Here is a 55847-nt window from a genome sequence, read left to right as displayed (position 1 = left end):
CGGGCCTCGAATCACGCTCCGTGTGGGCAAGCTCACCATTGGGGACGGGTCGAAAGGCCGTGTCGGCAGTCCCTAAACTCAGCTTGTTTCAAGGAGGGAGCCATCGTGCGCAAGGTGCTCATCGCCAACCGTGGCGAAATCGCTGTCCGCGTGGCCCGGGCGTGCCGGGACGCCGGGATCGCGAGTGTGGCCGTGTATGCGGACCCGGACCGGGATGCGTTGCATGTCCGCGCGGCCGACGAGGCGTTCGCCCTGGGCGGTGACACTCCGGCGACCAGCTATCTCGACATGGCCAAGGTGCTTGCCGCGGCGAAGGACTCCGGGGCGGACGCGGTCCACCCGGGCTACGGCTTCCTCTCCGAGAACGCGGAGTTCGCCCAGGCCGTCATGGACGCCGGGCTGATCTGGATCGGGCCGCCCCCGCAGGCGATCCGGGACCTGGGCGACAAGGTCGCAGCCCGGCACATCGCGCAGCGCGCCGGTGCGCCGCTGGTGGCCGGTACACCCGACCCGGTGTCCGGCGCCGACGAGGTCGTGGCGTTCGCCGAGGAGCACGGCCTGCCGATCGCGATCAAGGCCGCCTTCGGTGGTGGCGGGCGCGGCCTGAAGGTGGCCCGCAGCCTCGACGAGGTCGCCGAGCTGTACGACTCCGCGGTACGCGAGGCGGTGGCCGCGTTCGGGCGCGGTGAGTGCTTCGTGGAGCGCTACCTGGACAAGCCGCGGCACGTGGAGACGCAGTGCCTGGCCGACCAGCACGGCAACGTCGTGGTGGTCTCCACCCGTGACTGCTCGCTGCAGCGCCGCCACCAGAAGCTGGTCGAGGAGGCCCCGGCCCCGTTCCTCTCCGCGGAGCAGAACGCGCAGCTGTACCGGGCGTCCAAGGCCATCCTGAAGGAGGCCGGTTACGTCGGCGCCGGGACCGTGGAGTTCCTGGTCGGCGCGGACGGCACGATCTCGTTCCTCGAGGTCAACACCCGTCTCCAGGTCGAGCACCCGGTCACCGAAGAGGTCACCGGCATCGACCTCGTACGCGAGATGTTCCGCATCGCCGACGGCGAAGAGCTCGGCTACGACGACCCCGAAATCCGCGGCGCCAGCTTCGAGTTCCGCATCAACGGCGAGGACCCGGGCCGTAACTTCCTGCCCGCCCCGGGCACCGTCACCGCTTTCGCCCCGCCCGCGGGCCCGGGTGTGCGCCTGGACGCCGGTGTGGAGTCGGGCTCGGTCATCGGCCCGGCGTGGGACTCGCTGCTCGCCAAGCTGATCATTACGGGTGCCACGCGTGAGCAGGCGCTCCAGCGTGCCGCCCGTGCCCTGGCCGAGTTCAAGGTGGAGGGCATGGCCACGGCCATCCCGTTCCACCAGGCCGTGGTCACCGATCCGGCGTTCGCGCCCGAACTGACCGGTTCCAAGGACCCGTTCACCGTCCACACCCGCTGGATCGAGACGGAGTTCGTCAACGAGATCAAGCCCTTCGCGGCGCCCGCCGACACCGCGGAGGCCGATGAGGAGCCCGGGCGCGAGACGGTCGTCGTCGAGGTCGGCGGCAAGCGCCTCGAGGTCTCGCTGCCGTCCTCGCTCGGCATGTCCCTCGCCCGTACCGGCCTTGCCGCCGGGGCCAAGCCCAAGCGCCGCGCCGCGAAGAAGTCGGGCCCGGCCGCCTCGGGTGACACCCTCGCGTCGCCGATGCAGGGCACCGTGGTGAAGATCGCGGTCGAGGAGGGCCAGGAGGTCAAGGAGGGCGACCTGGTCGTGGTCCTGGAGGCCATGAAGATGGAGCAGCCCCTCAACGCCCACAAGTCCGGCACCGTCAAGGGCCTCACCGCGGAGGTCGGCGCCGCGCTCACGTCCGGCGCCGCCATCTGCGAGATCAAGGACTGACCTCGCTCGTACGCAGCGCCCGTACGCATCGCGAGGACTGCCCTCGTACGTACGTGAGTTGGGCCCCGTCGACCGGTTCGGCGGGGCCCTTCGCGTTCCGGCCCCGGGTTCCCCGGCGCTGTGCCGTATGCGCACCGGTGGTGGGAAAATTGGACCTGTCAGGGGCATCTACGGCGCGCAGAACACGTCGTAGGCGCAGGGCGCAGGACAGGAAGGACGCCGCGATGACGACCAGGTCCGGGCTCGGGGCCCCGCCCCGTCCCATGCGGGCGGACGCGCGGCGGAACTACGAGCGCCTGCTCACCGAGGCACGCGCCGCCTTCGCGGAGCACGGCGCGGACGCCTCCCTGGAAGAGGTCGCCCGCCGGGCGGGCGTCGGCATCGGCACCCTCTACCGCCACTTCCCGAACCGGCACGCGCTGCTCAGCGCGGTCTTCGCGGAGGCGGTACACGACCTGCTCGGCCGCTCCCGCGAGCTCCTCGACGACCGGGACCCGTGCGGGGCCCTGGTGGCCTGGCTACGCGCCGTGGTGACGCACGCGAGCGAGTACCGCGGCCTGTCCCGGGCCCTCATCTCGGCCTCCGGAGACACGAGTTCGGCCCTCTCCCGCTGCTGCGACCCACTCCGCGAGGCGGGCAGCGAGCTCCTCGCGCGGGCCCAGGAGGCGGGATCCGTACGCCCGGACATCACGATCGGCGACCTGCTCCAACTGACGAACGCGATCGCCTTGGCGTCGGAGGAGACTCCGGCGGAGCCTCAACTGGCGGACCGGCTGCTGCGGTTGACGTTGGAGGGGCTCAAGAAATCGAGCCCGTCCGAAGTTTCCGGAGTTTGAAGCCCGCCTTCAACGACCCGCCTCAGCGACGGTGCAGATCCGCCACCCTGGCGGCCCGCTCCCCCGCCGCTGCCACGCCCGGCTCCCCGAGCTGCCCGGCCGACCGCAACGTGGCCGGCCCACCCGCCGGAGGCAGTCTGCGCTGCCCAGGAAGCGGCACGTCCCGGCGGCGCTCGCGCCCCGCCGGGCCCTGGTCACCGGCACCACCGGGCTCACGGCCCGCACCCGCACCCGCCGTTCCCGCGACCGCGACCTGAACGCCCTGGTCCGCGAGAGCCTGAAGCTCGGTCGCGGCGCGCTCGTCGTGCGCCGGGGGCTCGTCGGTCACGAGGCGCGTGATCACGTCCGTGGGCACCGTCTGGAACATCGTGTCGGTGCCGAGCTTGGAGTGATCGGCGAGCACCACGACCTCGGCGGCCGCCTGCACAAGCGCGCGATCGACGCTCGCCGAGAGCATGTTGGAGGTCGACAGGCCGCGCTCGGCCGTCAGGCCGCTTCCGGACAGGAACGCCCGCGAGACGCGGAGCCCCTGCAGCGACTGTTCGGCACCGCTGCCGACCAGGGCGTAGTTGGAACCGCGGAGAGTGCCACCGGTCATCACCACTTCCACCCGGTTGGCATGCGCCAACGCCTGGGCGACCAGGAGGGAGTTGGTGACGACGGTCAGGCCGGGGACCCGGGCGAGCCGGCGCGCCAGCTCCTGGGTCGTGGTCCCGGCGCCGACCACGATGGCCTCGCCCTCTTCGACGAGGCCCGCGGCGAGATCGGCGATGGCCGTTTTCTCGGCGGTCGCGAGATGAGATTTCTGCGGAAAGCCGGACTCCCGCGTGAACCCGCCCGGCAATACCGCACCGCCATGTCGGCGGTCGAGGAGTCCTTCGGCCTCCAGCGCCCGCACATCACGCCGTACGGTTACTTCAGAGGTCTGGACGACACGCGCGAGCTCGCGGAGCGAGACGGCTCCGTTGGCCCGCACCATTTCGAGGATCAATTGGCGACGTTCTGCAGCGAACACGAAACTGACAGTAACCCCAACGACCGCCTGCTTTCAGCAGTATGCGCCGAATAACAGAAGTTGTTCGCATGATGCGTCGCGAAATGGTATAGGCGAGGCCCGGCCCTCCGGCACCCCGCCGGAAGTCCGGGCCTCGCCCCGCGCTCTGCCCCAACTCGGCTGCGACTGTCCCCAACTGGCCTGTGTCCAGGGGGTTTTCGCCGTTACGCCGATTCCTGCCCGGACCGGGCGCCGACAGCTCCCGGACAGCTACAGCTACGCCTCGGCCGCGGTCTTACGGGTGTGCAACTGCCGGGCGACTTCCGCGATCGAGCCGGACAGGGAGGGATAGACCGTGAACGTGTTCGCGATCTGTTCGACCGTCAGATTGTTGTCGACCGCGATCGAGATCGGGTGGATGAGTTCCGACGCACGCGGCGAGACGACCACACCGCCGACCACGATGCCGGTGCCCGGGCGGCAGAAGATCTTGACGAAGCCGTCCCGGATCCCCTGCATCTTCGCCCGCGGGTTGCGCAGCAGCGGCAGCTTCACGACCCGGGCGTCGATCTTGCCCTCGTCGACGTCGGCCTGGCTGTAGCCGACGGTGGCGATCTCCGGGTCGGTGAAGATGTTCCCCGAGACCGTCTTGAGGTTGAGCGGCTGCACCGTCTCGCCGAGGAAGTGGTACATCGCGATCCGCCCCTGCATGGCGGCGACCGAGGCGAGCGCGAAGACTCCGGTCACGTCACCGGCCGCGTACACGCCGGGCGCGGAGGTGCGGGACACCTTGTCGGTCCAGATGTGGCCGGACTCCTTGAGCTTGACGCCCGCCTCATCGAGGCCCATGCCGGTGGAGTTGGGGATGGCGCCGACCGCCATCAGGCAGTGCGTCCCGCTGATCACCCGGCCGTCGGAGAGCGTGACCTCGACCCGGTCACCGACGCGCTTGGCGGACTGCGCGCGGGAGCGGCTCATCACGTTCATGCCACGGCGCCGGAAGACGTCCTCCAGGACCGCGGCGGCGTCCGGGTCCTCACCGGGAAGGACGCGGTCGCGGGACGAGACGAGCGTGACCTTCGAACCGAGCGCCTGGTAGGCGCCCGCGAACTCGGCGCCGGTGACACCGGAACCGACCACGATCAGCTCTTCCGGGAGCTCGTCGAGGTCGTACACCTGCGTCCAGTTGAGGATCCGCTCCCCGTCCGGCTGCGCGTCGGGCAGCTCGCGCGGGTGGCCGCCGGTGGCGATCAGGACGGCGTCCGCGGTGAGCGTCTCCTCGGACCCGTCGGCGGCGCGCACGACGACCCTGCGGGACCCGTCCATGGCCTGCTGGCCGTCGAGGCGGCCGCGGCCGCGCATGACCCGGGCGCCCGCGCGGGTGACGGAGGCGGTGATGTCGTGCGACTGCGCGAGCGCGAGCCGCTTGACCCGGCGGTTGACCTTGCCGAGGTCCACGCCGACGACCCGGGCGGCCTGCTCGATGTGCGGGGTGTCGTCGGCGACGATGATCCCCAGCTCTTCGTACGACGAATCGAAGGTGGTCATCACCTCGGCCGTGGCGATAAGAGTCTTCGACGGCACGCAGTCGGTGAGCACCGACGCCCCGCCCAGACCGTCGCAGTCGACGACGGTCACCTCCGCGCCGAGTTGGGCGGCCACCAGGGCCGCCTCGTATCCGCCGGGTCCGCCACCGATGATCACGATCCGAGTCACGTACTCCATTGTCCCGCACGCTTCAAGCGACTCGCTTCCGGGGGGCGGTACGGGTTTCGGTACGGGTCCCGGCAGGGGTTTCTACGCGGGTCATCCCGTACGGGCACGGGGGCGCCGTCGTACGCGGGCGCGGGGCCGCCGTTCTCACGCGCCGGCACCCGCGCCCGTGAGAAGAAGAGACCCCTCCCACACCTGCCGTACCCTCGACCTCATGTCGCTCTACGCCGCCTACGCCGGCAACCTCGATGCGCGGCTGATGTCCCGCCGTGCCCCGCACTCGCCGCTGCGCGCCACGGGCTGGCTGAACGGCTGGCGGCTGACGTTCGGCGGGGAGCAACTGGGCTGGGAGGGCGCGCTCGCCACCGTCGTGGAGGCCCCGCGCTCGCAGGTCTTCGTGGCGCTCTACGACATCGCGCCGCTCGACGAGGACTCCATGGACCGCTGGGAGGGCGTCGGCCTGGACATATACCGCCGGATGCGGGTCCGGGTGCAGACCCTGGAGGGCGAGATGCCGGCCTGGCTGTACGTACTCAACAGCTACGAGGGCGGCCTGCCCTCGGCCCGCTATCTGGGCGAGATCGCCGACGCGGCCGAGTCGGCGGGCGCACCGCACGACTATGTGATGGAACTCCGCAAGCGCCCCTGCTGAACACCCGGGGAACCGAGATTGCCCGCCCCACCCCTCCTGACCTGCGCTTCAAGCAGCCCCGGCGGTCGCCACCGGGCCGGACTTTCGGCAGAACCTACAAGGCAACGATCGGGACACTGTCCACCTCTGCATCTACGCGCGTAGGAAGTGAGCGGCTACCCTCGTCCGCGTGAACGCTTCTCTTACCCCCTACGCCAACGCAGCCGACGGCCCCGCAGACCCGTACGCCGCGGCCGACGCCGCAGCGGCCCGCCTGCGCGAGCTGACCGGCGCAGAAACCCATGACGTCGCCCTGGTGATGGGCTCGGGCTGGGCGCCCGCCGTGGCCGCGCTCGGCGAGGCCGAGGCCGAGTTCCCGGTCACCGAGCTGCCCGGCTTCCCGCCCCCGGCCGTCGAGGGCCACGGCGGCAAGATCCGCTCGTACCGGGTCGGCGAGAAGCGCGCCCTGGTCTTCCTCGGGCGCACCCACTACTACGAGGGCCGCGGCGTCGCCGCCGTCGCGCACGGCGTGCGTACGGCGGTCGCTGCGGGCTGCAAGACCGTGGTCCTGACCAACGGCTGCGGCGGCCTGCGCGAGGGCATGCGCCCCGGCCAGCCGGTCCTGATCAGCGACCACCTCAACATGACCGCCACGTCGCCGATCGTGGGCGCCAACTTCGTGGACCTCACCGACCTGTACTCGCCGCGGCTGCGCGCGCTGTGCAAGGAGGTGGACCCGACCCTGGAGGAGGGCGTCTACGCCCAGTTCCCCGGCCCGCACTACGAGACCCCGGCCGAGATCCGGATGGCCCGCACGATCGGCGCCGACCTGGTCGGCATGTCGACGGTCCTCGAGGCCATCGCGGCCCGCGAGGCGGGCGCCGAGGTGCTCGGCATCTCCCTGGTCACGAACCTGGCCGCGGGCATGACCGGCGAACCCCTCAACCACGAGGAGGTCCTCCAGGCGGGCCGCGACTCGGCCACCCGCATGGGCCAGCTGCTCACTCAGGTGCTCGGGCGGCTCTGAGGCCCCGTCCCTCTTTCAGGGCCGGTCCGGCTTTCCGGGCCAGCCCCCTCTCTCCGGGCCGGTCCGGCTCCCTTGAGCCCGTCCGGCGATTGAGGACGACGCCCGTTCAGGGCGGACAAGGGAGGCTGAGGGCAAAGCCCCCGGTTTCGGGAAGGGGCGGGGCTGGGGAAGGAAAGCCCGCCGCAGGCTCCCGCCCCTCGCTCGGACGCAGGGCGGCACCCCGGCCGACGCCCCACCCACACACGTACGACAGAAAGGACTGAGGACACGTGCCCGACGACCAGAATCTGCTCGCGCAGGCCGAGGCATGGCTGGCCGAGGACCCCGACGCGGACACCCGCGCCGAGCTCGCCAAGCTCATCGAAGCGGCCCAGGGCGCCGAGGGCACGGCCGCGCTGGCGGACCGGTTCTCCGGCACCCTCCAGTTCGGCACCGCGGGCCTCCGCGGCGAGCTGGGCGCGGGTCCGATGCGGATGAACCGCGCGGTCGTCATCCGGGCCGCGGCCGGCCTCGCCGCGTACCTCAAGGCGAAGGGCCAGGAGGGAGGCCCGGTCGTCATCGGCTACGACGCCCGCTACAAGTCCGCCGACTTCGCCCGCGACACCGCCGCCGTGATGACCGGCGCGGGCCTGCGCGCCGCCGTCCTGCCGCGCCCGCTGCCCACCCCGGTCCTGGCGTTCGCCATAAGGCACCTCGGCGCGGTCGCCGGTGTCGAGGTGACCGCGAGCCACAACCCGCCCCGGGACAACGGCTACAAGGTCTACCTCGGCGACGGCTCCCAGATCGTGCCCCCGGCGGACGGCGAGATCGCCGCCGAGATCGCGGCGGTCGGCGCGCTGGCCGACGTACCGCGGCCCGAGGAGGGCTGGGAGGTGCTCGGCGACGAGGTCCTGGAGGCCTACCTCGCCCGCACGGACGCCGTCCTGTCCCCCGGCTCGCCGCGCACCGCCCGGGTCGTCTACACCCCCATGCACGGCGTCGGCAAGGAAACGCTCCTGGCCGCCTTCGCGCGGGCGGGCTTCCCGGAGCCGGTCGTGGTGGCCGAACAGGCCGAGCCCGACCCGGACTTCCCGACCGTCGCCTTCCCCAACCCGGAGGAGCCGGGCGCGATGGACCTGGCCTTCGCCACGGCCCGCCGCCACGACCCGGACCTGGTCATCGCCAACGACCCGGACGCGGACCGCTGCGCCGTGGCCGTACGCGACCGGAACGGCGAGTGGCGCATGCTCCACGGCGACCAGCTCGGCTCGCTGCTCGCCGCGCACCTCGTACGCCGGGGCGCGACGGGCACGTTCGCGGAGTCGATCGTCTCGTCGTCCCTGCTCGGCCGGATCGCGGCCGCGGCGGGCGTGGGCTACGAGGAGACCCTGACCGGCTTCAAGTGGATCGCCCGCGTGGAGGGCCTGCGGTACGGCTACGAGGAGGCCCTCGGCTACTGCGTCGACCCCGAGGGCGTACGCGACAAGGACGGCATCACGGCGGCGCTGCTGGTCGCGGAGCTGGCCTCGGAGCTGAAGGAGCAGGGCCGTACGCTGCTCGACCTGCTCGACGACCTGGCGGTGGAGCACGGCCTGCACGCCACCGACCAGCTGTCGGTCCGCGTCCAGGACCTCTCCCTGATCGCCGACGCGATGCGCCGCCTGCGCGAGCACCCGCCGACGGTACTCGCGGGCCTGCCGGTCACGCGTGCGGAAGACCTGACCGAGGGCACGGAGTCGCTCCCGCCCACGGACGGCCTCCGCTACACGCTCGACGGCGCCCGCGTCATCGTCCGCCCCAGCGGCACGGAGCCCAAGCTGAAGTGCTACCTGGAGGTCGTGGTCCCGCCGACCGGCGGCCGCGACGGCCTCCCGGCGGCCCGCGCAAAGGCGACGGAACTCCTTACAGCCCTGAAGCAGGACCTGGCGGCAGCCGCGGGCATCGAGCCGCCTCCGGCCGCGTAACGGACACACACCGCGACGACGGCGACGGCGACGGCGACGGCGGGGCAGGGCCTACGAGCCTTGCCCCGCCTGTCTTTGCGGCCCGACCGCCCCGACCGCCCCGACCGCCCCGAACGGGTGAGCTCCACGCAGCACTTGACGCAGCCTGAGCGACGGGCCCGAAGCCCGCCGGAGACCGTGGACCGGTAGCAGCAGCCAGTCGAGCCCCAGGAGCCGCCGCCCGTGTCCGCGACCACCGAGGCCCCGCACCGCCCCCGGACCCCGCACAGGACCCGCCAGCCCCGGACCACCCCGCCCCGCACCCCCCGCCGACGGACCGACCAACTCCGCCGCTCCCTGCGGCGCGCGGCCCCCGCCCTCTACGCGTACCTCTGCGTCCGGCTCTTCGTCCTCCTCGTGCTCTCCACCTGGGCGCACACCCAGGGCCTCAGCCTCCTGCGCCTCCTGGCCACGGAGTGGGACGCGAACTGGTATCTGGGCATCGCCGAGAACGGCTACGCCCTCGAACTCGGCACCGCGTACGACGCGAACAACCTGGCGTTCTTCCCGCTGTACCCGATGCTGCTCAGATTCCTGGGCGCGACACTGCCCGGCCCGACGGCCGCCGCGGGCCTGGCGGTGTCGTTCGTGGCGTCGTTCGTCGCGGCCTGGGGCATCTTCGCGGTCGGGAACCGGTTGTACGGGCGACGGGCCGGGGTACTCCTCGTGGCGCTGTGGGCCGCGCTGCCGGTCGGCCAGGTGCAGTGGATGGCGTACACGGAGTCGCTGTTCACCGCCTTCGCGGCCTGGTCCCTGTACGCCGTCCTGACCGGCCGCTGGCTCTGGGCGGGCACCCTGGCGACGCTCAGCGGCCTGACCCGGCCGACGGGCATCGCGGTCGCGGCGGCGGTATCGCTCGCGGCGCTGATGTCACTGCGAAAGGGCATCACGGCCCGCGCACTGGCCGGGGCCGCGCTCGCCCCCGTCGGCTGGCTCCTGTACGTCGGCTGGGTGGGGCAGCGCGTGGGCCGCTGGGACGGCTACTTCGCCGTACAACGCCTCTGGCACAACGAACTCGACGGCGGCCTGTACACGTTGACCCGCTTCCGCGACCACTTCGTCAGCGACTCGACCCCCGAACTGTTCCTGATCATGGTCTCGCTCACCCTGATCGCCGCGGCGCTGTTGTTCGTATGGTCCGTACGCCAGCGCCAACCCCTCCCGCTCCTCGTCTTCTCGGGACTGATCGTCGCCATCACTCTCGGCAGCGCAGGCGTCTACTTCCCCCGCGCCCGCTTCCTCCTCCCGGCCTACCCCCTGCTCATGCCGATCGCGGTCCTGCTCGCCCGCCTGCCAGTGCGGTACGTGGTGGTGGCCCTGTCAGCGGCGCTGGTGGGGGCGGGGTACTGCAGCGCGTACATGGTCCTCGTATGGCCCAGCGCGCCGTAAGGATCTTGAGCCGACCGTTGCGTGCCAACCCTCACCCGAATGCTGCACATCCAAGCCAAAGCGTCGGCGTTAAGGGGGGCATGGCTAACGAAAACATTCTCATTCGGGCATACGGGCACTGTGAGGATCTTGTCCAACAAACGGGGCCGTGCACGGTGACCAAGGAAGCGCGCGCCCACACCCCGGCGCCCGTTACCGAACCCTTGCTGCAGAACCTCTTCGACGTCCTGGGGCAGGTGGAATCCGAACTGGCAAGCCGGTGGAGCAGCCTGTCCGGACACCTCGCCACCACGTACCAGCCCGAATAAACACACCAAGCCATGAGCAATGAACTCTGGACCACTTACCCATGGTCCGAGACCAATGACCCTGACCGGACCACGGGAATGAGCCCTGGCTGGCACCAAGAGCACGCCGGATACGCCGAGCATCTGACACCGCCCGACCTCACCTGGAATCCGGACGACGAACTCGCCGATCTGCTCCAGGAAGCCGGCGAAGAGTTCGGCACGAAGCTGCCCCACCCGCGGGACGAGGGTTCGGTCACCACCCCGCAGCCGGGCAGCCCCCTGGGGAACTTGCACGACCTCGGCACCACTCTGCCGCCTCTGCGCACGCGCGGCCACGGACACCGCAAGCCCCCGATCCTCCGACGTCTCCCGGCCCTGCGCACCGCCAGCTACATCATCGCCGCGCTGACAGCGGCCGTCACCTCGATGGTGAGCGTCTTCAGCGGGATGGCGACCTACGGTCCGCTGCTTGCCACCAGCGCACACTCCCAGGACGGCCCCGACGTGTGGTGGCCCATGCTGGTCTACGGACCCTGGATGGCGGCCTCACTCTCCGTACTCCGGGCAGCCCTGCACAAACGCCGCGCCGCCCACTCATGGCTGGTCGTCCTGCTGTTCTCCTCGGCCGCGGTACTCCTGTGCGTCCTCCAGGCGCCCCGCACCGTCACAGACGCGGTGGTAGCCGCCCTCCCCGCGGTCGCCTCGCTCACGTGCTTCCACCAACTCGTCCGCCAGATCACCCTGACGCGACCGCTACGCGCCCGCTCAATCCACCGCCGACGCCGCGGGTAGGTGGTGGGGTGGGGGAAACGGCATGAACGACGGTCAGAACCGACGGCCGAATGTGTAGAACGTCTAGGAGAAGGTCTAGGCGTGTGGCCCACGCAGGCTCTAGGCGTGTGGCCCCACGCCAACCGGCCCCACCGTCAACTCCGGCCGCCCTTCCAGGACTTCGCCCACCCGCTCGGTCGGCCGCTCCACCTCTGCCAGCCTGGCCTTCGTGAGCTTCCCGAAGGGCTCGACCGCCACCTCCACGCGCCGCCCCGAGCGACGCTGGTGCCACACGCCCGCGACCGCGTCGTCCACCAGCAGGACCGGGTAGTTGCCCGCCTGGCCCCCGGCCAGGGCACGCTCGCGGGCGCGGCCCGCGAAGAGCCGCTCCCTCGGGTACGCGGCGATCGCGAACGCGTCGAAGTACGGCACAGCCCCACCCCGTGCCCGGCCTCGCCCTGGGCGGGAAACTCCGTATCCCCGCCCACCACCCACGCCCGCGAGGCGTCGAAGTCCACCGCCTCGAGCCCGCTATCGAGCGAGGCGAACAGGTCGACGGCCCAACCGACAGAACCTGAGCATGCGCCGCAAGCCTGGCGCCCACCGTGCGCGCCAGGCTGTCGGGCGCGGAATCCTTGGCAGGCGAGGAGCGACTGCCGCGCGAGGCGCCGGGCATGAGCAGCGGTCCAGGAGACGCTGAGAGTCACCGACCGAGTATCCGCCAACGTCGCCGCCGGACGGCACGACTCCAGAGCCCAGCGGCCCGCCTGAGCCGAGCTGTCAGGGCGATGAGCCGAGCTGTCCGGGCAGCCTCGACGGCACGTGCCGACCGAGGTTCCACGGCTGGTTCACAGCGGGCGACCGGGCGGTGGTGAGTGAGCGTGTTCCCGGGAGGTGGTGAGTGAGCGTATTGCCGGGCTGCGGGCGCTGCTTCAACCTCTGCCCGCAGCCACTGGCTGAGCGCCCCCCTCTAAGGCAAGTACCTTTCGAGTGCCGCAGGCCCCTCTTCCTCGATGAGCTTCTTCGCCTTCTCCAGCCGAGCCGGGGTTACGTCCTGGCCGCTGGCCATGACCAGGTCCTCGGGGTCGAAGGGACGTTCCGAGCCCGTGTAGAGCTTGGAGGGGCGGGTTTCTTCTTCCGGCGGCGGGTTCTGCATTCCAATCCACCTCGTCCGCTCGTGCGGAGCCGTCTAGTGCGGCCTGTAGCACCAGCATGGGCCGAATCCCGGAAGACGGCACCCTATCGGGGCCTGAGCTTGCTGTCCTGGCCTGAGCGTGCCCTAGCCGACCAGCAGGAGTACGCCCAGCAACACCAGCCCCGCGACCACCGGCGCCAGGATCTCGTACGCCCAGCGGACCGTCGGCTCGCCCTGGGCGGCCGGGTCGGCGGCGTGGCGTTCGGCGAGGTCGCGGAGGTCTTCGATGGCCTGGTCCGAGGGGGCCCTCGGGGGTTCCTCCGGTGTGGTGGCGCCCGGGCGGCGGGAGGTCGTGGGGGGCGGGGTGGTGCGGCCGCGGGGGGCGTCCATCGCTGCGCGGGCCTGTTGCCTGGCTGCCTTCTTGCGGGCCCTCAGGGAGACCGGGATGGCCCAGAGCTGGTACTTCGTACCGGCCGCGAAGACCTCGCTGGAATAGCCGGAGCGGACGCCCTCCACGGCGGACCACGGGAGCGTGATCGTGCGGAAGGGGTTGCGGATCTTGAGGCGCTCGGCGTTGGCGTACACGGCGGGGCGCAGGGTGTAGGCGACCACCAGCGGGGCGCCGAGGATCAGCGCCGCGAGGGTCAGCCACGGGACGCGGCCGGTGCCGCGGATCACGGCGTCCGCGGCGAGCCAGACGCCGACGGCAAGGAGCACGACGCCTGCGGCGATGCCGGAGCCTGAGCGGAAGACGCGGTCGGCGTAGGTCGGGGACGGGGCCGGGGCGGGGGCGGGGGCGGAGGCGGGGGCGGCGGTCCGGGCCTCGTCTGCCGTCCCGGGCTGGGTGCCTGCGGCTGGCCTCCTGGCCTGGGTGCCTTCGGCGGGCGTCCCGGCCTCGGTTTCTTCGGCGGGCGTCCCGGCCTGGGTGCCTTCGGCGGGCGGCCCGGCGTCGTGCGGCGGCTTGCCCTGGAGTTCGCCGGGGGTCTCGCGACGCGGCTTTCGCTCGGGCTGCTCGTCGGGGCTCGTCATGCGGTTGATTCTTCCCCAGCCCCGCCCCTTCCCGGAACCGGGGCCCTGCCCCGGACCCCGGAACCCCGGGCTCCCGCCCCCGGGCCCTGGACCTTGGGTCATTGACCCTGGATCCCGGTCGGTGACCACGGGCCCCGGGTCGGTGACCACGGACCCGGGCCGGGCGGCCACGGGCCCGGGCCGGGCGGCCCTCACCGGGGGCTGCGCCCCCTGGACCCCGCTCTATCGCGCTGAACGCGCTCGTCCTCAAACGCCGGACGGGCTGGTTGGCAGCGTCGGCCCCCTGGCCTCCGGGACGGGCTGGCTTGCGGCGCCGCACAGGACGGGAACAGGGCACGACAGGACGGGCGGGGCAGGTCAGGACAGGCCAGGGGGCGGCGCACCCCCCTATACAGTCGCTACGCGCGTAGATATGCTCGTCTGGTGACCATGCCCACCACTGCACCCGCATTCGCCGACGCCACCGCGTCCGACAGTGCTCTGCGCCGGTTCCTGCACGGGCTGCCCGGCGTCGACGCGGTCGGGCTCGAAGCGCGTGCCGCCTCGCTCGGGACCCGTTCGATCAAGACCACGGCCAAGGCGTACGCCATCGATCTGGCCATTTCGATGATCGATCTGACGACCCTGGAAGGCGCCGACACCCCGGGCAAGGTCCGGGCTCTCGGCGCCAAGGCGGTCAACCCCGACCCGACCGACCGTACGACTCCCAAGACCGCCGCCGTCTGCGTCTATCCGGACATGGTGGCCACCGCCAAGGAGGCCGTGGCCGGGTCCGGGGTGCTCGTTGCCTCCGTTGCCACCGCCTTTCCCGCCGGGCGGGCCGCGCTCGACATCAAGCTCGCCGATGTCCGCGAGGCCGTCGCCGCCGGGGCCGATGAGATCGACATGGTCATTGACCGTGGGGCCTTTCTCGGCGGGAAGTATCTGAAGGTTCTTGATGAGATCCGGGCCGTCAAGGACGCCTGCGGCAGCGCCGCCCGGCTCAAGGTGATCTTCGAGACCGGCGAGCTTTCCACGTACGACAACATTCGGCGGGCCTCCTGGCTCGGCATGCTCGGCGGGGCCGACTTCATCAAGACCTCGACCGGGAAGGTGGGGGTCAACGCCACCCCCGCCAACACGCTGCTCATGCTCGAAGCCGTGCGCGACTTCCGGCTGCAGACCGGGGTTCAGGTCGGTGTGAAGCCCGCCGGTGGGATTCGTACGTCCAAGGACGCCATCAAGTTCCTGGTGCTCGTCAACGAGACGGTGGGCGCGGACTGGCTGGATAACCACTGGTTCCGGTTCGGCGCCTCTTCGCTGCTCAATGATCTCCTGATGCAGCGTCAGAAGCTCGCCACCGGACGTTACTCCGGTCCCGACTACGTGACGGTGGACTGATCGCCATGACCGATACCAACAGCAACGCTTTTACGTACGCGCCCGCGCCCGAGTCCCGTTCCGTCGTCGACATCGCGCCCAGCTACGGGCTCTTCATCGACGGGGAGTTCGCCGAGGCCGCCGACGGCAAGGTCTTCAAGTCCATCTCTCCCAGCACCGAAGAGGTGCTCTCCGAGGTCGCTCAGGCCGGGCAGGAGGACGTCGATCGGGCCGTCAAGGCCGCTCGCAAGGCCTTCGGTGCTTGGTCTGCGCTGCCGGGAGCCGAACGCGCCAAGTATCTGTTCCGGATCGCCCGGATCATTCAGGAGCGCTCGCGCGAGCTCGCCGTTCTCGAGACGCTCGACAACGGCAAGCCGATCAAGGAGACGCGGGACGCCGATCTGCCGCTCGTCGCCGCGCACTTCTTCTACTACGCGGGCTGGGCCGACAAGCTGGACCACGCCGGGTTCGGGGCCGACCCGCGGCCGCTCGGTGTCGCCGGGCAGGTCATTCCGTGGAACTTCCCGCTGCTCATGCTGGCGTGGAAGATCGCGCCCGCGCTCGCGACCGGTAACACCGTCGTGCTCAAGCCCGCCGAGACGACCCCGCTCTCCGCGCTCTTCTTCGCCGACATCTGCCGCCAGGCCGGGCTCCCCAAGGGCGTCGTCAACATCCTTCCCGGGTACGGCGACACGGGCGCGGCCATCGTCGGCCACCCGGACGTGGACAAGGTCGCGTTCACCGGGTCCACGGCCGTGGGCAAGGAGATCGCCCGCACCGTCGCGGGGACCCGTAAGAAGCTCACCCTTGAGCTGGGTGGCAAGGGCGCCAATATCGTTTTCGATGACGCTCCGATCGACCAGGCCGTCGAGGGGATCGTCAACGGGATCTTCTTCAATCAGGGGCAGGTCTGCTGCGCCGGGTCGCGGCTGCTCGTCCAGGAGTCGGTCCAGGACGAGGTGCTCGACGCGCTCAAGCGGCGGCTCACCACGCTGCGGCTCGGCGACCCGCTCGACAAGAACACCGACGTCGGCGCCATCAACTCCGCCGAGCAGCTGGCCCGTATCACCGCCCTCGTCGAGACCGGCGAGGCCGAAGGTGCCGAGCGCTGGTCGGCGCCGTGCGAACTGCCGTCCTCCGGCTACTGGTTCGCGCCGACGCTGTTCACCAAGGTCACGCAGGCGCACACGGTCGCCCGTGATGAGATCTTCGGTCCGGTGCTTTCGGTGCTGACCTTCCGTACGCCCGACGAGGCCGTCGCCAAGGCCAACAACACGCAGTACGGCCTCTCGGCGGGCATCTGGACCGAGAAGGGCTCCCGGATCCTGGCCGTCGCCGACCGTCTGCGGGCGGGCGTGGTGTGGGCCAACACGTTCAACAAGTTCGACCCGACCTCGCCGTTCGGCGGCTACAAGGAGTCGGGGTTCGGCCGTGAGGGCGGCCGCCACGGTCTGGAGGCCTACCTCGATGTCTGAGAAGCAGACGAAGACTGAGAAGCAGACGAAGACTGAGAAGCAGACGAAGACTGAGAAGCAGACGAAGACTGAGCAGCAGACCCGACTGTCCGTGTTCAAGACCTACAAGCTGTACGTCGGCGGGAAGTTTCCGCGTTCCGAGAGCGGCCGGGTGTACGAGGTGACCGACGCAAAGGGCAACTGGCTGGCCAACGCTCCGCTCTCGTCCCGCAAGGACGCCCGGGACGCGGTCGTGGCCGCGCGCAAGGCGTTCGGCGGCTGGGCCGGGAAGACGGCGTACAACCGCGGTCAGATCCTGTACCGCATCGCGGAGATGCTTGAGGGTCGGCGCGAGCAGTTCGTGCGCGAAGTCGCCGACGCCGAGGGGCTTTCCAAGGCGAAGGCCGCGGCGCAGGTGGACGCCGCCACCGACCGCTGGGTCTGGTACGCGGGCTGGACCGACAAGGTCGCCCAGGTCGTGGGCGGCGGGAACCCTGTCGCGGGGCCCTTCTTCAACCTCTCCACGCCGGAGCCGACGGGTGTGGTGGCGGTGCTCGCGCCGCAGGAGTCGTCGTTCCTGGGGCTCGTGTCGGTGGTCGCGCCCGTGATCGCGACCGGGAACACGGCCGTGGTCGTCGCCTCGGCCGAGCGGCCGTTGCCCGCGCTGTCGCTCGGTGAGGTGCTTGCGACGTCCGATCTGCCGGGGGGTGTGGTGAACATTCTGTCCGGGCGTACGGCGGAGATCGCGGCACCGCTGGCCGCGCATCAGGACGTCAACGCGGTTGATCTCGCGGGGGCGGAGGGCGAGTTGGCCGCCGAGTTGGAGGTTGCCGCGGCGGAGAATCTCAAGCGGGTTGTTCGTCCACAGGGTGTGGATGGCGCGGACCCTGTCGACTGGGCCGCCGATCCCGGGACTTCGCGGCTCACCGCCTTCTTGGAGACGAAGACCGTATGGCATCCGACCGGGTCTCTCGGGGCCTCGGGGTCGTCGTACTGAGGTGCTGAGCCGGAGGGGCTGAAACGACGAAATCGCCGGAGAGGCTGGCCTTCAGCCCCTCCGGCGATTTCGTCGAAGTGCGAGCTCAGCCCGGCAGCACCCCCGAAACCGGACCCGCCACCGGCAAGTCGTCCAACGAAGCACCGGAGGCCAGCGGCGACGTCAGGGCGCCCGTCGAGACCGGCTGGAAGTCGGCCACTTGGGTGTCGACCTTGTTGTCCAGTGGGTCGACGCCCGTGCCCGCCAGCGGGTTGAGCTTCAGCGTCTTCGCCGGGGCGATGCCGTACGTCGTCGCGTTCTTCACGCCCTCCGAGAGCGACGTCGAGTCGCCGAAGTCGGCCATGGGAACGGAAAGTTCGGCCTGCCCCAAAGTCTCGAGCGGGCCCGAGGTCGCGGCCGCCGCCCCCGTGCCCGCGGCCGCCGCCCCTGTGCCCGCGCCCGCCACGAGCGCGGCGCCCGCGAGGGTCGCGGTGACCGAGGCCCGCAGCAGGCCGGGGCCCTGTCGTCTGGGTGCTGCGTGTCGTACTGCCATGGCTACGCTCCGGTGATCTCGTTCCCGCTTTTCGCGCGTTCGCCGCCTCACTGCGTGATGCTGCGCGCACGCAGCGTAGTTGACGTGTGATGTGCTCACCAATGGCCTGCTTGCGGGGTCGCCTGCGCGGCGGAATGCCTCACACTGGTGTCCCGTGAGTGCCCATCCCCCGATACCGACGCGCGTCGTTCTTCTCTCCGGCCCCTCCGGCGCCGGCAAGTCGCGCCTCGCCGCCCACTCCGGTCTTCCGGTCCTGCGCCTCGACGACTTCTACAAGGAGGGCGACGACCCGTCGCTCCCCTTGGTCGCGGGCAGTACGGACATCGACTGGGACTCGCCCGCGTCCTGGGACGCCGATGTGGCGGTCTCCGCGATCGAGGAACTGTGCCGCACCGGGCGTACCCGGGTACCTGTGTACGACATCGGCTCCAGCGCGCGCGTGGGCGAGGAGGCCTTCGACATCGAGCGCACCCCGCTGTTCATCGCCGAGGGCATCTTCGCCGCGGACATCGTGGAGCGCTGCCGCTCCCTCGGCGTCCTCGCGGACGCGCTCTGCCTGCGGGGGCGACCCACGACCACGTTCCGTCGGCGACTCTGGCGGGACCTTCGGGAAAGTCGTAAATCGACGGCGTTCCTGCTGCGCCGGGGCTGGCGCCTGATGCGCTCGGAGCGGGCGATCGTGGCCCGGCAGACTTCGCTCGGTGCGCACCCTTGCGGAAAGCAGGAGGCCCTGGGGCGGCTCGCGGCCGCGGCTGCGGGGCGGTGTGTGAAGGCTCGGGCTGAGACTCCGTAGGGCTCGGGCTCGGGCGCGGGTTTCGTAAGGCTCAGGGTCGGGGTCGGGCTCGGGTTTCGTACGGTCCGGGCTCGGGCTTCGTAGGGCTCGGGGTCGGGCTCGGGCTTCATCGGGCTCGGGCGCGGGCGCGGGCTTCGTAGGATCCGGGCTCGGGCGCGGGCTCCGTAAGGTCCGGGCGCGGGCTCCGTCACGCCGGGCCGGAATGCGTAACGTAACTACGGGTAGCCGTGCGGGCGTACAGGGCAGAAATGCCCGCGGGACCGGTGGCCCCCGGCCTTCCGGTCCCGCTGACTGTTCCCCCCGTGTCCCCCGTATCCCCCGTGTTCCCCCTGTCCCCCGTACCCCCGCGGATCCCCCCGGATCCCCGTGGTGTCCGTGGAGCGGTGGGGATCTCCCCAGATCCCCGTTGCTCCCGGTCTTCCTCCCCTGTTTCCCCCGTTTCCCCTCTTCCTTCCCCCCTCTTCTCTTCCCCCTCTTTCCCCTCGGGCTTCCCGGGTCGCCCCGGTCACCCCCGTGTCCGCCGCCTCCCCCGAAGCGGCGCCAGCCTTCGCCGGACGGTGGCTAGGCCACCAGTTCGCCGAAGGACTCCTCCAGGTCACGGCCGTGGCTCAGGGCCTCGTCGTCGCGCAGTCGGCGCAGGGAGCGCCAGATGCTGGACTTCACCGTGCCGACGCTGATGTCGAGGATGTCCGCGATCTCCGGGTCCGTACGGCCCTCGTAGTAGCGGAGTACGAGCATCGTCCGCTGCAGTTCCGGCAGCCGCGCCAGGGCCTGCCAGAGGACCGCGCGCAGCTCGGTGCCGCGCATCGCGTCCGTGTCGCCCGCCGTCTCCGGCAGCTCCTCGGTCGGGTACTCGTTCAGCTTGCGGCGACGCCACGCGCTGATGTGCAGGTTCGTCATGGTGCGGCGGAGGTAGCCCCCGACCGCGGCCTTGTCACTGATCCGGTCCCAGGCCCGGTACGTCGAGAACAGCGCGCTCTGGAGCAGGTCCTCGGCCTCGTACCGGTCACCGGTCAGGTGGTAGGCGGTGGCGTACAGGGAGGCGCGGCGCTCCTGCACGTAGGCGGTGAACGCCGCTTCGGCGTCGACCGACTCCGGCAGGGACGGCCGCTCCCCCGTGGCCTCCCCGTACGCGGTCCCCCCGTTGGATCCCCCGTTGGTCCCCCCGTTGAGGGTCCCGTGTGCGTCAACCACCGTCATATACGTGGTGTGCTGACGCCCGATGCCGCGAGCGCACCCCCGCCCGCTCACAGCACCGGACTTCTCGCTCCGGTCGCTCCGGGTCACGTCGTGCAGGCGCGTGACCACTGCCCCAGTTGCGGTGCTGTGCAGCGTGTTCATCGCGCCCCCCGTCGTGGAGATCCCGTTGCGTTCCGTTCCGTTCCGTGTGACCAAAATCCTGCCGGGGGACTTTCATCGGGGTGTCTGCCGACTGTCACAGGCCTGTCACAGGGGTCGAGGGATGGGTGAACGGCGGCCGGAGTGGCACGCGTCCGTGCGAGGAACGTGCGGACGCTGCCCAACTGTCGAAACCCACCGCCCCATAGGCCAGAATGACCACCGTGCCTTCCCTGTTGCTGATCGAAGACGACGACGCCATCCGCACGGCCCTGGAGCTGTCGCTGACGCGCCAGGGGCACCGTGTGTCCACCGCCGCCTCCGGCGAGGACGGTCTGAAGCTGCTGCGCGAGCAGCGGCCCGACCTGATCGTGCTCGATGTGATGCTGCCGGGGATCGACGGGTTCGAGGTGTGCCGGCGCATCCGGCGCACCGACCAGCTGCCGATCATCCTGCTCACGGCGCGCAGTGACGACATCGACGTGGTGGTGGGCCTGGAGTCCGGCGCCGACGACTACGTGGTGAAGCCGGTGCAGGGCCGCGTCCTGGACGCCCGGATCCGCGCGGTGCTCCGCCGCGGCGAGCGGGAGGCCAACGACGCCGCGGTGTTCGGCTCCCTGGTCATCGACCGCTCGGCGATGACGGTGACCAAGGACGGGGAGGATCTCCAGCTCACGCCGACCGAGCTGCGGCTGCTCCTCGAACTGAGCCGACGGCCCGGCCAGGCGCTCTCCCGGCAGCAACTGCTCCGCCTGGTGTGGGAGCACGACTATCTCGGCGACTCGCGCCTGGTGGACGCGTGCGTGCAGCGGCTGCGCGCGAAGGTGGAGGACGTCCCGTCCTCGCCGACCCTGATCCGCACGGTCCGTGGTGTCGGCTATCGCCTCGACACCCCCCAGTGAGTGACTCCCCTCTGTGACTGACGCGAACGATGCGACCCATGCGACCCATGTGAACAATGCGGCTGACGCGACTGACGCGACTGACGTGATGTCCGAGCCCGTGACGGACAGCGGCGACTCCTCCCAGAAGAAGCGACGGCGTCTGCCCCGCGCCCTCGCCGGGCTCCGCTTCACCAGCCTGCGGCTGCGGCTCGTCGTGGTCTTCGCCCTGGTGGCCCTGACCGCCGCGGTGTCCGCCTCCGGCATCGCGTACTGGCTCAACCGCGAAGCCGTACTCACCCGCACCCAGGACGCCGCGCTCAAGGACTTCCAGCAAGCCATGCAGGACCGCGTGGCCTCGCTGCCGCAGCGCCCGACCATGGACGAACTCGACCGGGCCGCCCGCAACATGACGCACGGCAGCCAGGACTACAGCGTCCTGCTCATCGGCACGAACCCGGACGGCAAGCCGGTCGTCGGCAACTCCGAACTGGACGCCTTCACGCTGGACGACGTACCGAAGTCGCTGCGCAAGGCGGTCGACAAGCCGCAGGAGGTCAACTCCGGGAACGGTCCGGCCCGGACCGCTCAGCCCGAGTATCGCCTGTTCTGGCAGCGGCGGGTGATCGACGGGACGCCCTATCTCGTCGGCGGTACGCGGGTGATGGGCGGCGGCCCCACCGGGTACATGCTCAAGTCCCTGGAGGCGGAGGCGAAGGACCTCAACTCCCTCGCCTGGTCCCTCGGCATCGCCACCGCGCTCGCCCTGGTCGGCGCCGCGCTGCTCGCGCAGGCCGCCGCCACCACCGTGCTCAAGCCCGTGCACCGGCTCGGCGTGGCCGCGCGCCGCCTCGGCGAGGGCGAGCTGGACACCCGCCTGCGGGTCTCGGGCACGGACGAACTGGCCGAGCTGTCCCGGACGTTCAACGCGACCGCCGCGTCCCTGGAGAAGAAGGTCGCGGACATGAGCGCGCGGGAGGAGTCGAGCCGCCGCTTCGTCGCCGACATGTCGCACGAGCTACGGACGCCACTGACCGCGATCACCGCCGTGACCGAGGTCCTTGAGGAGGAAGAGGACACCCTCGACCCGATGATCGCCCCGGCCGTGAAGCTGGTGGTCAGCGAGACCCGTCGGCTCAACGACCTGGTCGAGAACCTGATGGAGGTCACCCGCTTCGACGCGGGCACCGCCCGGCTCGTCCTCGATGACGTCGACATCGCCGACCAGATCACCGCCTGCATCGACGCCCGCGCCTGGCTCGACGCCGTCGAACTCGACGCCGAGCGCGGCCTCCGGGCCCGCCTCGACCCGCGCCGCCTAGACGTCGTCCTCGCCAATCTGATCGGCAACGCGCTCAAGCACGGCGGTTCGCCGGTACGCGTCTCGGTGCGCGAGTCCGAGGACGGCACGGACGGCACGGACGGTACGGACGGTGCGCACGGTACGGAACTGATCATTCGGGTACGGGACCACGGCCCCGGCATTCCGGAGGAAGTCCTGCCGCACGTCTTCGACCGCTTCTACAAGGCGAGCGCGTCCCGGCCACGCTCCGAGGGCAGCGGCCTCGGCCTGTCCATCGCCATGGAGAACGCCCACATCCACGGCGGCGAGATCACCGCGGCCAACTCCCCCGAAGGCGGCGCCGTCTTCACCCTCCGCCTGCCCCGCGACGCGTCCCACATGGTCGAGCGACCGGCCGAGGAGGGCGAGCAGAGAGAGCAGCAGGGCGGCGGCAGCGGTAGCCGGAGCGGTGACAGCGGCGGCAGCAAGGGCGACGGGCCCCGCGAAGACGGTACGGAAGAAGGTGCGTCCCGATGAGCAGGCGGTACGTCGGCCGAGTCCGGCGCACACGAAGGGCTCTGTGGGGCGTGACCCTTGCCGCGGGGCTGACCGCGCTGCTCGCCGGGTGCGGGATCCGGCCCACCGAGGTGCCCACGGACTTCGGGGCCGCGCCGTCCCGGGTGCCCTGCGTGACCACCGAGGCGGAGGTGGCCGCGCGGCCGCACGACGACGGGATGCCGGTACAGATCTATCTGGTGTGCGGCTCCCAACTGGTGCGCGTGGACCGCACGGTGAAGCTTTCCGGCAACAGCGGAGCGAACGACCGGATCAGCATCGCGCGGGCCCTGCTCGACGAGTTGCGCACCCAGCCGACCGAGGCCGAGGACCGGGCCGGGTTCACCTCCGACGTGCACGGCAAGCTCACCGTCTCCGGGCCCCGCCCGGGCGACGACCGGGCCGCGCTGCGCCTGAGCAAGCCGCCCGAGCAGATGACCCCGTACGAACTGGCCCAGATCGTCTGCACATTGGCGCACAACGTCGCTACCGAGGCCAACGGCTCGGTGATCCTCGGCGGCCCCGGCCCCGACTCACCGCTGCGCCGCTACGAGTGCACCGACGAACTCCGCTCCCGCCCCGGCACGGTCCCGGCCCCGGCGGAGACGGTCGGCTGACCGCGCGACGGGCGCCCGCGGGACGCGCCGGTCAACCACCGCCACGCCTGGGCCCCGGCAACGACTGCCCGAAGCCGTACGCCAACGGCATCCGCAGCCCAATGGGGGGCGGTGCCGCGAAGGCGTCCCGGAGTGGGCGCGACCAAGGTCGTCCGAAAAGCGCCCCGAGCGCGAAATCGGCGGCGAGCGCGAAGACTTCGGAGCGGTGCTGGAGCATCGCGTGGCCGTCGGAGTGCACCTCGAACCGGCAGGTGTCCCGGTTGGTCTTCTTCAGGCGTTCCGCGAACCGGAAGGACAGCTCGGGGTCGGTGCGCCGGTCGTCCGTGCCGTGCACGATCAGGACGTGCCGCCCGAGCAGCTGCCGCACCGGCTCCGACGGCACCGCGACATCGTCCTCGGGCAGCCAAGGGGCCAGCGCGAGCACGGAGTTGACGGCGGTGTGGCCGCCCGCGTGCAGCGCCGCGCGGCCGCCCATGTCGAACCCGGCCAGGCACACCGGGACGTCGCCGTACCGCCGTACCACCTCGTCGGCGGCCCAGCGGGCGTCCCGCGCGAGCTGCGCGTCGGTGCCGTTCCAGCCCCGGGAGCCGTACCGCACCACATGCGTGACCAGGCCGTGTCCCCGCCCCGCGCGGGCGAGGGAGCGGCCGAGCAGCCGCATCCGGCCGGTGTGCAGCGCCGAGGTGCGGCGCTCCGAGGTCTCGTCGCCGCCGGGCAGCAGCAGCACCACGCCGCTGACCGTTCCTGCCTGTGTGCCGGCCGCGCGCCCGAGGCGGGCTGCGTGCGCCGTCGCTGCCTTCGTCATCGGGTCAGTTGTGCGCCACGGTGGGCGCCGCCCTTCTGCTAGGTCGGTCGGGCGTACCTCAATGTACGGCCGGTAACGTCCAGTTGAGCGCACGGCGGCCGCTCTCGTCCAGAACCCGGTCGTCACCGGCCGCCGCGTTCCGGACAGCAGAGTGTGGGACGCGCCGATGTACGTCACCTGTACGCCCGGTCACTGTTACGTATCGACCCGAGCTCTCTACGCGCGTAGGCGCTAGAGTGCCGAAATGACGAGCCAGACCATTCCCGCACCCGCGGCGGACCAGATCCGCCGAGCACCCAAGGTGCTCCTGCACGACCACCTCGACGGCGGCCTGCGCCCCGGCACGATCATCGAACTCGCCCAGGAAGTGGGCTACGAGAGCCTGCCCGAGAACGAGGCCGACCGGCTCGGCGTCTGGTTCCGGGAGGCCGCCGACTCCGGTTCGCTCCCCCGCTACCTGGAGACGTTCTCGCACACCTGCGCCGTCATGCAGACCAAGGAGGCGCTCTTCCGGGTCGCCGCCGAGTGCGCCGAGGACCTCGCCGAGGACGGGGTCGTGTACGCCGAGGTCCGGTACGCGCCCGAGCAGCACCTGGAGAAGGGCCTCACCCTCGAAGAGGTCGTCGAGGCGGTGAACGCGGGCTTCCGCGAGGGCGAGCGACGCGCCAAGGCGAACGGCCACCGGATCCGCGTCGGCGCCCTGCTCACCGCCATGCGGCACGCCGCCCGCGCCCTGGAGATCGCCGAACTCGCCAACCGCTACCGCGACTTGGGCGTGGTCGGCTTCGACATCGCGGGCGCCGAGGCGGGCTACCCGCCCACCCGGCACCTGGACGCGTTCGAGTTCCTCAAGCGCGAGAACAACCACTTCACCATCCACGCGGGCGAGGCCTTCGGTCTGCCGTCCATCTGGCAGGCGCTCCAGTGGTGCGGCGCGGACCGGCTCGGCCACGGCGTGCGCATCATCGACGACATCAAGGTGGCCGGTGACGGCTCGGTCCAACTCGGGCGCCTCGCCTCGTACGTCCGCGACAAGCGCATCCCGCTGGAGCTCTGCCCGTCCTCCAACCTGCAGACGGGCGCGGCCTCCTCGTACGCGGACCACCCCATCGGGCTCCTTCGCCGACTGCACTTCCGGGCCACGGTGAACACGGACAACCGGCTGATGTCCGGCACCAGCATGAGCCGCGAATTCGAGCACCTGGTGGGCGCATTCGGCTACACGCTTGACGACATGCAGTGGTTCACAGTCAATGCGATGAAATCAGCGTTCATTCCTTTCGACGAACGACTCGCCATGATCAATGACGTGATCAAGCCGGGCTATGCCGAGCTGAAATCCGAATGGCTTTTCCAGCAGACCGCTTCTACCAGCGGTTCTGTCGGCGAAGTGCGCTGACCGGCAAGTGAATCGAGCGGCCGGGAACGGGTTTCCCGGCCGTTTCCGTCGGCACGTCGATGTTTGCGGGTGTGTGTGACGCATGGCTAGTTTGCGGAAACGCTCGAAGCCCGTCACACCCTGTCACAAGGACGTATTCACCATGAAGCAGTCTGCTGCCAAGACTCTCGGCGTCGCCGCGCTCGGTGCCGCATTCGCCGCCGCGGGTACCGGCGCCGCCTCGGCCGCTCCGGACGTAGTGACGAACGGCACCACCGCCGCGAACACCGTCGCTGACGCGCTGTCGGTCGAGGGCATCGCCTCCAAGGCCCTCCCGCCGGGCGGCCAGGAGGCCATGGCCGCGGGCCAGATGGCGCTGGCGCACGGACTGTCCGGCGCCGATCCCATGGAATACCACGGCGACGAGGCGCCGGCGAAGGAAGACAAGACGTCGGCGAAGGAATTCGAGGTGCCGGCGCAGGGATCCGCCGACCCGGTCAACCAGATGCTCGGCGGGCTTTCGCTGACGGGCCAGCCCACGCAGGATTCGACCAGCGGAATGGTGAGGAACGAGCCCATGCAGGAGGGGGTTCCCTCGTCGGGCCTGCCGCTGCGCGTGCTCGAGTGAGCCGAACCGTCGGCCCGCACGGGCGGTGTGCGTCACCGGGGTTCAACTCCGGTGGGCACGCCGCCCTTTGTGCTGTTCAGCCCTTTGTGCTGTTCAGCCCTTTGTGCTGTCGGGTGCTGTGGTCACCAGGCCGCGGCGGTCGTCTTCTTCTCGGCCGGGAGGAATATCCACAGCGCCAGGTAGAGCAGGAACTGCGGTCCGGGCAGCAGGCACGAGACCAGGAAGATCACGCGCATCGTGGTCGCGGAGGTGCCGAAGCGCCGGGCCAGCGCTGCGCACACTCCGCCGATCATCCGTCCGTTCTGGGGGCGGGCAAGGGCGGTCATGGTGGCTCCTTCGCGAAGCGTTCTGCGAGGCATCCCGTGCGGTGCCTGCGATGCCTCCAAGCTACGGTCGCGAACCGGGCCGAACATCAGGCTATGGGGCTATCCCGACCCTGGGAATCGTCGGGGTCGACCCCTGAGACGCGTCCTCCCTGCGGAGGGCCGAGCGCCGTCCCGCACCGTTCGCGCCGTTCGCCCGCGGGCCGTCGCCGTGGCTGCGGCGGCGCAGCCAGGCCCGCGCTGCCGGTACGACGAGGAGATGGGCCAGGGCCACGCCCGCGGGGTTGAGCAGCAGCGAGTCGACGTCGACGACCTGGCCGGGGACGCCGGTCTGGAGGAGCTCGATGCAGAGCGAGATCAGAGCTCCGGCGGCGACGGTGCGGGCCAGGGACGCCAGTGGCGACACGTGCAAACGGCCGCCCGCCATGGGCAGCAGGATCCCGAGCGGGGCGAGCAGGAGCAGGCTCTCGCCGATCCTGCGGGCCGCCTCCTGGGGTCCCATCGCCAGATCCGCCTTGATGCCGGCGAGCGGCTGGAGGTTGGCGGGGCTGACCCAGAGCACGTCCAGCGGGCGCAGCGTGATCCAGGCGACGAGCAGAAGGTGTGCGACGAGGAGTACTGCTCCTGCCACACGGAAACGGAACGCGGCGGGGAGGCTGCCGCGGGGGCCTTGACGCTGCACGATCCCCAAGACGCGGGGGGCCGGGGAATCGGTTCCGCAGGTTGCTGTGTGGCGCCCGTCATGCCCTCCCAGGCCCCACAGAAGTACCGCCGTGGCCCAACCGTCAGGCCAGCAGCTTCCCCCTACGGGTGAGCAGGAACCGTTTGAACGCGGCCACCGGCGGCGATTCCGGCTGGTCCGCGAGCCAGGCGACGCCGATCTCACGGACCGCGCGCGGCGCCGTCACCGTGAGTTCCACGACGCCGGGGCGGGCGAAGGCGGGCGGCGGCAGCAGTGCGACGCCGAGGCCCGCGGCGACCAGGCCGCGCAGGGTCTCCGCCTCCTCGCCCTCGAAGGCGATCCGGGGCCGGAACCCCGCCTCGGCGCACAGGGCGTCCGTGATGCGGCGCAGGCCGAACGGCGGCTCCAGGGTCACGAAGGCTTCTTCCGCCGCCTCTGCGAGGCGGACGCGTTTCCGGGTGGCCAGGCGGTGGTCCTCCGGTACGACCAGGCGCAGGCGCTGTTCGTCCAGGCGCCGGGCGACCAGGTCGGGGGCGTCGGGCACGGGCGAGGTGAGGCAGAGGTCGAGCTCGCCCGCGCGCATCGCCTCCAGCATCCACTCGCCGTAGTTCTGCACGAGCGTGAAGCGGACCTTGGGGTGGTCGACGCGGAAGGCGCGGATGAGTTCGGGGACCGTCTCGGAACCCATCGTGTGCAGAAAGCCGAAGGCGACCTTGCCGGTCGTCGCGTCCGCGTCCGCGCGTACCTCTTCGGCGGCGCGCTGCACCTCCGCGAGGGCGCGCTCCACGGAGGCGAAGAACGTACGTCCCGCAGGGGTGAGCGCGAGGGTGCGGCCGTGGCGCGCGAACAGGTCGACGCCCAGGTCCTGTTCGAGCCGGACCAGGGCGCGGGACAGCGTCGGCTGGGGCACGCCCAGCTCCTGCGCGGCGCGCGTGACGTGCTCGGTGCGGGCCACTCCGGCGAAGTACGCGAGCCGCGGGGCGAGCAGCGCCGCCCAGGAATCGGCGACCGGCTCCGCGGTCCTCGCCTTCTTCGCGATGTCTTCTACGTAACTACTCTGCGACATCCGCCGCCGTGACCTCGACTCATACGTCATGGGATCAATATTGGCCGATTCATGCATTGGACGCATCAGCCAGGCGTCTCTACGTTCGACGTATGCCTCCTGCCAGTAGCGGGGCGTCCGCCACCCATGCGGGCGCCCTCACCTCAGCGTCCCCGTCAGCCACCGCAGACTCGTCCGCCGCCGCGTCCGCAGCGTCCCTCAAGGACGCCGATACGCGCATCGCACCGGGTGGGCCCGGCTACCGCCGGATGAACTTCGCCCTGTTCGCCGCGGGCCTCGCCACCTTCGCGCTGCTCTACGCCACACAGGCGCTGCTGCCCGCGATCTCCGCCGACTTCGGGGTCACGGCCGACACCGCCAGCTGGACGGTCTCCGCCGCGACCGGCGCGCTCGCCCTCTGTGTGCTGCCGCTGAGCGCGCTCTCGGAGCGGTTCGGGCGGCGCACCCTGATGACGGTCTCGCTGACGGTCGCGGTCGTCGTGGGGCTGCTCGTGCCGTTCGCGCCGGACCTGGGCTGGCTGGTGGCACTGCGCGCCGTGCAGGGCGCCGCGCTCGCGGGCCTGCCCGCCTCCGCGATGGCGTACCTGGCCGAGGAGGTACGACCGAAGGCGCTGATCGCCGCGATCGGCCTGTTCGTGGCCGGGAACTCCATCGGCGGGATGAGCGGCCGGGTCGTCAGCGGCTGGGTCGCGCAGGCCTGGGGGTGGCGGGCGGGGCTCGCCGCGGTCGGCCTGATGGCGATGGTGTGCGCGCTGCTCTTCCGGGTGCTGCTGCCGAAGGCCCGGCACTTCACGGCCGGTTCGCTGCGGGTGCGGGACCTGGCGGCGACGGTGCGCGAGCACCTCGCCAACCCGCTGCTCTGCCGCCTGTACGCCATCGGCGCACTGTTCATGACGGTGTTCGGCGCGGTCTACACGGTCGTCGGCTACCGGCTCGTGGAGGCGCCGTTCAGCCTGCCGCAGGGCGTCGTCGGCTCGATCTTCCTGGTCTACCTGGTCGGTACGGTCTCCTCGGCGGCGGCCGGAAAGCTGGTCGGGCGGCTCGGGCGGCGCGGGGCGCTGTACCTGGCCGTCGGCACCACGGCCGCGGGCCTGCTGCTCACGCTCGCCGCCTCGCTGGCCGCCGTCCTGCTCGGCCTGGTCCTGATCACCGCGGGGTTCTTCGCGGGGCACGCGGTGGCGTCGTCCGCGGTGAGCCGCACCGCGACCACGGGCCGCGCGCAGGCATCGGCGCTCTACCAGTCCGCGTACTACCTGGGCAGCAGCGCGGGCGGCACGCTCGGCGCGATCGCCTTCCACGCGTCCGGCTGGTACGGGACCGTGGTGCTCGGCCTGGTGGCCGTGCTCGGGGTCGTGTCGGTCACGCTGTGGGGCTCGCACGCGGCGCGCGTGGAGCACCGGGCGTTGGCGGCGGCCCGCGCGTAGGCAGCCCTGGGCCCTCCGCACCACGCTCCCGTGCCGTCGGCTCGGTGGCCGCACCTGGGGGCTCCGCCCCCAGACCCCCCTTATCGCGCTAGACCAGGGGGTGGCGCGTAGCGCCTCGGTTGAGGGTGGTGGTGGGCGACGGGTGGGAGCGCTCGTCCTCAAACGCCGGACGGGCTGACATCGTGCGGCCCGCGGCAAAGGCGGCTGTACTGAAAATGTGCAGCTCAGGCCCGATTGTCAGTGGGGGCGAGTAGCTTGCTCCGTGCTGGTGGTCGTACGGCAACAGGGGTGGAGCAATGAGTGACCTGGCAGCAGACAAGCAGAGCGTGAACCTCGGGCTCGAGCAGGCCCTGGAGAAGTACCGGACGGAGCTGACCGGTTACTGCTACCGCATGCTCGGCTCCGGCTTCGAGGCGGAGGACGCGGTGCAGGACGCCTTCGTGCGCGCGTGGAAGGCGTACGACCGCTTCGAGGGCCGCTCGTCGCTGCGCTCCTGGCTCTACCGCATCGCGACCAACGTCTGCCTGGACATGCTGAACGCGGGGAACAAGCGGGCCCGCCCGATGGACCTCACCGAGCAGGGCGCCCAGGCCACGGCCGTGCTCAACGAACGCTCGGAGGTCACCTGGCTGGAGCCGGTGCCGGACGGCCGGGTCCTTCCGTCCAGCGCCGACCCGGCGGAGACCACGCTGGCCCGCGAGTCGGTGCGGCTCGCCTTCGTGGCGGCCCTGCAGCACCTGCCCGCCAAGCAGCGCGCCGTCCTGATCCTGCGCGAGGTGCTCGCGTGGAAGGCGAGCGAGGTGGCCGAACTCCTGGACACCACGGTCGCGTCGGTGAACAGCGCGCTCCAGCGCGCCCGCGCCACGATCGATGCCCAGGTCCGCCATGACACGGACGCCGCCGACCCGCTCGACGAGGACCAGCAGAAGCTCCTCGACCGCTACGTCGCGGCGTTCGAGGGGTACGACATGGACGCCCTGACCGCGCTGCTGCACGAGGACGCGGTGCTCTCCATGCCGCCGTACGACCTCTGGCTCCAGGGCATCCCGGACATCCGCGCCTGGCACGAGAACCAGGGCATCGGCTGCAAGGACTCCCGCCTGGTGCCGACGGTGGCGAACGGCATGCCGGCCTTCGGCCAGTACCGCCCGGACCCGGAGGGCGGCCATGCTCCCTGGGCGCTTCAGGTCCTGGAGATATCAGAGGGCCGGATCGTCGGGCTCAACGCCTTCCTGGACACGGCGCGCTGGTTCCCGCTGTTCGATCTCCCCGAGCATCTCGACTAGGCCGACGAGAAGGAGCAGCTCGCAGAGGCGAGTGCCGGGGTCGCGGATCCGGAACCGGGCACCGGCTCGCCGCGCGGTGAGCCGGAGCCGGGCCAGGGCGTCCACGGCGGCGAGGCCCTGGCCGGGCTGCGGCTCGCCGAGCGGCCCGGCGTCACAGATCAGCACGGCGGCGCCGGTGCGCTCCAGGCCGTCCCGCGCCTGCGCGCACAGCCGCGGGACCCCTGCGGGGAGCGCGGCGGGGCGGAGAGCGACGACGATGGGTTCGGTTGCCTTCACACTGGGTTGACCCGTGTGGCGCCCGGAACTCATCGGGTGCCTGTTATGGGCACAGCCCACGGCTCGGGCTGCGCCCACGGACGACCTCCGTCAGGCGATGCGGTCCAGCACGATCGGGCTCGGGGTGAACTCCGTGTCCGGGGCCGACACGTCGTACGTGTCCGACAGCGCCTCCACCGCGTACTCGAACCGCTCCGGCGTATCCGTGTGCATGTGGCGTGCAGATCCTCATACCCCCTCGGCGGGGCGAGGGCGCATTCTGCTGACAGGGCGCCGAGCGCCATCGTCCTGTTCACCGCGCCTGTCTCTCTGCCGCCAGGATCGCGACCAGGGGGTCGGCGAACGCTCGGAGCTGCTTGAGCTGTGCCGCCAGCTCGTTGGCAAGCCTGCGCAGCCGTCCGGCCCGTATCGGCGGGGATCGCTGCCCTGTTGACCAGGACCGCCACGTCACGGTCGCGCTCGTTGTACGGCGCGGCGGCCACGATCGCGTAGAGCCATTGGATCTGCCACCACTGGAGCGGTGCGTTCAGGAGCTCAGCCCGGCGTCGGCCACGTCTACGTGGTGCTGCGGCGCCTCGCGGTCGTGGCCCCGGCATCAGACTGGCTCCGGGACCGTGACCGAGCCGTGGTCGAGAGTATGCGGTTGCGGTGCACCCGCAGCTCACTCGGCACCGCCCAGAGTACGGCGGGTCGGCAGCAGATCGAACACGTCCGGCACGGACGGGTAGTGCACCGTGCAGCCGGGGCAGGCGTAGACGTTGAACCCGGGCCCAGTCGCCGCGTGCGCCTCCGAGACGACCACGGGCTCGTCCGTGACCCGGTTACAGCGCACGCACATGCGGACCGGGCGCCGCGCCGCCGGCCGGCACTCGCCGTTGGGGGACGTTTCGCTCACCGGGGCACCCCCGTCGCGTACAGGTTCCGCGTGTCCAGGTCGATGCCGAAGTCCACCGCGAGCACGAGCGCGAGCCGTCGCCGTTGCTGACGGGCGCGTCCCTGCCGTCGCTCGTGGTCGATGAGGTACGGGCGTACGAGCGGGCCCGCATCGCCGTCCAGCGGCACGTCCAGCCCGTACGGGGAACGGTGGACTGGCAGCGCCACGGTGACCGAACTCGGGGCCGTCCGGGACCGTGTGGCGGGGGCCTCCGTCGTCGGGCAGGCGCCCGCCCGCCGCAGACCGGAACCAGGCGCGAACACGAGCCGGAGCCATACGGCGATCCGGCAGATAAGGTCTGAGCGGCTCCGCCAGGCCGTACGGGTACCGGGGCGTTGCGGGTTCCAAACCGCCTGCCGCTCCGAGAAGTTGACCTCCGGGTGCTCAGCGGGCACCCGCACAGGAGGGCAGGAGCCAGCCTGACGCCTGCCGGAACCGGGTGCGACTGTACCCACCAGCAGGCGTAAGAAGTCGTGGAGAATGTTCACCGTCGACGCTCCATGTCAGCGTTGGCCACGTCCCCAGGCCGTTTGCGCGATCGCGGGGGTCCCGACGAACGTCAGCCTGTCGATCGGTGATGCACAGCAGTTGCACCGAAGAGTGCAACTCCTTCTGCCGGATGTCTGTCAGAGCCCGACCCACTCCGCGTACTGCGCCAGCTCTCACGGATCGGCTGTGACCCGGTCGCGGCGATAGCCGAGTTCCGCGCCTATGCGCGCGCCACCACCACGCCTACCCCCGGCGAGGGCGTGACAGTGACGCGAACGGACGACGGCATGGTCGAACTCCGGGTCGCCGTCCCACATGAGCAGAAGCTGGCAGAGGTACAGGGCCGGGCCTGGGTGAAGAAGGCGATACGGGAGTTCGCTCCCACCGCTGAACAGCTGCGCAAGGCCGGAATGCCGGTGGACGAGCGGCAGTTGACGCTCTCCCATCTGAAGGAGGTCCTGGTCCTGGACGCGACGACGTACCGGATCACGAGCCACCGCTTCGAGTTCGGCCTCCTCATTCCGTACCCGGGCGGCAAGCCCATGGCCTTCGAGCAGAAGGTGGAGGAGAGGAACCACGGCGCGTACGAAGGGAAGATCGCGCTTCCGGCCGGACTCTGAACGAGGAGCCATCCATGGAGATGTCCCCCGCACGTCTTGCGCTGGAGCAAGACGACCTCGAAGAGTTGCGGCGCCTGCTGGACGCGGGCTGGGACGTGCACGAGGAATTCGACGGCTTCACGCTGCTTCACGCAGCCGTCGACGGTGAGATCGACGGGCACACCCAGACCGGGGAGCCGTTGCACGTCGACGCTACGGCGCTTCTTCTGGCCAAGGGGGCCGACCCGTTGCGTCGTTCGCATGGAGGGAAGGGGCTCTCCGCTCTTCACATGGCCTTCGTCAGCGGTCACTGGCTCGCCTACGAACTCTTCGAGGCATGGACCAAGAGGAACGCAGGCTGAGTCCTCGCCTTCGCCGCCGACGTCGAGCGGTGATCGGCCCAGGCCGGGGACGCGATGCCCGGCCTGGGCCGTGTCGTTGTCCGGATCGTTCTCAGCCGACGTCGGGGAGTGGCTGAGGTGTTATCGGCGGGTGGCCCTGGAGGCTGCTGCCGAGGTGTGGCTGGCCGTCGGTCGACAGCAGGTAGGACGTCGGGGTCAGGCTGCGTGCTCCGGTGACGGTGAGGGTGATGTCCGTGCCGAGAAGCGTGGTGAGCGCGCCGCTCCCACCGTCCTCGCCGAGCGCCGCGGCGGTCAGGTCCTTCCTGCCGTCGCCGTTGAGGTCGCTGAGCAGCAGCTGAGAGCCGAAACCGTCGCCGGCCTCGTTCTCGCCGGGGACGCCCTCGGTGCCCTGGTCGAAGACCTGGCGGTTGGTGGTCGTGAGCCCGATGGAGCCGCCGTACATGACGGTCACGTGCCCGGCGTCGGCGACGGTGTCGGTGTCCTCGTTGGGGTCGCCGACGGCGAGGTCGTCGTAGCCGTCGCCGTTGATGTCACCCGCGGCGAGTCCGGCGCCGTATCGGTCGTACGCGTCGCCGTCACCCGGCACGTCGAAACCGTCCTGGGTGAGGGTGTACCTGCCGACGTCGTCCACGGTCCAGGTGGGGTCGGTGTCGGAAACCGGGCGGCCAGGGATGTAGGTGATCTCGCCACCATTCCCGCCCTCACGGCCGACGACGATGTCCCCGTAGCCGTCGTTGTCGAAGTCCCCGAAGACCGAGGAGTAGTTACCCCTGTAGTCGACCTGCATGGGCGTCGCGTTGAGGCCCAGCGTGCTCGCGTCACCACCGCTTCGATAGAGCTGATGGTGGTTGAACAGCAGGTCGTCCGCGCCGTCGCCGGTGACGTCACCGGCGGTGAGGGCGACGACCTCGCCACCCCAGGAATTCAGGTTGCCCAGCGGATAGGTACCGCTGTCGGCACCGTCGCCCGTGATACCCCCCGCGTACAGCCAGGCCTGGGCCGAGGTGTTGCCGACGGCCAGGTCGTCCTTGCCGTCGCCGTCGAAGTCACCCGCGGCGAGCGTCCGGCCGTGGGCGTCCTGATCGGTGCTCGTGGGATCGGCGAGCGTGGCGCTGCCGTTCAGACCGTTCGGCGAGCCCCACAAGACCTGGACGATGCCGGCATCCTGATCGTCCCCGACGTCCTCGCCCGGGGTGCCGGTGGCGAGGTCCGCGAAGCCGTCGTTGTTGAAGTCGGCGATGGCCACGGAGAATCCGAAGTGGTCACCGGGGCCCGCCTTGCCGCCGACGCCCTTGGAGTTCTGGCTGATCGTGACGCGCCCGTCCTGGGTGGCGCCCGCACCGTCCGCGGAACCGTACGCGACGGTGACGGCCCCGGCACCCACCAGGCCGTCGACCGTGGCGTCGGGGGCGGAGGCGGCGAGGTCGACGTAGCCGTCGCCGTTGAAGTCCCCGTAACGGCCGGACACCGAGGCGCGATCGCCGGTGGTCGCTGCGAAGGCGCTGCCCGCGACGGCGGGCACCAGCAGACCGCCTGTCAGTGCGGCGAGAACGACGGCGGTTGCCATGCGGTGGTTACGTCTGGACGATCGGTGTCTTCGTGGTTCAAACGTCACGCGATATCTCCCAAAGTGAAAACGTGCCTGACCCCAGTCGGCGATCCGTGCACCTTGCGTGGGGGGTGGGAGAACGCATGGCAAGGCAGGACGTCGTGCGGCCGTCTGATGATCAAGAGTGGGTGGGCGTAAAGATAACCCAGCGGGGGCTCATCCCGGCGGCCAGCACTCACGTCCCAGGAATCATCGGCCTTCATCGAAGAATTGTTGGTGTGGGCTTCTCGGAGTGTTCACGGTGGACAGGCGGGCGGCGCCCCCAAGTCGTCGGCTCGCGGCGGCCTTTGGAGAGGGGCCTGAGGGCGACGACGACACGCGAGAGCACGAAAAGGTTGTACGGGGAGGGAAGTTCCGGGGGTGAGAAGCGGCACTCGTGAAAGCTGTGACTCCCCGGCCAGTCTGCGAGTCGTCGACTTCATCGCCGACGGGCTGCGGAGCGGCGAGGCCGGGCGGGAGCAGGTGTCCGGGACGCTGTTCGGGCTCGGGGCGTACGTCGGCGAGGTGCTTGTGCGTCGGGCCGGTGCGCAGTGGGTGAACTTCGACGCGAGCCGGCGCGCGTACTTCCGGCAGCCGGTGGGGGTGCGGATGCCGGACGGGCGGGTGTGGAACCCGCTGGGAAGAGTGGTCAACCGGTTCGAGGTCGGGCGCGAGGAATCGCCGCAGACCTTCTACTTGACGTTGCACGGACGGGACAGGCGGGACGGGCGGGACGGACACCAGGACCCGGCACACGACGTGCCGGGTCCCGGGGCTTGAGTCGGGGCGGGGCCGACTCAGGCGATGCGGTCCAGCACGATCGGGCTCGGGGTGAACTCCGTGTCCGGGGCCGACACGTCGTACGCGTCCGACAGCGCCTCCACCGCGTACTCGAACCGCTCCGGCGTATCCGTGTGCAGAGTCAGCAGCGGCTGCCCAGCCGTCACCGCGTCGCCCGGCTTCGCGTGCAGTTCGACGCCCGCACCGGCCTGCACCGGGTCCTCCTTGCGGGCCCGGCCCGCGCCCAGGCGCCAGGCGGCGACACCGACGTCGTACGCGTCGAGGCGGGTGAGCACGCCGGTGGCCGGGGCTTTGATGACGTGCTGTTCGCGGGCGGTGGGCAGCTCGGCGTCCGGGTCGCCGCCCTGGGCCGCGATCATCCGGCGCCAGACGTCCATGGCGGAGCCGTCGGCGAGGGCCTTCGCCGGGTCGGCGTCCTTGATCCCGGCGGCGTCGAGCATCTCGCGGGCCAGGGCGAGGGTCAGGTCGACCACGTCCTGCGGGCCGCCGCCCGCCAACACCTCGACGGACTCGCGGACTTCGAGGGCGTTGCCCGCGGTGAGGCCGAGCGGCGTGGCCATGTCGGTGAGGAGCGCGACCGTCTTCACGCCGTGGTCGGTGCCGAGGCCGACCATGGTGGAGGCGAGTTCGCGGGCGTCCTCCAGGTTCTTCATAAAGGCCCCGGAGCCGACCTTCACGTCCAGGACCAGGGATCCGGTCCCCTCGGCGATCTTCTTCGACATGATGGACGAGGCGATCAGCGGGATCGCCTCGACCGTGCCGGTGACGTCGCGCAGCGCGTAGAGCTTCTTGTCGGCGGGGGCGAGGCCGTCGCCTGCGGCGCAGATCACGGCGCCGGTGGTGTCGAGTACGTCCAGCATCTCCTCGTTGGAGAGCAGCGCGCGCCAGCCGGGGATGGACTCCAGCTTGTCCAGGGTGCCGCCGGTGTGGCCGAGGCCGCGGCCGCTGAGCTGCGGCACGGCGGCGCCGCAGGCCGCGACGAGGGGGGCGAGCGGGAGCGTGATCTTGTCGCCGACGCCGCCGGTGGAGTGCTTGTCGGCGGTGGGGCGGGAGAGGGAGGAGAAGTCCATCCGCTCGCCGGAGTTGATCATCGCGGCGGTCCAGCGGGCGATTTCGGCGCGGGTCATGCCGTTGAGCAGGATCGCCATCGCGAGGGCGGACATCTGTTCGTCGGCGACGGTGCCGCGGGTGTAGGCGTCGATGACCCAGTCGATCTGCTCGGGCGTGAGCTCGCCGCGGTCGCGCTTGGTGCGGATGACGCTGATGACGTCCATGTGGGGTGCGGGTTCCTCTCGGTAGGTGTTTCTTCCCCAGCCCCGCCCCTTCCCGTAAGCCTGACGGCACTTCGGGGGCGCTGCCCCCGGACCCCGGCTCCTCAAACGCCGGAGGGACTGAAACAAACAGCCGTCCGGCGTTTGAGGACGAGCGCGTTCAGCGCGATCTCTGCGGCGGGGTCCGGGGCCGCAGCCCCGAAGCGGCTGCAAGCTTTCGGGAAGGGGCGGGTCAGGGGCTAAGACAGGTTCTCCGGGCCGAACGCGTCCGGCAGCAGTTCCGCCAGGGGGCGCACCCCACGCGCGGTCTCCAACAACAACCCGGGCCCGCCGAATTCGTACAGGAGCTGTCTGCAGCGGCCGCACGGCATCAGCAGCTCGCCCGCGCCGTCCACGCACGTGAAGTGCGTCAACCGCCCACCCCCGCCGAGCTGTAGCGCCGACACCAGTCCGCACTCGGCGCACAGCGCCAAGCCGTACGACGCGTTCTCGACGTTGCAGCCGGTGACGGTGCGGCCGTCGTCGACCAGGGCCGCCGCGCCGACCGGGAAGCCCGAGTAGGGGGCGTACGCCCGGGACATGGCGTCCTGGGCCGCCCCGCGCAGAGCTTCCCAGTCGACTGACCGATCGTCGGCGGCCGTGTGCGTCACTTGCCTTGACCCTTTCGGTACGGCTTGCCATTCGCCTTCGGCATCCGCAGGCGCTGCGCGGAGAGCGAGAGGACGAGGAGCGTCACCACGTACGGCGTCGCGGTCACCACCTGGGTCGGGACCTCGTCCGTGAACTCGTACCAAGCAAACATCAGCACCGACACGGCGAGGGTGATCACCGCGCCGGTGAACTTCTTGCGGAGCAGCAGCCAGACCGCGCCGATCAGGAGCAGGATCGCGATCAGAAGCAGCAGCGCGTGCACGTTCTCCGTACCGCCGCGCAGCTTGAGGCTGTCGGTGTAGCCGAACAGGCCCGCGCCGAGGGCGAGTCCGCCCGGCATCCAGTTGCCGAAGATCATCGCGGCGAGACCGATATAGCCGCGGCCGCCGGTCTGGCCCTCCAGGTAGAAGGGGTTGGCGACGATCGACAGGAACGCGCCGCCCAGGCCCGCGAGGCCGCCGGAGATGATGACCGCCAGGTACTTGTACTTGTAGACGTTGACGCCAAGGGACTCCGCCGCGATCGGGTTCTCGCCGCAGGAGCGCAGTCGCAGGCCGAACGACGTACGCCAGAGGATCCACCAGCTGATCGGGACGAGCGCGAGCGCGACCAGGGTCAGCGGGGACATCTTGGTGACCAGACCGCCGACGAGGCCCGCGAGGTCGCTGACCAGGAACCAGCCCTTGTCGTTGAGCGAGGCGAGCCCGTCCGACAGCCCCGGCACCGAGAACGCGCCGAGCGAATCGACCGGTGGCGACTGCTTGGACGTGCCCTGCGGTACGCCCTCGAAGGCGAAGGCCGAGACGTAGCGGGTCGCGCCCAGGGCCAGGATGTTGATGGCCACACCGGACACGATGTGGTTGACGTTGAACGTGACCGTCACGATCGCGTGGATCAGGCCGCCGATGGCGCCGCCCGCGATGCCCGCCAACACGCCCACCCACGGGCCCCATTGAAAGCCCGCCCAGGCGCCGAACCAGGTGCCGAGGATCAGCATGCCCTCGAGACCGATGTTGATGACGCCCGCCCGCTCGGCCCACAGACCGCCGAGACCGGCGAGGCCGATCGGCACCGCGAGCTTGAGGGCGGTGGACATCTGACTGACGTTGGTGATGCCGTCAGCGCCGGTGATCATGCGGACCACCGAGGTGAGGGCGAGGACGCCCGCGATGATCAGGAGCAGGACGGGGAGCGAGACCCGGCGGCGGCCCTTGCCGGACGCGGACCCCGCCGGGGCGGGCTGCTTGCTCGGGCTGTCGAGGACGGTAGCCGTGCGCTGCCTTGTCATCGGGCTGCCACCTCCTTCTCGGTAGCGGAGTTGTCGTCGTTTTCGTTGCTGCCGCCGTCGCCGTCGGCGGCGTTGGCCTTGGCGGCACGGGCCGCCGCGGCCAGCTCCTCGCCGACCCGCTGCTGCTGGCGGCGCAGACCCCAGCGGCGTACGGCCTCGTACGACACGACGACCGCGATCACGATGAGGCCCTGCATGATGACCGCGATCTCGGTGTCATAGCCGCGGTAGTCGAGCTCGGCCGACGCCTTGTCGAGGAAGGCCCACAGGAGCGAGGCGAAGGCGATGCCGGCCGGGCCGCCGCGGCCGAGCAGCGCGATGCCGATGGCCGTGAAGCCGAGCGAGGTCGGGAACGACAGGCTGTACGTGTGGGTGTCGTTGAGCAGCGTCGGCATGCCCGCGAGGCCCGCGACCGCGCCGGAGAGCAGCATCGCGGTGAGCACCATGCGCTTGGCGTTCACGCCGGAGGCCGCGGCGGCCGACTCGGAGGCGCCGGTGGCGCGCAGGTCGAAGCCGAAGCGGGTGCGGTTGAGGACGACCCAGTACGCGACGCCGAGCGCGACCGCGACGATGACGAAGCCGTAGACCTCGCCCGCCTGGCCCAGGTCGATGCCGGGGAACCAGCCGGAGGCGTGCATCTCGCCGGTGGTCTTGTTGTTGCCCTCCTGGACGCCGAAGAGCGACGGCAGCGTGAAGTAGCCGATCACCGAGGTGGCGATGGCGTTGAGCATGATCGTCGCGACGACCTCGCTGACGCCGCGGGTGACCTTCAGCAGACCGGCGATACCGGCCCAGAAGGCGCCGGTCAGGGCGGCGACCAGGATCAGCATCGGCAGCTGGAGCGCGGCCGGGAGCGCGACCTTGGCGCCGACCACGGCGGTGACCATCGCGGCGAGCCGGTACTGGCCCTCCACACCGATGTTGAAGAGGTTCATCTTGAAGCCGATCGCCACCGCGAGGGCGGCGATGTAGTAACCGGCCGCGGCGTTGATGATCAGGACCTGGATGTCCGCGAACCCGGCCTGCTCAAGCATGATCAGGTACGGCTCGAACGGGCTCTTGCCCGAGGCGATCAGGACGACCGAGGTCAGGACCACGGCGGCGACGAGGGCGATCGCGGGGCCCGCGACGCCGAGGAGCACCCGCTCCTTGTCGAACTTCTTCATCGGGCCTCGTCCTCCGGGGCGTCGGCTGCTTCTGCTTCCGGGGCGTCCGACGACGGTTCGGCCGCTTCCGGTACGTCGGCGGGGGCGGCGTCCTTGGTCACGGTGACGGGGGCGGCGTCGTCGACAGAGTCCTGGGAGTCATCGGAGCCATCGGAGCCTTGGGCCTCCTCGTGCTCCAGGTGACCCGAGGCCGCGCCCGTCATCGCCGAGCCCAGCTCCTCCGGCGTGATGGTGGCCGGGTCGGCGTCCGCGACGAGCTGGCCGCGGTAGATCACCCGCAGGGTGTCCGAGAGGCCGATCAGCTCGTCCAGGTCGGCGGAGATCAGGAGCACCGCCAGGCCCTCGCGGCGGGCCTCGCGGATCTGGTCCCAGATCTGCGCCTGCGCGCCGACGTCCACGCCGCGCGTCGGGTGCGCGGCGATCAGGAACCGCGGCGTGTGGCTCATCTCGCGGCCGACGATCAGCTTCTGCTGGTTGCCGCCGGAGAGCGAGGCGGCCGTGACGTCGATGCCGGGGGTGCGGACGTCGTACTCCTCGACGATCCGGCGGGTGTCGTCCTGGGCCGCCTTGGTGTCGAGCCAGAAGCCCTTGCCGCCACGGATGTTGGGCCGCTCGGTGACATGGCCGAGGATGCGGTTCTCCCAGAGCGGGGACTCCAGGAGCAGGCCGTGCCGGTGCCGGTCCTCGGGGATGTAGCCGACGCCCTGCTCGCGGCGCTTGCGCGTGGACCAGTCGAGAATGTCCTCACCCGCGAGGTGCAGGCTGCCGGAGTCGGCGTGCTTGAGGCCGATGAGAGCGTCGATCAGCTCGGTCTGGCCGTTGCCCTCGACGCCCGCGAGGCCCAGGACCTCGCCCGCGTGGATGGTGAAGGAGATGTCGTCGAGCAGCGCCCGGCCGCCCTCGCCGAGCAGCTTGAGGCTCTTGACCTCGATCACCGGGCGGTCGGTGACGGTGGACTCGGCGGTCTCGGGGGTGGGCAGCTCGCTGCCGACCATCAGCTCGGCGAGCTGCTTGGTGGTGGTCTCGGCGGGCACGACGGTGCCTACGGTGGTGCCGCGCCGGATCACGGTGATCTCGTCCGCGACGGAGAGCACCTCGCCCAGTTTGTGCGAGATGAAGATGACGCTCAGGCCCTCGGCCTTGAGCTCGCGCAGGTTGTCGAAGAGCGCTTCGACCTCCTGCGGCACGAGCACGGCGGTCGGCTCGTCGAGGATGAGCGTGGTGGCACCGCGGTAGAGAACCTTGAGAATCTCGACGCGCTGGCGGTCGGCGACACCGAGCTGCTCGACGAGCGCGTCGGGCCGTACGCCGAGGCCGTATCGCTCGGAGAGCTCAACTATCTTGCGGCGCGCCGCGGTTCCGATCCCGTGCCGCTTCTCGCTGCCGAGTACGACGTTCTCCAGGACGGTGAGGTTGTCCGCGAGCATGAAGTGCTGGTGCACCATGCCGATGCCGCGGGCGATGGCGTCGCCGGGCGAGCCGAAGCTGACCTGCTCGCCGTCGACGGCGATGGTGCCCTCGTCCGGCTTCTGCATGCCGTAGAGGATCTTCATCAGGGTGGACTTGCCCGCGCCGTTCTCGCCGCAGAGGGCGTGCACGGTGCCCTTGCGGACGGCGAGGTGGATGTCGTGGTTGGCGACGACGCCGGGGAACCGCTTGGTGATGCCGGTGAGTTCGACGGCGGGAGCGTCGGGGGCGTCGGAGACGTCGGGGGTGGCAGCCGAGTCCGGGGGGCTGCTGGAGCTGAGGCTCTTGTGCGTGGCGATGGCGCACTCTCCTGGGGGAAGGGGGCCATCTACACGCGTAGCGCCCCTACGGTCAGTCGACTGGCGAACGGGGTACGAGGAGCAAGCTTCCCCGTACCCCGTCCCGTGCCGGTATCCCGGTGGTTACGGCTTGGCCTTGACCTTGATGTCGCCCGCGATGATGGCCTCCTTGGCCTTCTTCACGGCGTTCTGGATCTCGGTGTTCTTGGCGTACTCGGGGTTGGAGTCGGTCAGGGCGACCTCACCAGACTTCAGGTCACCCCGGATGACACCGGTGGTCGGCTTGCCATCCTCGACCGACTTGGCCAGGTTGTACACGGCCTGGGCGACGTCCTTCGTGGCGGACGTCAGGATGTACTTCTTGTACTTGGCGAGCGGCTTCTGCTCGTACTGGTCGGAGTCGACGCCGATGGCCCACTTCTTGGCCTTGGCGGCGGCCTCGATCACGCCCTGACCGGAGAGCCCGGCGGCGTGGTAGACCACGTCGGCGCCCTTCTCGATCTGTGCCTCGGCGGCGGCCTTGCCCTTGTCCGGGCTGGTGAAGCCGCCCTCTTCGGCGGTCTGGGTCAGGTACTGCCGGTCGACCTTGACCTTGGAGTCGGTGTCCTTCACGCCCTGCGTGAACCCGGCCTCGAACTTGTGGATCAGCGGCACGTCCACGCCGCCGACGAAACCGACGCGGTCGGTCTTGGTGGCCTTGGCGGCGGCGACACCGGCGAGGTAGGACGCCTCCTCCTCGCTGAAGACCAGGTCGGCGACGTTGTCGGCCTTGACCGTGGCGTCGTCGACGATGCCGAAGGTGACCTTCGGGAACTTCTCGGCCGCCTCCTTGACCGCGGGGGCGTAGGCGTAGCCGACGCCGATCACCGGGTTGTGGCCCTGCTTGGCCAGGGAGATGAGGCGCTGCGTCTTGTCGGCGTCGGACTCGCCGTCCTTGGGCTCGACGGCCTTGCCCTGGTAGCCGAACTCCTTCTTGGCCTTCTCCATACCGGCGGTCGCGGCGTCGTTGAAGGACTGGTCGCCCTTGCCGCCGACGTCGTACGCGATGGCGACGCCCTTGGACTTGCCGTCACCACCGGAGGCGTCGGCGGAGGTGCCACCACAGGCGGTGGCGGAGAGGGCGAGGGCGGCGGACGCGACGCCCGCGGCCGCTATTCGGGAAACCCGGCGCATGTGAGGTGCTCCTTCGTACAAGCGCCGAAAGGCGGAGTGGTTCGACGCTGACTGCGCCGCAGATTAACGCGCGTAGACCCGCCGGAAAACCCCCCGCTGCCAACCCGTTATCGGGCTGTGTGAAGTTACTGGCCGCGAGCGTGACCGGGTGAGTGCGGAGAGCCACGGGGGCGGGGCCGGCGGGGCGTGAACGCTCGGGCCGGACGGGGCGTGAACACGCGGGCCGGGCGGGGCGTGCAAACCATGAGATCCGCCGGGGCGATGCTCGTCCACGTGCCGGGCCGCTACCGGGACCAGCCGGTCGTGAAGAGGGTCATCGGGATCGGCGGCGACCGCGTGGCGTGCTGCGACGCGGGGCGCGTCACGGTGCACGGGAAGCCGCTCGACGAGCCGTACCTCCTGGACGGCGGCACGGGCCAGGGTTCATCGACATACGACGACTATGACGTGAGGGTGCCTGAAGGTCGGCTGTTTCTGCTGGGCGACAACCGCGCGAACTCCCGCGACTCCCGGTCCTTCCTCAATGAGCAGTCCGGCACCTTCGCGGCGTCGGGGGTACGAGGACGGGTGACGGACAGCGGCAGCCGCCTTGAGGCGCCTTGAGGCGCCTTGAGGCGGGAGAACTGCCCCTGCGTCAGCCGGACACCGCCCGCAGCGCGCCCGGCAGGCGGCCGGTGAGGCGATCGAGCGCGGTGGATGTGGCGTCGTCGGCGGGGAGATGGACGATGAGGCGCTGGTCGTCGTCGGCGGGCAGGTCGAGGGTTTCGTACGCCAGGCGCAGCTCGCCCACCTCGGGGTGGATCAGCCGGGCCACGCCGCTGGACTTCGGGAGGCCGGGCACGGTGTCCACGCGCTCGGTGAACGCGGACCCGGCGGTGAGGCTCAACTCGTCCGCGAGCGCCGCGACATGGCGGTCCGCCCGGAACGGCCCCTGCTTGAGGGCGGCGACCTGTTCGTCGGCGATGTGGTCCCAGTCGGGGTAGGCGGTGCGGGCCCGGTCGTCGGTGAGGACGAAGCGGGCGAGGTTCGGCGGTGTGCCGTCCAGCAGGCCGATGGGTGCGACCAGCCGCTCGTAGCCCGTCGTACAGGCGAGGATCTCGCTCAGCCGGTTGAGCAGTACGGCGGGGGCGGGCTCAAGGCGGTCGAGCAGCGCCCGCACGGTGGGGCGCACGGCACGGGCCGGTGCCGCGCCCCCCATGCAAGTGAAGCCGCTGTCGCCTGCCTTGGTGAGGCGGTACAGGTGGATGCGTTCGCCCGGGGTCAGCTGGAGCGCGTCGGCCAGTGCGGAGAGCACCTGCGCGGACGGCCGACGGTCGCGCCCCTGCTCAAGCCGTGTCACGTATTCGACGCTGACTCCGGCGAGCGTGGCCAGCTCGGCCCGGCGCAGCCCCGGCGTACGGCGGCGGGGGCCGGTGGGCAGCCCCACCTCGCCGGGTGTGACGGCTTCGCGGCGGAGCCGCAGGAACATGCCCAGCTCGTTGTCGCTCACGTCGCGAACGTAACAGGCAGGGGCCGCCGGGATCGTGGCCCTGCCACTACCAGTCTCGGCCCGGCCTCCCTGGTCTCCGCTCCGTCCGGGAGGTTGAGAGGCGTGGCCACCGCGGTCACCCATCACCCGTCACCCGTCACCTGCTGACGTACGGAGAAGGAGCACAGCCATGCCCCAGGAACCCCTTAAGGAAACTCCCAAGGAGACTCCCAAGAACACCCCCAAGGAGACTCTCAACCTCGCGGTGATCACCGGCAGCGTCAGGGAGGGCCGGTTCGGTCCCGTCGTCGCGCGCTGGTTCGCCGAACAGGCCGAGCTGCACGGCCAGTTCGAGGTGGACCCCATCGACCTCGCGGACACACCGCTGCCGCTTGAGCTGCCGCCCGTGCCGCCGCTGCTCCAGCCCGACATGGACCGTCCCGCCGAGATGGCGGACCTCACCCGGCGGATCGCGGCGGCCGACGCGATCGTCGTGGTGACACCGGAGTACAACCGCAGCTTCCCGGCCTCGCTGAAGGCCGCGATCGACTGGCACTTCGCCGAGTGGGAGGCCAAGGCGGTCGGTTTCGTCGGCTACAGCGGCGGAAGCGGCGGCCTTCTGGCCATCGAGCAACTACGCCAGGTCTTCGGCGAGTTGCACGCCCACACGGTCCGCGACTACGTCTCGTTCCCCCGCTACTACGAGCTCTTCGACGCCGACGGCACCCTCAAGGACCCCGAGGGCCCGGGTGGCGCGGCGAAGGTACTGCTCGACCAGCTCCTGTGGTGGGGCTCGGTCCTCCGCGACGCCCGGCGCGACCGCTGACCTGGCCGGGCGCCCGGGGGGCCGTCAGCTGCCGAAGGGGATATCGCGCGGGGTGGCCATACGGCGGCTCTCCGGGTGGGCCTTCACATAGTCCGTGATGTACGAGAGCGACTCCCGCACCCCACTGTCGTCCGTGCCGCAGCCCTTCGGGCCGCTGACACCGTCCGGGTAGCACGCCATCCGGTTCCCGTAGATCAGACTGTCCACGGCGGCGCTTCCGGCGGAGGTGTTGAGCAGGGTGGCGGCGCGCTCACGGTCACCCTCGCCCACCGTCCAGCCGACGGTCTGCGCGAGCTCTCCGGCGTCCCGGGGCTCCCTGGCGGCCTCCAGCTCCTCCCGGATGCTGCCGAACTTCAGCGCCATGCTGAACAGGCCGTTGTCCATCACACGCTGGTCGCCGGGCAGGTCCGGCGCGTGCGCGGCGAAGCCGTCCCGCACGTCCGCGTAGTCGCCGCTGAAGCTGACGGCTTCCTTGGAGTTCAGGTCGGCGAGGGCGGTCTTCCAGCCGCTGCCGCCCTCCTTGCCGTAGAAGCCGTAAAGCACCCGGACCCCCCTGCTCTCCAGCTTCTCGCGCGCCATGTCCCGCAGCGCGGCCACGGAGCAGTGGCGCCACGCGGGGTCATCGCTGTCGCACCAGTCGGGGTTCTTCATGTCCAGCCAGACGAACGAGACGTGCCGCCCGTCCGCACGCTCCTTGGCGATCTGGTCGAACATGTCGGCCATGGTGTCGCCGTAGCTGGTGAGCGTGCCGTCGTGGTCCGCCCACCAGCCGTCGCGCCAGGCCGTGGCGTCGATCTCCAGTGCGTTGGCGCCGTTCTCCAGCGCCTTGACCACGCCGCCCGTGGTCAGCACCCGGTGGGCGATGGCCCAGGTGGGGCGCTGCTGGGCGTCCCGGGGTGCCGCCTTGGAGGGCTTGGAAGGCTTGGAGGACTTGTCCTCCGGTACGGCCGTGGCGGCTGCGGTGCTCAAGGTGGCCGCGGAGACGACCAGGGCCAGCGGGAGCAGTAGGGCGCGGAGCCGACGTGGGGCGGCCATGGATACGGGTCCTTCCTGTTGCCCGAGCCGCCGCGTAGGGGCGGGCAGCCCGGTCTTGTCGTGCGGTGGCCGTCGTGCCGTGCGGCCCGTGCGGGGGCTGACGGCCGTACAGCCGGCGGGCCGACTGACTGCCCGCGACGTTGGCACTGTACGTTAAGTTACCTGCGGGTAATCTTCGGTTGCGGTCCGTACCCGGCCGCCGTCGCCCTCGCTGCGCTCAGGTCAGGTTCAGGTGAGGTCAGGTCAGAAGGTCAGGTCAGGTCAGGTCAGGTCAGGTGGATCTTCAACTCGGTGTTGTGTTCCGAGTGATCCACCACGACTCCGGTGACCGAGTCCCCTACCTCGGGCCAGATCACCACCGATTCATCGGCGGCGTCTTTGTGCATCCCGGCGAGATCCGCGACCACACAGAAGGGATGCACTCCTTCGACGGTGACGAAGACGCCGAAGGGCTCGAGTCCGACAACCACGCCCACTAGCCCCGCCCCGAGGGGAAACCTCTGCTTGACGGCAAGCCATTCGCCATACGTCATCTGCGCCAGTACCAATCTCAAAGTCGAGTTGTTCGTTCTTTGCCGCCCATGCCTTTGCCGCCCATGCCTGGATCACGGCGGCACGGCTCACAGAGCGAAAGCCCGGTACGCCACCTGATCAGGGCGAGTCCTCGGTGATGGGGAACATGTCGGCATAGGGATCGGGCTCGCCGGTGTCCGGGTACAGCCCAGCCACAAGCCGTCGACGCTGCTCACGCCAGCTGACGAACGTGCCCGTCCGCTTCCAGAGCGACGCATCGCCGAGCGGGCACTCGTCGAACTGGCCCAGCATCATGCGGGTGATGAACTGGACCATGCCGCAGTCGAACAGGACCCAAGATCACACGTTGAGGTCTACGACGTCCACGCCGGTCACCGCGTAGCGGTCGGGCTCGCTCGAAGCGATCCACACCGGGTCCACGAGGATGCCCTGTGCGACCACAAGCGCGTGAGCGGCACCTGGAGGGAGCCGGTAACGGGCCTGGGTGTCCTCGACCTCCACGAGCGCGGCGTACGTGAGCGAAGAGAACTCGACGGCCGCCAACTGCCCGACATGCACCGTCAGCCCGGGCCGCCGCTTCCCGGCCTCGGCCAGGGCGAGCAGCGGCACGAGCGTGCTCTGGCTCTCTCGGTTGATCACGAGGCGCGAAGCCATCCGATTCCCGCCCAGGGCAAGCAGGGCGGTGTCGTCCATGACGAAGAACGGGTGCAGCATGGTCAGACCGCTGCCCCTCGGCGCTGGGTGCGCTCCTGGACGAGGCGCTGTACGAACGCGTCCGCCTCTTCGACGTCCCGGTCGGTTGTGTGCACGCCGAAGTGCTCGGCCAAGGCCGCGCGCGCTCTGTCAGAGCGCTCCTGACGTTCGGCGGGGGTACTGCGGCTACGCGCAAGATGCTCGAGGAAGCCACGTAGCGACATGTCGCAGTCGGCCGCGAGCGCGGCGAGACGGTCGCGGACTTCCTTGTCCAGCTTGATCGTCGTATCAGCCATGACTGGAGTATACAGACTGAATACCTCGCCTGTCCGGCAGTGGAGAAAACAGCCCCGCCCGGTGATCCCCGCGAGGGCGGCAGCGGAGCGCGCCGAGGTGCTGCTGTACGCCGACGAGTGCGGCATCCCCCCGCACGACGCCCGCCACCCGAGCGCTGCGTTCCGGCAGGTGCCGATCCTGTTTCCGCCCCGCTGCGCCCGTACCCGCCGCTATGCGCTCGGAAGGGCTACGCCCGCCGGTCGGGGCTCCGGGCGACGTGGCAACTTGCCCGGCCCGACTGCCCGTTGGAACCTCCGACACACCGGTCTCCGGCCGGACTCGCGAAGCCTCAACGGAGACGACACGGCCCTGGTACGCCCGTACCTGGTCGAACACGAACCGGAAGCAGCGGGCACGTCCTGGGTGAGCCACAGAGGCGAGTAGTGCGAGTCGCTCCAACGACGTCTTCTTGCGCGGGTTTCGGGCGTCGAATACGACTACCCTCCGGGCGAAATCCGCGCAGAACGTAGCGGCATAGTGCCCTTGGGTGGTGGCTGCGGCAAAGCCATCACTCGTCTGCCATTCGGTACCGGTTGGCAGTTGTGGGCGGATGTCACTCAGCACCTCAGGAACGCCGGGATCGGACTTCCATGTGTAGTCCCGGTGCAGTCTCTCGGGGAAGGGCTCCTTCACCAACTGGCCATCCCGCCGCATGCCCTGGCCAGACGACCCGGCCGAGTCGGTGCGTGACCGTCCGCCAGACTCGGTACCTGCTGCCCCGGCCTCCTGACCGCAGCCACTCAGCAGGACGGCGATCACAGCAAAGCCGGCCCCAGCGTTGGGCTCGCTGTTGCTGGCTCTTGAGCCGGGGCAGGGGATGCGGGATGCGCTACTGGTCACGCTGGGGGTGCAGTTGGGGGCGATGGCGCTTACGGCTGTGCTGAGCGTGCGGCTGCCGCGGAGGTGGGGTGAGGGCCCACCGCGTGTCCGGCGCGTAATTACATTGCCGCGCCGTGGAGTTGATGCCCTTCAGACTGACTCCTCGTGCGTAAAGACGCCCTCGATGACTTTGACTTCTACGACAGGCATGGTGCCCTCCTCGACCTCCGCCTTCGGCGGGATACGGCTTCGACGCTACAGCGCAGGCGAGGGGCGGCGCTTCGGGAGAAGTGCCCATCTTTCAGGAGGTAGGGAGGGAGGGCTGGGCATGACGGGGTATTTCTGCGCGGTTCCGCGCAAGCGCGGCCGCTCAGGTCCTCAGGCCCTTAGGCCCTTAGGCCCTTAGGCCCTTAGGCCCCGTCGTACGCAGGAGGTTGTGCTCATAGGCACAGATGGACGGCATGGGTGCCTCCTGGCACGTACGGCTGGAGTTACTGGGTCACGCGGCGACCAGTGTGCAGCAACAGCAATATCAACAGGGATACGTTGCCGGGTCGCTGTCGAGCCGGGGCCCGCCACTGATCCCTGCACAAACATCCGGATCGCCGTACAACCATCCGCCCGGCTCGCAGGTCTCACGAGCGCGCGTACAAGCAGTAGCAGCAGGAGCAGCGCAAGTGCGTGACCACCCCCCGCGGTCCCCACGAAGCATGACGAAATGCTTCAAAGCACAAAACTGTTCAAAGGTGGAAACTTTTGAGTCCGCGAACAACCCATGCGTACAAGCCGCTGAACCTGAAGCGAAGAACGTGGCTGACCCTCGGCGCCGTCGTCCTCGGCGGTGCCGGAGTTGTGACGGTCGCCGTCGCCAATCCGTCCGACGACCGGCCGCAGGTGAAGGCCTCCCCGGTCAAGATGCATACCGTGCCGCTGAAGGAGAAGGGCGCCGGGAAGAGCGGCGTCGACCGCCGCGGCACCGAGCCGTACAGCCTCCTCGGCATCTCCTGGCCCGCGAGCAAGGCGAAGATCGAGGGCACGGCCGAGGTCCGTACGCGCAGCGTCGAGACCGGTGAGTGGTCGGGTTGGCAGAAGCTCGAACTCGACGTCGACCCCGTGGAGACGGAGGAGGGCAAGAACGAGCGGAAGATGCGCGGCGCGACCGAGCCCCGCTGGGTCGGCACCTCGGACGGGGTCGAGGCCCGCGTGGTCGCCGCCGACGGCTCGGTGAGCGACGGTCTGCCGAAGGCCCTGCGGCTTGACCTGGTGGATCCGGGCGTGCTGCCGAGCGAGGCCGAGACGGCCAACGAGGCGGCACAGGACGACCCGGACGGCAGCGACGCCGATCCCGCGGCCTACGCGCTGCGGCCCGCCGCCGAGGACTCCACCCCGCTGACGGGCAGCCTGCTGGGAGGCGAGTCGACGGCGGACGAGTCCCCCGCCGCGGCGACGTCCGAGAGCCCCGCACCCGCCGAGTCGCCCACCCCGCCGACCAGCGAGTCCCCGAGCGAGAGCACCAGCCCCTCGCCGAGCGACTCCACGTCGCCGTCCCCGTCCCCGACGCCGACCGAGACGGTGCCCACGCCTCCCCCGTCCACCGTCAACCAGCCGCCGATCGTCTCCCGCACCACCTGGGGCGCGGACGAGACCAAGGTCGCCGACCCGCCGGCGTACCTCGACAAGATCGACGCGGCGTTCGTCCACCACACCACGGACGCGAACGGCTACACCTGCGCCGACACCCCGAAGATCCTTCGGGCGATCTTCACGTACCACGTGGAGTCCAACGGCTGGAACGACATCGGCTACAACTTCCTCGTCGACAAGTGCGGCAAGGTCTATGAGGGCCGTGCGGGCGGTGTCGACCTGCCTGTGATGGGCGCGCACACCTACGGCTTCAACACCTACTCCACCGGCATCTCCGTCATCGGCAACTACGCCACCGACGGCAAGGCGACCGCGCCCATCCAGAACGCCGTCGCCCGCATCGCCGCCTACAAGCTCGGCCAGTACGGCGTCGACCCGACCGGCAAGGTGACGCTCACCGCCGGCGGCGACACGGGCGTGTGGAACAAGGGCGATCAGGCCACGCTGAACACCATCTCCGGCCACCGCGACGGCTACGCGACCGAGTGCCCGGGCGACGACCTGTACTCCAAGCTCGCCGACATCCGCCGGTTCGCCGCCAGTCCGGCCGCGAACGCCGCGCCGCCCACCGCCGACATGAACGGGGACGGCGTCCCGGACCTGGTCGCGGGCACGCCGGACGCCGCGGACAACGGCAGGGACGGCGCGGGCACCGTGACCGTCGTCCCGGGCGGCACGGACGGCCCGGTGGCCGCCGCCAAGAAGACGATCACGCAGAACAGCCCGGGCGTCCCCGGGGGTTCGGAGACCGGCGACAACTTCGGTACGGACACCGCGTGGGGCGATGTCAACGGCGACGGCAACGCCGACCTCGTCATCGGCAGCCCCTACGAGGACACCCATGGCCTCTCCAACAACGGCATGGTGACGGTCATGTACGGCCCGGAGCTCACCTCGGGCAGGGAGTACTACACCGGCGACGCGACCCGCGTGAGCTGGGAGCGGCACGGATCGTCCGTCACCGTCGGAGACTTCAACAGCGACGGCAAGGCCGACGTCTTCTCCGTCGCGCGAGGCAAGCCCGGCCGCTGGTGGTCCTACGACGGCGCGACCGGAGCAGCCACCTCCGGCTACCTGGGCTCCGGCCCGTACAGCGACGCCGTCTACGCCCCCGACTCCGCCACCGGCGACTTCAACCGCGACGGCTACACCGATGTCGTCGTCAACTTCCGCGACCCGAGCAAGTACGGCCGCGTCCTTGTCCTTGAGGGTTCGGCGACCGGCCTGCAGCGCGCGGGCATCCTCGGCGTCAAGGGCGGCCGCTCGGTGGGCGTCGGCGACGTCAACGGCGACGGGTACGCGGACGCCGTGGTCGGCCAGGCGTACACCGCCGAGTCCGAGGCGTACCGGGGCGGCCAGGTGACGGCCTTCTACGGCTCGTCCTCCGGCCTGACCACCACCGGCCGTACGACGCTCCACCAGGACTCCAGCGGAGTGCCGGGCGCGGCCGAGTCCGGCGACGCCATGGGCTGGTCCCTCACCGTCGGCGACCACGACCTCGACGGGTACGCCGATGTCCTCGCCGGTGTGCCGCGGGAGGACATCACCCGCTCCGGCACCTCCCAGAAGGACGCGGGCATGATCCTGCTGCTGCGCGGCACCTCCAGCGGCCTGACCGGCAGCGGCGCCCAGTCGTTCCACCAGGACACCTCCGGCATCACCGGGTGGACGGAGTCCTACGACTGGTTCGGCTCGAAGGTCGTCCTGCACGACCTGTCGGGCTGGGGCCGCGCGGACCTCGCCATCGGCGCGATGGGCGAGAACAACGAGGACGGCACGATCCTGTACCTGCCCAGCGGCAGCGCAGGCGTCTCCACCGGCAGCGGGGTCTACTACGGCCGCGACAAGCTGGGGACGCCGGTGGGTGATCGGTTGGGGTCGGCGCTTGCGCCGTGAGGCGGTGACTCGGTAACGCGGTAACGGCAGTACGTCAACCACAGCTCCCGCTGTGCCGCTCCCCTCCCCCAGGGGCTGGGGAGCGGCACAGCGGGAGTCTTTTATGCACCCCGCCGCCCAGGTAGTCGCCTCTTCCGTTGTTGGCCAACGTCTCGCAGCCTTCGATCCCTCGAAGCGCTAGCTGTACGCGATGCGCTCCACCTCGACAAGGTGGGCCGCGCCGATACGGCCCTCTTCCAGGGAGAGCAGCCAGGGCAGCAACTCCGGTGTGGCGTGCAGCTCGTCGTAGAAGCCGAGGTGAAGGTCGGCGAGCCGCCGCTCGAAGAGCCAGTCGTCGAGCGCGTCGCAGAGATGCCGGTCCGCCGCGTTGGTCCGCGTTCCGGCCCAGACGGCCAGCCACGGGGAGAGGGTGCCGGTGCTGACCGAGACCGTCTCAAGGACTTCGGTGACAGGCCCGGTGCCGGGGTACTCACGCAGGGCCGACCGCCACCAGGTGTGCCAGACCTCCTCCAGTGCCTCCCGCTCGGGCACAGTCCAGTCCCGCCAGTCGGCGGCGAGCAGCCGGGAGGCAACCAGCCCGTGGTCGATGTGCTGTCGGCCGGTGACCAGGAGACGCACGATCCTGGGCGTCATCCGGCGGTACAGGGCCGGGAAGTCGTCCCAGTGGTCGGTCGATTGGGCCGCGACGGAAGGGATCAGCTCGTCCGGCACCCGATGCACGGGACCGGCGAGAGCTTCGAGGTCGGCGTGGCCGTAGCAGTAGGTGCAACCACCCACGGCGAACGACTGCTCCGTGAGCGGAGCGAAGGCGTCGTCCAACGCATCGAGCGCGTCCTGAAGTTGCCGGTTTGGATGGGTCATGGTCTGCCTGCCGGGGGGCTCCGTCCGGCTTGCCGGAGAAGAGAGCGACGCTAGCACGGGTTGTGGCTCCGCCGACTCACCGGAGCGACTCCCGAACCCGCCAACCGGCATGGCCCCCCGCCCAGTTCCACCGTGAGCGCTGGGTCCGCAAGTAGGGCGCTCAGCACGTGCAAGATCAGTCAGTGCGAGGCTGTCCCTCGCGGAGGTGTGCACGCGGAGCACGGGATCCAGGGGCTCCACGAGTGCCTCTGTCGCAGCGGCGACGAGCGGCGCGGGTGCGTGACCGTCCTGGAGGGCGGTCACGTAGTCGATGACTTCGGCGGGGGTCAGTGCGGTGGGAGGCTGGGGCGCGCCAGTGCTTCCGGTCTCCCGAAGCCACCCGTGGAGCGCGGTGGCCGGTCCGCATGTGCGTGCGCTGCGACCGCATCACTGCTACGCCCGTCCTCTCACTCCCGAGGTACACGCGGGCACGGCGCCTCGCCCGTCTTGCCTCGCGTTCAGCACGGAGTGACTTCGGGGTCGATGCTTGGTAGCGCCCAGGGTTCCAGTGTGCCGTCGCAGAGTTCGGCGAGGAACTGGACGGCGCCGCCGCCCTCGTAGTGCCACCAACCCCCATTCCGGGAGGCGACGGTGACCAGCCACTGTTGCGGGCTGTCCCCGGTCGTGGTCCACAGGAGTTGATCACCCTCGTTCGACTCCGCCCATGGCAGCAGGCCACCCGGGGCCGGATGCGGTCGCAGGCCGATCGACATATCGGCCTTCCACCATTCCTGAATGACCTCTGACAGGGTGTCGCGGATACCGAGCAGCCAATCATGCTCTTCGCCCGGATCCGGCAGACCGACTAAGAGGAAGTCCCCGAGAGCGAAGGTCGAGTACCACTCGGCGAGCCGCTTGTAGTCGGCGGGCAGCACGGTGCCCAGTCCACCCTCAAGCAACGCCCAGTCGATCGCGGCAGGCTCGGGTCGCCGGTGCTCGACCAGGCCGGGAACGGCACGCTCAAGCGCGGCGACCGCCTCGTCCGGTTCCAGGATCCGCCGTATCGGCGTCTGCGTCCCGATCAGATCATCAGTCATGGCGGGCAGACTGCCAGAGGGGTCTGACAGCGATGGCCCGGTCGTGCAACCGGGCACCCACGGGCTGAGGCCCGGCCTTCGTTGCCGTTCGGTTGCCCTGTCGCGGTCAGCATTCGCTTCGCTCATGCCGCCCGTGCAGAGTCAGATAGAACATGTGCAGGGATTCCTCGGGCCCCACCTCATAACGGTTGACGACCTTGCCGAGCGGGTTCCAGACCCGGCCATCCGGCATCCGTACGCCCACGGGCTGGGCGAAGTACTCACGCTGATTCGTGTCGAAGTCCACCCACGTGGCGCCCGCGTGACGCACAAGCACCTCCCCGACGTACGCCCCGAGCCCGAACAGCGCCACCGCGACCTCGGCCCGCTCCTGGCCTCCCTTGCGCAGGCCGTCGACCATGAAGTCGACCACGCGCAGACTGACCACGGAGTAGTCCAATGGCAGCCGCCCACGCGCCGCTTGAGCCCGCGCGGCGATCACCTGCGCGACGAACCGACCCGCCAACTGCCGCATCTCCCCGGCCCGGGGCACAAGTCTCTCTCGTCTCTCTCGCTCACCCATGACGTCCGCCCCCTCCGCTCTCCTCACGAGAACCCCTGATGAGCCCCCTGTATTGAAAGGCGAAGGTACGCTCCGAAACATCACGCTTACAGCCGGTGTGCCTTCTCACACCCCAAATCGCTCCACGATGCACAACTCTCAGAGCGAGTCGTTGGTCCGCGCGCGACGGACATCGGAATGACTCGTACCCGATCGGTCAGCGCCTGCTCGGCCTCTTGCCGAGACCGGGGCACGACACAAACGCCGTACTCATCGAGTTCAAGGCTGCGATCGCACAACGCCGACCAGGCATACGCCGAGGAGCAGCACCGCAAGCCTTGCCGTGCGCCAGGTACCCGAGAAAACCGAATCTGGCACCCGGCGTTCGGTGGGAGCAATGACTCCGTCGAGGTCGAAGACCATCGCGAATGTATCCCCGGGGCGCGTCGAGAGAGCGCACTGGCGCCAGGCTTCAGTTTCCACGGGCGTACCGTCAAGGAGTTCCACGGTGCAGGAGTTCTTGCTGTAATCGCGCCCCTTGTAGGGGTGTTCGCGTACGTCCGTCACCACGACGGTACGACTCTCCCCGCGAGCGGCCAGCACAGCGGTGGCCGTAGACCGCGGAACCATCCACGAGAGCACTGCCCCCACAATGACGGCTCCGACCACGAAAACC

The 55847-nt window shown here is 70.4% G+C and carries 55 protein-coding genes and 2 pseudogenes (1 of these 57 cut by a window edge); 25 read left to right on the top strand and 32 right to left on the bottom strand.

Annotation, left to right across the window (positions count from 1 at the left end; all coding sequences use genetic code 11):
• Positions 1-105 precede the first annotated feature (105 nt).
• On the top strand, positions 106-1881 hold the full coding sequence (locus ACWD10_RS01630) for an acetyl/propionyl/methylcrotonyl-CoA carboxylase subunit alpha (protein ID WP_451085775.1): 1776 nt from the start codon (positions 106-108) through the stop codon (positions 1879-1881).
• Positions 1882-2105: 224 nt separating this feature from the next.
• Positions 2106-2717: a TetR/AcrR family transcriptional regulator gene (locus tag ACWD10_RS01625; RefSeq protein ID WP_451085773.1), complete on the top strand. Its 612-nt coding sequence runs from the start codon at positions 2106-2108 to the stop codon at positions 2715-2717.
• A gap of 22 nt (positions 2718-2739) precedes the next feature.
• Here ACWD10_RS01625 and ACWD10_RS01620 read toward each other — a convergent pair whose 3' ends face one another.
• Together ACWD10_RS01620 and ACWD10_RS01615 are read right to left on the bottom strand one after the other, a co-directional pair.
• Positions 2740-3732, bottom strand: coding sequence for a DeoR/GlpR family DNA-binding transcription regulator (locus ACWD10_RS01620; RefSeq protein ID WP_451085771.1), 993 nt, complete (start codon positions 3730-3732; stop codon positions 2740-2742).
• Between the two features lie 255 nt (positions 3733-3987).
• Positions 3988-5436 (bottom strand): NAD(P)H-quinone dehydrogenase, encoded by a 1449-nt coding sequence (locus ACWD10_RS01615; RefSeq protein WP_451085769.1) that lies wholly within the window; start codon positions 5434-5436, stop codon positions 3988-3990.
• 202 nt (positions 5437-5638) lie between these two features.
• Between ACWD10_RS01615 and ACWD10_RS01610 the strand changes: the two genes are divergently transcribed.
• The 6 genes from ACWD10_RS01610 to ACWD10_RS01585 all read left to right on the top strand — a co-directional run bounded on the left by ACWD10_RS01610 (position 5639) and on the right by ACWD10_RS01585 (position 11535).
• Positions 5639-6076 carry a gamma-glutamylcyclotransferase gene (locus tag ACWD10_RS01610; RefSeq protein WP_451085767.1) on the top strand — a complete coding sequence of 146 codons (438 nt, stop codon included), beginning with the start codon at positions 5639-5641 and terminating at the stop codon, positions 6074-6076.
• 169 nt (positions 6077-6245) lie between these two features.
• Positions 6246-7082: a purine-nucleoside phosphorylase gene (locus tag ACWD10_RS01605; RefSeq protein ID WP_451085765.1), complete on the top strand. Its 837-nt coding sequence runs from the start codon at positions 6246-6248 to the stop codon at positions 7080-7082.
• A 269-nt stretch (positions 7083-7351) separates the two neighbouring features.
• Positions 7352-9025, top strand: coding sequence for a phospho-sugar mutase (locus tag ACWD10_RS01600; protein WP_451085763.1), 1674 nt, complete (start codon positions 7352-7354; stop codon positions 9023-9025).
• Positions 9026-9247: 222 nt separating this feature from the next.
• Positions 9248-10453, top strand: coding sequence for a glycosyltransferase family 39 protein (locus ACWD10_RS01595; protein WP_451085761.1), 1206 nt, complete (start codon positions 9248-9250; stop codon positions 10451-10453).
• A gap of 155 nt (positions 10454-10608) precedes the next feature.
• A complete protein-coding gene (locus tag ACWD10_RS01590; RefSeq protein WP_451085759.1) occupies positions 10609-10761 on the top strand; it encodes a hypothetical protein in 153 nt (50 codons plus the stop codon).
• A gap of 12 nt (positions 10762-10773) precedes the next feature.
• Positions 10774-11535 carry a hypothetical protein gene (locus ACWD10_RS01585; RefSeq protein ID WP_451085757.1) on the top strand — a complete coding sequence of 254 codons (762 nt, stop codon included), beginning with the start codon at positions 10774-10776 and terminating at the stop codon, positions 11533-11535.
• Positions 11536-11634: 99 nt separating this feature from the next.
• Here the strand turns inward: ACWD10_RS01585 and ACWD10_RS01580 are convergent.
• From ACWD10_RS01580 to ACWD10_RS01570, 3 genes and pseudogenes are all read right to left on the bottom strand, one after another.
• A pseudogene (locus ACWD10_RS01580) lies at positions 11635-12080 on the bottom strand (DNA glycosylase AlkZ-like family protein); the annotation flags it as partial.
• Between the two features lie 404 nt (positions 12081-12484).
• Positions 12485-12670 carry a hypothetical protein gene (locus ACWD10_RS01575; protein WP_451085755.1) on the bottom strand — a complete coding sequence of 62 codons (186 nt, stop codon included), beginning with the start codon at positions 12668-12670 and terminating at the stop codon, positions 12485-12487.
• Positions 12671-12793: 123 nt separating this feature from the next.
• Positions 12794-13381 (bottom strand): PH domain-containing protein, encoded by a 588-nt coding sequence (locus tag ACWD10_RS01570; protein WP_451085897.1) that lies wholly within the window; start codon positions 13379-13381, stop codon positions 12794-12796.
• Between the two features lie 726 nt (positions 13382-14107).
• Between ACWD10_RS01570 and deoC the strand changes: the two genes are divergently transcribed.
• From deoC to ACWD10_RS01555, 3 genes are read left to right on the top strand one after another with little or no spacing between them, the layout of a single operon-like run.
• On the top strand, positions 14108-15058 hold the full coding sequence (gene deoC, locus ACWD10_RS01565; RefSeq protein ID WP_451085895.1) for a deoxyribose-phosphate aldolase: 951 nt from the start codon (positions 14108-14110) through the stop codon (positions 15056-15058).
• Positions 15059-15063: 5 nt separating this feature from the next.
• Positions 15064-16512, top strand: a complete 1449-nt coding sequence (locus tag ACWD10_RS01560) for an aldehyde dehydrogenase family protein (RefSeq protein WP_451085753.1) — start codon at positions 15064-15066, stop codon at positions 16510-16512.
• On the top strand, positions 16505-17488 hold the full coding sequence (locus ACWD10_RS01555) for an aldehyde dehydrogenase family protein (RefSeq protein WP_451085751.1): 984 nt from the start codon (positions 16505-16507) through the stop codon (positions 17486-17488). Before ACWD10_RS01560 ends, ACWD10_RS01555 begins: the two co-directional genes overlap by 8 nt.
• An 85-nt stretch (positions 17489-17573) precedes the next feature.
• Here the strand turns inward: ACWD10_RS01555 and ACWD10_RS01550 are convergent, their stop codons facing one another.
• On the bottom strand, positions 17574-18020 hold the full coding sequence (locus ACWD10_RS01550) for a hypothetical protein (RefSeq protein WP_451085749.1): 447 nt from the start codon (positions 18018-18020) through the stop codon (positions 17574-17576).
• A 154-nt stretch (positions 18021-18174) separates the two neighbouring features.
• Here ACWD10_RS01550 and ACWD10_RS01545 point away from each other — a divergent pair, with 154 nt between their 5' ends.
• Positions 18175-18813 carry a uridine kinase family protein gene (locus ACWD10_RS01545; RefSeq protein WP_451085747.1) on the top strand — a complete coding sequence of 213 codons (639 nt, stop codon included), beginning with the start codon at positions 18175-18177 and terminating at the stop codon, positions 18811-18813.
• 561 nt (positions 18814-19374) lie between these two features.
• Here ACWD10_RS01545 and ACWD10_RS01540 read toward each other — a convergent pair.
• A complete protein-coding gene (locus tag ACWD10_RS01540) occupies positions 19375-20154 on the bottom strand; it encodes a SigE family RNA polymerase sigma factor (RefSeq protein ID WP_451085745.1) in 780 nt (259 codons plus the stop codon).
• Positions 20155-20375: 221 nt separating this feature from the next.
• Here ACWD10_RS01540 and afsQ1 point away from each other — a divergent pair, with 221 nt between their 5' ends.
• The 3 genes from afsQ1 to ACWD10_RS01525 all read left to right on the top strand — a co-directional run bounded on the left by afsQ1 (position 20376) and on the right by ACWD10_RS01525 (position 23486).
• The gene (afsQ1, locus tag ACWD10_RS01535; protein WP_451085743.1) at positions 20376-21053 is read left to right on the top strand and encodes a two-component system response regulator AfsQ1; all 678 of its coding nucleotides are present in this window, start codon (positions 20376-20378) and stop codon (positions 21051-21053) included.
• 88 nt (positions 21054-21141) lie between these two features.
• The gene (locus ACWD10_RS01530; RefSeq protein ID WP_451085741.1) at positions 21142-22851 is read left to right on the top strand and encodes an ATP-binding protein; all 1710 of its coding nucleotides are present in this window, start codon (positions 21142-21144) and stop codon (positions 22849-22851) included.
• Positions 22848-23486, top strand: a complete 639-nt coding sequence (locus tag ACWD10_RS01525; RefSeq protein ID WP_451085739.1) for a hypothetical protein — start codon at positions 22848-22850, stop codon at positions 23484-23486. The genes ACWD10_RS01530 and ACWD10_RS01525 overlap by 4 nt, the downstream gene beginning before the upstream one ends.
• Before the next feature lie 31 nt (positions 23487-23517).
• Here ACWD10_RS01525 and ACWD10_RS01520 read toward each other — a convergent pair whose 3' ends face one another.
• Positions 23518-24291 (bottom strand): alpha/beta hydrolase, encoded by a 774-nt coding sequence (locus tag ACWD10_RS01520; protein WP_451085737.1) that lies wholly within the window; start codon positions 24289-24291, stop codon positions 23518-23520.
• Between the two features lie 244 nt (positions 24292-24535).
• Here ACWD10_RS01520 and ACWD10_RS01515 point away from each other — a divergent pair, with 244 nt between their 5' ends.
• Positions 24536-25690, top strand: a complete 1155-nt coding sequence (locus ACWD10_RS01515; protein ID WP_451085735.1) for an adenosine deaminase — start codon at positions 24536-24538, stop codon at positions 25688-25690.
• A gap of 142 nt (positions 25691-25832) precedes the next feature.
• On the top strand, positions 25833-26297 hold the full coding sequence (locus ACWD10_RS01510; protein ID WP_451085733.1) for an ATP-binding protein: 465 nt from the start codon (positions 25833-25835) through the stop codon (positions 26295-26297).
• A 122-nt stretch (positions 26298-26419) separates the two neighbouring features.
• On the opposite strand, the gene ACWD10_RS01505 is transcribed toward ACWD10_RS01510, so the two are convergent.
• The 3 genes from ACWD10_RS01505 to ACWD10_RS01495 all read right to left on the bottom strand — a co-directional run bounded on the left by ACWD10_RS01505 (position 26420) and on the right by ACWD10_RS01495 (position 28398).
• Positions 26420-26623 (bottom strand): PspC domain-containing protein, encoded by a 204-nt coding sequence (locus tag ACWD10_RS01505; protein ID WP_451085731.1) that lies wholly within the window; start codon positions 26621-26623, stop codon positions 26420-26422.
• A 91-nt stretch (positions 26624-26714) separates the two neighbouring features.
• Positions 26715-27302, bottom strand: a complete 588-nt coding sequence (locus ACWD10_RS01500; RefSeq protein ID WP_451085729.1) for a VanZ family protein — start codon at positions 27300-27302, stop codon at positions 26715-26717.
• A 103-nt stretch (positions 27303-27405) separates the two neighbouring features.
• Entirely contained in the window at positions 27406-28398 is a 993-nt protein-coding gene (locus ACWD10_RS01495; protein WP_451085727.1) for a LysR substrate-binding domain-containing protein, read from the bottom strand.
• 62 nt (positions 28399-28460) lie between these two features.
• On the opposite strand from ACWD10_RS01495, the gene ACWD10_RS01490 reads away from it, so the two are divergent.
• Complete coding sequence (locus ACWD10_RS01490; RefSeq protein WP_451085725.1) at positions 28461-29792, top strand: MFS transporter; 1332 nt, start codon at positions 28461-28463, stop codon at positions 29790-29792.
• A 296-nt stretch (positions 29793-30088) separates the two neighbouring features.
• Entirely contained in the window at positions 30089-31078 is a 990-nt protein-coding gene (locus ACWD10_RS01485; RefSeq protein ID WP_451085723.1) for a sigma-70 family RNA polymerase sigma factor, read from the top strand.
• Here ACWD10_RS01485 and ACWD10_RS01480 read toward each other — a convergent pair.
• The 4 genes and pseudogenes from ACWD10_RS01480 to ACWD10_RS01465 all read right to left on the bottom strand — a co-directional run bounded on the left by ACWD10_RS01480 (position 30992) and on the right by ACWD10_RS01465 (position 32455).
• On the bottom strand, positions 30992-31354 hold the full coding sequence (locus tag ACWD10_RS01480) for an STAS domain-containing protein (protein ID WP_451085721.1): 363 nt from the start codon (positions 31352-31354) through the stop codon (positions 30992-30994). The two genes, ACWD10_RS01485 and ACWD10_RS01480, sit on opposite strands and share 87 nt — an antisense overlap.
• A 90-nt stretch (positions 31355-31444) precedes the next feature.
• Positions 31445-31567, bottom strand: a pseudogene (locus ACWD10_RS01475) (hypothetical protein); the annotation flags it as partial.
• 448 nt (positions 31568-32015) lie between these two features.
• The gene (locus ACWD10_RS01470; protein WP_451085719.1) at positions 32016-32249 is read right to left on the bottom strand and encodes a hypothetical protein; all 234 of its coding nucleotides are present in this window, start codon (positions 32247-32249) and stop codon (positions 32016-32018) included.
• Positions 32246-32455 (bottom strand): hypothetical protein, encoded by a 210-nt coding sequence (locus tag ACWD10_RS01465; RefSeq protein ID WP_451085717.1) that lies wholly within the window; start codon positions 32453-32455, stop codon positions 32246-32248. The genes ACWD10_RS01470 and ACWD10_RS01465 overlap by 4 nt, the downstream gene beginning before the upstream one ends.
• Positions 32456-33037: 582 nt before the next feature.
• On the opposite strand from ACWD10_RS01465, the gene ACWD10_RS01460 reads away from it, so the two are divergent.
• Entirely contained in the window at positions 33038-33397 is a 360-nt protein-coding gene (locus tag ACWD10_RS01460; RefSeq protein WP_451085715.1) for a hypothetical protein, read from the top strand.
• Positions 33398-33411: 14 nt separating this feature from the next.
• Positions 33412-33738, top strand: a complete 327-nt coding sequence (locus ACWD10_RS01455; RefSeq protein ID WP_451085713.1) for an ankyrin repeat domain-containing protein — start codon at positions 33412-33414, stop codon at positions 33736-33738.
• A gap of 91 nt (positions 33739-33829) precedes the next feature.
• Here the strand turns inward: ACWD10_RS01455 and ACWD10_RS01450 are convergent, their stop codons facing one another.
• The gene (locus ACWD10_RS01450; RefSeq protein ID WP_451085711.1) at positions 33830-35305 is read right to left on the bottom strand and encodes an FG-GAP repeat protein; all 1476 of its coding nucleotides are present in this window, start codon (positions 35303-35305) and stop codon (positions 33830-33832) included.
• A 402-nt stretch (positions 35306-35707) separates the two neighbouring features.
• Here ACWD10_RS01450 and ACWD10_RS01445 point away from each other — a divergent pair, with 402 nt between their 5' ends.
• Positions 35708-36106, top strand: coding sequence for a hypothetical protein (locus ACWD10_RS01445; protein WP_451085709.1), 399 nt, complete (start codon positions 35708-35710; stop codon positions 36104-36106).
• 17 nt (positions 36107-36123) lie between these two features.
• Here the strand turns inward: ACWD10_RS01445 and ACWD10_RS01440 are convergent, their stop codons facing one another.
• The 6 genes from ACWD10_RS01440 to ACWD10_RS01415 all read right to left on the bottom strand — a co-directional run bounded on the left by ACWD10_RS01440 (position 36124) and on the right by ACWD10_RS01415 (position 43442).
• Positions 36124-37401 (bottom strand): thymidine phosphorylase, encoded by a 1278-nt coding sequence (locus ACWD10_RS01440; protein ID WP_451085707.1) that lies wholly within the window; start codon positions 37399-37401, stop codon positions 36124-36126.
• Between the two features lie 236 nt (positions 37402-37637).
• Positions 37638-38048: a cytidine deaminase gene (locus ACWD10_RS01435; RefSeq protein WP_451085705.1), complete on the bottom strand. Its 411-nt coding sequence runs from the start codon at positions 38046-38048 to the stop codon at positions 37638-37640.
• The gene (locus ACWD10_RS01430) at positions 38045-39337 is read right to left on the bottom strand and encodes an ABC transporter permease (RefSeq protein ID WP_451085703.1); all 1293 of its coding nucleotides are present in this window, start codon (positions 39335-39337) and stop codon (positions 38045-38047) included. Before ACWD10_RS01430 ends, ACWD10_RS01435 begins: the two co-directional genes overlap by 4 nt.
• Positions 39334-40503, bottom strand: coding sequence for an ABC transporter permease (locus tag ACWD10_RS01425; RefSeq protein WP_451085701.1), 1170 nt, complete (start codon positions 40501-40503; stop codon positions 39334-39336). Before ACWD10_RS01425 ends, ACWD10_RS01430 begins: the two co-directional genes overlap by 4 nt.
• Entirely contained in the window at positions 40500-42167 is a 1668-nt protein-coding gene (locus tag ACWD10_RS01420; RefSeq protein ID WP_451085893.1) for an ABC transporter ATP-binding protein, read from the bottom strand. The genes ACWD10_RS01425 and ACWD10_RS01420 overlap by 4 nt, the downstream gene beginning before the upstream one ends.
• 225 nt (positions 42168-42392) lie before the next feature.
• Complete coding sequence (locus ACWD10_RS01415; protein ID WP_451085699.1) at positions 42393-43442, bottom strand: BMP family lipoprotein; 1050 nt, start codon at positions 43440-43442, stop codon at positions 42393-42395.
• Between the two features lie 243 nt (positions 43443-43685).
• Here ACWD10_RS01415 and lepB point away from each other — a divergent pair, with 243 nt between their 5' ends.
• Complete coding sequence (gene lepB / locus ACWD10_RS01410; protein WP_451085697.1) at positions 43686-44045, top strand: signal peptidase I; 360 nt, start codon at positions 43686-43688, stop codon at positions 44043-44045.
• Between the two features lie 31 nt (positions 44046-44076).
• On the opposite strand, the gene ACWD10_RS01405 is transcribed toward lepB, so the two are convergent.
• A complete protein-coding gene (locus tag ACWD10_RS01405) occupies positions 44077-44931 on the bottom strand; it encodes a helix-turn-helix domain-containing protein (RefSeq protein ID WP_451085695.1) in 855 nt (284 codons plus the stop codon).
• A gap of 169 nt (positions 44932-45100) precedes the next feature.
• Here ACWD10_RS01405 and ACWD10_RS01400 point away from each other — a divergent pair, with 169 nt between their 5' ends.
• Positions 45101-45736: an NADPH-dependent FMN reductase gene (locus ACWD10_RS01400; protein ID WP_451085693.1), complete on the top strand. Its 636-nt coding sequence runs from the start codon at positions 45101-45103 to the stop codon at positions 45734-45736.
• A gap of 24 nt (positions 45737-45760) precedes the next feature.
• On the opposite strand, the gene ACWD10_RS01395 is transcribed toward ACWD10_RS01400, so the two are convergent.
• The 5 genes from ACWD10_RS01395 to ACWD10_RS01375 form a co-directional block, all read right to left on the bottom strand.
• Complete coding sequence (locus tag ACWD10_RS01395) at positions 45761-46771, bottom strand: phospholipase (RefSeq protein WP_451085692.1); 1011 nt, start codon at positions 46769-46771, stop codon at positions 45761-45763.
• 266 nt (positions 46772-47037) lie between these two features.
• Positions 47038-47241 (bottom strand): hypothetical protein, encoded by a 204-nt coding sequence (locus tag ACWD10_RS01390; RefSeq protein ID WP_451085690.1) that lies wholly within the window; start codon positions 47239-47241, stop codon positions 47038-47040.
• A gap of 181 nt (positions 47242-47422) precedes the next feature.
• Positions 47423-47620 (bottom strand): hypothetical protein, encoded by a 198-nt coding sequence (locus ACWD10_RS01385; RefSeq protein WP_451085688.1) that lies wholly within the window; start codon positions 47618-47620, stop codon positions 47423-47425.
• Positions 47621-47644: 24 nt separating this feature from the next.
• The gene (locus ACWD10_RS01380) at positions 47645-48019 is read right to left on the bottom strand and encodes a hypothetical protein (protein WP_451085686.1); all 375 of its coding nucleotides are present in this window, start codon (positions 48017-48019) and stop codon (positions 47645-47647) included.
• A 2-nt stretch (positions 48020-48021) separates the two neighbouring features.
• Positions 48022-48294, bottom strand: a complete 273-nt coding sequence (locus ACWD10_RS01375; RefSeq protein WP_451085684.1) for a hypothetical protein — start codon at positions 48292-48294, stop codon at positions 48022-48024.
• 1615 nt (positions 48295-49909) lie between these two features.
• Here ACWD10_RS01375 and ACWD10_RS01370 point away from each other — a divergent pair.
• Positions 49910-52693 (top strand): FG-GAP-like repeat-containing protein, encoded by a 2784-nt coding sequence (locus tag ACWD10_RS01370; protein ID WP_451085683.1) that lies wholly within the window; start codon positions 49910-49912, stop codon positions 52691-52693.
• A 177-nt stretch (positions 52694-52870) separates the two neighbouring features.
• Here the strand turns inward: ACWD10_RS01370 and ACWD10_RS01365 are convergent, their stop codons facing one another.
• The 4 genes from ACWD10_RS01365 to ACWD10_RS01350 form a co-directional block, all read right to left on the bottom strand.
• Positions 52871-53554, bottom strand: coding sequence for a hypothetical protein (locus ACWD10_RS01365; RefSeq protein ID WP_451085681.1), 684 nt, complete (start codon positions 53552-53554; stop codon positions 52871-52873).
• Positions 53555-54051: 497 nt separating this feature from the next.
• Positions 54052-54630, bottom strand: a complete 579-nt coding sequence (locus ACWD10_RS01360) for an SMI1/KNR4 family protein (protein WP_451085679.1) — start codon at positions 54628-54630, stop codon at positions 54052-54054.
• 106 nt (positions 54631-54736) lie between these two features.
• On the bottom strand, positions 54737-55192 hold the full coding sequence (locus ACWD10_RS01355; protein WP_451085677.1) for a hypothetical protein: 456 nt from the start codon (positions 55190-55192) through the stop codon (positions 54737-54739).
• A 258-nt stretch (positions 55193-55450) separates the two neighbouring features.
• Positions 55451-55847, bottom strand: partial view of a hypothetical protein gene (locus ACWD10_RS01350; protein WP_451085675.1) — the 3' portion only. The gene runs 224 nt beyond the window's last position; the window shows 397 of its 621 coding nt (coding positions 225-621); its start codon lies beyond the right edge, outside the window; its stop codon occupies positions 55451-55453.

Source organism: Streptomyces sp. NPDC002851, from assembly GCF_053591935.1.
This window is presented reverse-complemented; position numbering and strand designations above follow the sequence as displayed.

Excerpts from the sequence above, each read along its gene's own strand:
- ACWD10_RS01625 (WP_451085773.1), top strand. The coding sequence starts at position 2,106 with ATGACGACCAGGTCCGGGCTCGGGGCCCCGCCCCGTCCCATGCGGGCG.
- ACWD10_RS01615 (WP_451085769.1), bottom strand. The coding sequence starts at position 5,436 with ATGGAGTACGTGACTCGGATCGTGATCATCGGTGGCGGACCCGGCGGA.
- ACWD10_RS01610 (WP_451085767.1), top strand. The coding sequence starts at position 5,639 with ATGTCGCTCTACGCCGCCTACGCCGGCAACCTCGATGCGCGGCTGATG.
- ACWD10_RS01585 (WP_451085757.1), top strand. The coding sequence starts at position 10,774 with ATGAGCAATGAACTCTGGACCACTTACCCATGGTCCGAGACCAATGAC.
- ACWD10_RS01575 (WP_451085755.1), bottom strand. The coding sequence starts at position 12,670 with ATGCAGAACCCGCCGCCGGAAGAAGAAACCCGCCCCTCCAAGCTCTAC.
- deoC (WP_451085895.1), top strand. The coding sequence starts at position 14,108 with ATGCCCACCACTGCACCCGCATTCGCCGACGCCACCGCGTCCGACAGT.
- ACWD10_RS01560 (WP_451085753.1), top strand. The coding sequence starts at position 15,064 with ATGACCGATACCAACAGCAACGCTTTTACGTACGCGCCCGCGCCCGAG.
- ACWD10_RS01555 (WP_451085751.1), top strand. The coding sequence starts at position 16,505 with ATGTCTGAGAAGCAGACGAAGACTGAGAAGCAGACGAAGACTGAGAAG.
- ACWD10_RS01550 (WP_451085749.1), bottom strand. The coding sequence starts at position 18,020 with ATGGCAGTACGACACGCAGCACCCAGACGACAGGGCCCCGGCCTGCTG.
- ACWD10_RS01540 (WP_451085745.1), bottom strand. The coding sequence starts at position 20,154 with ATGAACACGCTGCACAGCACCGCAACTGGGGCAGTGGTCACGCGCCTG.
- ACWD10_RS01530 (WP_451085741.1), top strand. The coding sequence starts at position 21,142 with ATGTCCGAGCCCGTGACGGACAGCGGCGACTCCTCCCAGAAGAAGCGA.
- ACWD10_RS01525 (WP_451085739.1), top strand. The coding sequence starts at position 22,848 with ATGAGCAGGCGGTACGTCGGCCGAGTCCGGCGCACACGAAGGGCTCTG.
- ACWD10_RS01520 (WP_451085737.1), bottom strand. The coding sequence starts at position 24,291 with ATGACGAAGGCAGCGACGGCGCACGCAGCCCGCCTCGGGCGCGCGGCC.
- ACWD10_RS01515 (WP_451085735.1), top strand. The coding sequence starts at position 24,536 with ATGACGAGCCAGACCATTCCCGCACCCGCGGCGGACCAGATCCGCCGA.
- ACWD10_RS01510 (WP_451085733.1), top strand. The coding sequence starts at position 25,833 with ATGAAGCAGTCTGCTGCCAAGACTCTCGGCGTCGCCGCGCTCGGTGCC.
- ACWD10_RS01505 (WP_451085731.1), bottom strand. The coding sequence starts at position 26,623 with ATGACCGCCCTTGCCCGCCCCCAGAACGGACGGATGATCGGCGGAGTG.
- ACWD10_RS01495 (WP_451085727.1), bottom strand. The coding sequence starts at position 28,398 with ATGACGTATGAGTCGAGGTCACGGCGGCGGATGTCGCAGAGTAGTTAC.
- ACWD10_RS01490 (WP_451085725.1), top strand. The coding sequence starts at position 28,461 with ATGCCTCCTGCCAGTAGCGGGGCGTCCGCCACCCATGCGGGCGCCCTC.
- ACWD10_RS01485 (WP_451085723.1), top strand. The coding sequence starts at position 30,089 with ATGAGTGACCTGGCAGCAGACAAGCAGAGCGTGAACCTCGGGCTCGAG.
- ACWD10_RS01455 (WP_451085713.1), top strand. The coding sequence starts at position 33,412 with ATGGAGATGTCCCCCGCACGTCTTGCGCTGGAGCAAGACGACCTCGAA.
- ACWD10_RS01450 (WP_451085711.1), bottom strand. The coding sequence starts at position 35,305 with ATGGCAACCGCCGTCGTTCTCGCCGCACTGACAGGCGGTCTGCTGGTG.
- ACWD10_RS01440 (WP_451085707.1), bottom strand. The coding sequence starts at position 37,401 with ATGGACGTCATCAGCGTCATCCGCACCAAGCGCGACCGCGGCGAGCTC.
- ACWD10_RS01430 (WP_451085703.1), bottom strand. The coding sequence starts at position 39,337 with ATGACAAGGCAGCGCACGGCTACCGTCCTCGACAGCCCGAGCAAGCAG.
- ACWD10_RS01425 (WP_451085701.1), bottom strand. The coding sequence starts at position 40,503 with ATGAAGAAGTTCGACAAGGAGCGGGTGCTCCTCGGCGTCGCGGGCCCC.
- ACWD10_RS01415 (WP_451085699.1), bottom strand. The coding sequence starts at position 43,442 with ATGCGCCGGGTTTCCCGAATAGCGGCCGCGGGCGTCGCGTCCGCCGCC.
- lepB (WP_451085697.1), top strand. The coding sequence starts at position 43,686 with ATGAGATCCGCCGGGGCGATGCTCGTCCACGTGCCGGGCCGCTACCGG.
- ACWD10_RS01400 (WP_451085693.1), top strand. The coding sequence starts at position 45,101 with ATGCCCCAGGAACCCCTTAAGGAAACTCCCAAGGAGACTCCCAAGAAC.
- ACWD10_RS01395 (WP_451085692.1), bottom strand. The coding sequence starts at position 46,771 with ATGGCCGCCCCACGTCGGCTCCGCGCCCTACTGCTCCCGCTGGCCCTG.
- ACWD10_RS01385 (WP_451085688.1), bottom strand. The coding sequence starts at position 47,620 with ATGGTCCAGTTCATCACCCGCATGATGCTGGGCCAGTTCGACGAGTGC.
- ACWD10_RS01380 (WP_451085686.1), bottom strand. The coding sequence starts at position 48,019 with ATGCTGCACCCGTTCTTCGTCATGGACGACACCGCCCTGCTTGCCCTG.
- ACWD10_RS01375 (WP_451085684.1), bottom strand. The coding sequence starts at position 48,294 with ATGGCTGATACGACGATCAAGCTGGACAAGGAAGTCCGCGACCGTCTC.
- ACWD10_RS01365 (WP_451085681.1), bottom strand. The coding sequence starts at position 53,554 with ATGACCCATCCAAACCGGCAACTTCAGGACGCGCTCGATGCGTTGGAC.
- ACWD10_RS01360 (WP_451085679.1), bottom strand. The coding sequence starts at position 54,630 with ATGACTGATGATCTGATCGGGACGCAGACGCCGATACGGCGGATCCTG.
- ACWD10_RS01355 (WP_451085677.1), bottom strand. The coding sequence starts at position 55,192 with ATGGGTGAGCGAGAGAGACGAGAGAGACTTGTGCCCCGGGCCGGGGAG.